This is a genomic window from Larkinella punicea (assembly GCF_003334855.1).
In the GTDB taxonomy this organism is placed as follows: domain Bacteria; phylum Bacteroidota; class Bacteroidia; order Cytophagales; family Spirosomataceae; genus Larkinella; species Larkinella punicea.
In genome coordinates this window covers 238,858-296,528 of sequence record NZ_QOWE01000004.1, presented here as the reverse complement: position 1 = coordinate 296,528, position 57,671 = coordinate 238,858, and the positions used below count along the sequence as shown (strand labels likewise).

Annotated in this window: 45 protein-coding genes and 1 CRISPR repeat array (2 of these 46 only partly in view); of the genes, 31 read left to right on the top strand and 14 right to left on the bottom strand. The window is 52.7% G+C overall.

Annotation, left to right across the window (positions count from 1 at the left end; genetic code table 11):
- On the top strand, window positions 1-266 hold the final stretch of the coding sequence (locus DUE52_RS06480) for a manganese catalase family protein (protein WP_114405159.1). It extends 637 nt beyond the left edge of the window; the window shows 266 of its 903 coding nt (coding positions 638-903); the start codon falls outside the window, past its left edge; the stop codon is at window positions 264-266.
- 102 nt (window positions 267-368) lie between these two features.
- Here the strand turns inward: DUE52_RS06480 and DUE52_RS06475 are convergent, their stop codons facing one another.
- Window positions 369-548: a hypothetical protein gene (locus DUE52_RS06475; RefSeq protein WP_114405158.1), complete on the bottom strand. Its 180-nt coding sequence runs from the start codon at window positions 546-548 to the stop codon at window positions 369-371.
- A 246-nt stretch (window positions 549-794) separates the two neighbouring features.
- On the opposite strand from DUE52_RS06475, the gene DUE52_RS06470 reads away from it, so the two are divergent.
- The 5 genes from DUE52_RS06470 to DUE52_RS06450 all read left to right on the top strand — a co-directional run bounded on the left by DUE52_RS06470 (window position 795) and on the right by DUE52_RS06450 (window position 6,074).
- On the top strand, window positions 795-1,841 hold the full coding sequence (locus DUE52_RS06470) for a sensor histidine kinase (RefSeq protein WP_114405157.1): 1,047 nt from the start codon (window positions 795-797) through the stop codon (window positions 1,839-1,841).
- Window positions 1,822-2,625 carry a LytR/AlgR family response regulator transcription factor gene (locus tag DUE52_RS06465; protein WP_114405156.1) on the top strand — a complete coding sequence of 268 codons (804 nt, stop codon included), beginning with the start codon at window positions 1,822-1,824 and terminating at the stop codon, window positions 2,623-2,625. Before DUE52_RS06470 ends, DUE52_RS06465 begins: the two co-directional genes overlap by 20 nt.
- Before the next feature lie 104 nt (window positions 2,626-2,729).
- Complete coding sequence (locus DUE52_RS06460) at window positions 2,730-4,178, top strand: S41 family peptidase (protein ID WP_114405155.1); 1,449 nt, start codon at window positions 2,730-2,732, stop codon at window positions 4,176-4,178.
- A 23-nt stretch (window positions 4,179-4,201) separates the two neighbouring features.
- Complete coding sequence (locus tag DUE52_RS06455; RefSeq protein ID WP_114405154.1) at window positions 4,202-5,017, top strand: hypothetical protein; 816 nt, start codon at window positions 4,202-4,204, stop codon at window positions 5,015-5,017.
- Between the two features lie 25 nt (window positions 5,018-5,042).
- Window positions 5,043-6,074: a S41 family peptidase gene (locus tag DUE52_RS06450; RefSeq protein WP_114405153.1), complete on the top strand. Its 1,032-nt coding sequence runs from the start codon at window positions 5,043-5,045 to the stop codon at window positions 6,072-6,074.
- Window positions 6,075-6,191: 117 nt separating this feature from the next.
- Here DUE52_RS06450 and cydB read toward each other — a convergent pair whose 3' ends face one another.
- Window positions 6,192-7,226, bottom strand: coding sequence for a cytochrome d ubiquinol oxidase subunit II (gene cydB / locus DUE52_RS06445; RefSeq protein ID WP_114405152.1), 1,035 nt, complete (start codon window positions 7,224-7,226; stop codon window positions 6,192-6,194).
- Between the two features lie 103 nt (window positions 7,227-7,329).
- Window positions 7,330-8,700, bottom strand: coding sequence for a cytochrome ubiquinol oxidase subunit I (locus tag DUE52_RS06440; RefSeq protein ID WP_114405151.1), 1,371 nt, complete (start codon window positions 8,698-8,700; stop codon window positions 7,330-7,332).
- A gap of 207 nt (window positions 8,701-8,907) precedes the next feature.
- Between DUE52_RS06440 and DUE52_RS06435 the strand changes: the two genes are divergently transcribed.
- Window positions 8,908-9,672: a creatininase family protein gene (locus DUE52_RS06435; RefSeq protein WP_114405150.1), complete on the top strand. Its 765-nt coding sequence runs from the start codon at window positions 8,908-8,910 to the stop codon at window positions 9,670-9,672.
- Here the strand turns inward: DUE52_RS06435 and DUE52_RS06430 are convergent.
- On the bottom strand, window positions 9,661-9,975 hold the full coding sequence (locus tag DUE52_RS06430) for a nucleotidyltransferase family protein (protein ID WP_114405149.1): 315 nt from the start codon (window positions 9,973-9,975) through the stop codon (window positions 9,661-9,663). The genes DUE52_RS06435 and DUE52_RS06430 overlap by 12 nt on opposite strands.
- 298 nt (window positions 9,976-10,273) lie before the next feature.
- Here DUE52_RS06430 and DUE52_RS06425 point away from each other — a divergent pair, with 298 nt between their 5' ends.
- The 4 genes from DUE52_RS06425 (at window position 10,274) to DUE52_RS06410 (ending at window position 15,814) form a co-directional block, all read left to right on the top strand.
- Window positions 10,274-12,031: a PA14 domain-containing protein gene (locus DUE52_RS06425; RefSeq protein ID WP_114405148.1), complete on the top strand. Its 1,758-nt coding sequence runs from the start codon at window positions 10,274-10,276 to the stop codon at window positions 12,029-12,031.
- Window positions 12,032-12,037: 6 nt separating this feature from the next.
- Complete coding sequence (locus DUE52_RS06420; RefSeq protein WP_114405147.1) at window positions 12,038-12,376, top strand: tRNA-binding protein; 339 nt, start codon at window positions 12,038-12,040, stop codon at window positions 12,374-12,376.
- 11 nt (window positions 12,377-12,387) lie between these two features.
- Complete coding sequence (locus DUE52_RS06415; RefSeq protein ID WP_114405146.1) at window positions 12,388-14,391, top strand: plastocyanin/azurin family copper-binding protein; 2,004 nt, start codon at window positions 12,388-12,390, stop codon at window positions 14,389-14,391.
- A gap of 88 nt (window positions 14,392-14,479) precedes the next feature.
- A complete protein-coding gene (locus DUE52_RS06410; RefSeq protein ID WP_114405145.1) occupies window positions 14,480-15,814 on the top strand; it encodes a sensor histidine kinase in 1,335 nt (444 codons plus the stop codon).
- Between the two features lie 28 nt (window positions 15,815-15,842).
- On the opposite strand, the gene DUE52_RS06405 is transcribed toward DUE52_RS06410, so the two are convergent.
- Window positions 15,843-16,487, bottom strand: coding sequence for an NAD(P)-dependent oxidoreductase (locus tag DUE52_RS06405; RefSeq protein ID WP_114405144.1), 645 nt, complete (start codon window positions 16,485-16,487; stop codon window positions 15,843-15,845).
- A 202-nt stretch (window positions 16,488-16,689) separates the two neighbouring features.
- On the bottom strand, window positions 16,690-17,100 hold the full coding sequence (locus DUE52_RS06400) for an Rrf2 family transcriptional regulator (RefSeq protein WP_114405143.1): 411 nt from the start codon (window positions 17,098-17,100) through the stop codon (window positions 16,690-16,692).
- Between the two features lie 127 nt (window positions 17,101-17,227).
- On the opposite strand from DUE52_RS06400, the gene DUE52_RS06395 reads away from it, so the two are divergent.
- From DUE52_RS06395 to DUE52_RS06380, 4 genes are all read left to right on the top strand, one after another.
- Window positions 17,228-17,749, top strand: coding sequence for a hypothetical protein (locus DUE52_RS06395; RefSeq protein WP_114405142.1), 522 nt, complete (start codon window positions 17,228-17,230; stop codon window positions 17,747-17,749).
- Complete coding sequence (locus DUE52_RS06390) at window positions 17,746-18,069, top strand: hypothetical protein (RefSeq protein ID WP_114405141.1); 324 nt, start codon at window positions 17,746-17,748, stop codon at window positions 18,067-18,069. Before DUE52_RS06395 ends, DUE52_RS06390 begins: the two co-directional genes overlap by 4 nt.
- A complete protein-coding gene (locus DUE52_RS06385; protein WP_114405140.1) occupies window positions 18,070-19,434 on the top strand; it encodes a M28 family metallopeptidase in 1,365 nt (454 codons plus the stop codon).
- 259 nt (window positions 19,435-19,693) lie between these two features.
- Entirely contained in the window at window positions 19,694-20,167 is a 474-nt protein-coding gene (locus DUE52_RS06380; protein WP_114405139.1) for a lipocalin family protein, read from the top strand.
- A 162-nt stretch (window positions 20,168-20,329) separates the two neighbouring features.
- On the opposite strand, the gene DUE52_RS06375 is transcribed toward DUE52_RS06380, so the two are convergent.
- The 5 genes from DUE52_RS06375 to DUE52_RS06355 all read right to left on the bottom strand — a co-directional run bounded on the left by DUE52_RS06375 (window position 20,330) and on the right by DUE52_RS06355 (window position 23,857).
- On the bottom strand, window positions 20,330-21,409 hold the full coding sequence (locus DUE52_RS06375) for a Kelch repeat-containing protein (RefSeq protein WP_114405138.1): 1,080 nt from the start codon (window positions 21,407-21,409) through the stop codon (window positions 20,330-20,332).
- A gap of 241 nt (window positions 21,410-21,650) precedes the next feature.
- On the bottom strand, window positions 21,651-22,286 hold the full coding sequence (locus DUE52_RS06370; RefSeq protein ID WP_114405137.1) for an HPP family protein: 636 nt from the start codon (window positions 22,284-22,286) through the stop codon (window positions 21,651-21,653).
- 102 nt (window positions 22,287-22,388) lie between these two features.
- A complete protein-coding gene (locus tag DUE52_RS06365; RefSeq protein ID WP_114405136.1) occupies window positions 22,389-22,670 on the bottom strand; it encodes a helix-turn-helix domain-containing protein in 282 nt (93 codons plus the stop codon).
- Window positions 22,671-22,704: 34 nt separating this feature from the next.
- Entirely contained in the window at window positions 22,705-23,115 is a 411-nt protein-coding gene (locus tag DUE52_RS06360; RefSeq protein ID WP_114405135.1) for a GreA/GreB family elongation factor, read from the bottom strand.
- A 58-nt stretch (window positions 23,116-23,173) separates the two neighbouring features.
- Window positions 23,174-23,857, bottom strand: a complete 684-nt coding sequence (locus DUE52_RS06355; protein WP_165840876.1) for an MCP four helix bundle domain-containing protein — start codon at window positions 23,855-23,857, stop codon at window positions 23,174-23,176.
- 82 nt (window positions 23,858-23,939) lie between these two features.
- On the opposite strand from DUE52_RS06355, the gene DUE52_RS06350 reads away from it, so the two are divergent.
- Both DUE52_RS06350 and pfkA read left to right on the top strand, forming a co-directional pair.
- Window positions 23,940-24,917: a hypothetical protein gene (locus DUE52_RS06350; RefSeq protein ID WP_114405133.1), complete on the top strand. Its 978-nt coding sequence runs from the start codon at window positions 23,940-23,942 to the stop codon at window positions 24,915-24,917.
- A 69-nt stretch (window positions 24,918-24,986) separates the two neighbouring features.
- Window positions 24,987-25,979: a 6-phosphofructokinase gene (pfkA, locus tag DUE52_RS06345; RefSeq protein WP_114405244.1), complete on the top strand. Its 993-nt coding sequence runs from the start codon at window positions 24,987-24,989 to the stop codon at window positions 25,977-25,979.
- Here the strand turns inward: pfkA and DUE52_RS06340 are convergent, their stop codons facing one another.
- Window positions 25,980-30,035, bottom strand: a complete 4,056-nt coding sequence (locus DUE52_RS06340; RefSeq protein WP_165840875.1) for a two-component regulator propeller domain-containing protein — start codon at window positions 30,033-30,035, stop codon at window positions 25,980-25,982. It abuts the gene before it with no gap.
- 215 nt (window positions 30,036-30,250) lie between these two features.
- Between DUE52_RS06340 and DUE52_RS06335 the strand changes: the two genes are divergently transcribed.
- From DUE52_RS06335 to DUE52_RS06290, 10 genes are all read left to right on the top strand, one after another.
- Window positions 30,251-33,400 carry a SusC/RagA family TonB-linked outer membrane protein gene (locus DUE52_RS06335; RefSeq protein WP_114405131.1) on the top strand — a complete coding sequence of 1,050 codons (3,150 nt, stop codon included), beginning with the start codon at window positions 30,251-30,253 and terminating at the stop codon, window positions 33,398-33,400.
- Between the two features lie 12 nt (window positions 33,401-33,412).
- Entirely contained in the window at window positions 33,413-35,281 is a 1,869-nt protein-coding gene (locus DUE52_RS06330; RefSeq protein WP_114405130.1) for a RagB/SusD family nutrient uptake outer membrane protein, read from the top strand.
- Window positions 35,282-35,346: 65 nt separating this feature from the next.
- The gene (locus tag DUE52_RS06325) at window positions 35,347-36,081 is read left to right on the top strand and encodes a DUF3823 domain-containing protein (RefSeq protein ID WP_114405129.1); all 735 of its coding nucleotides are present in this window, start codon (window positions 35,347-35,349) and stop codon (window positions 36,079-36,081) included.
- Window positions 36,082-36,393: 312 nt separating this feature from the next.
- Complete coding sequence (locus tag DUE52_RS06320; RefSeq protein ID WP_114405128.1) at window positions 36,394-38,481, top strand: CehA/McbA family metallohydrolase domain-containing protein; 2,088 nt, start codon at window positions 36,394-36,396, stop codon at window positions 38,479-38,481.
- Between the two features lie 18 nt (window positions 38,482-38,499).
- Window positions 38,500-42,090: a PVC-type heme-binding CxxCH protein gene (locus DUE52_RS06315; RefSeq protein ID WP_114405127.1), complete on the top strand. Its 3,591-nt coding sequence runs from the start codon at window positions 38,500-38,502 to the stop codon at window positions 42,088-42,090.
- Window positions 42,091-42,144: 54 nt separating this feature from the next.
- A complete protein-coding gene (locus DUE52_RS06310) occupies window positions 42,145-42,879 on the top strand; it encodes a ThuA domain-containing protein (protein ID WP_114405126.1) in 735 nt (244 codons plus the stop codon).
- A gap of 105 nt (window positions 42,880-42,984) precedes the next feature.
- Window positions 42,985-44,097 (top strand): Gfo/Idh/MocA family protein, encoded by a 1,113-nt coding sequence (locus DUE52_RS06305; RefSeq protein WP_114405125.1) that lies wholly within the window; start codon window positions 42,985-42,987, stop codon window positions 44,095-44,097.
- A 454-nt stretch (window positions 44,098-44,551) separates the two neighbouring features.
- Window positions 44,552-45,400, top strand: a complete 849-nt coding sequence (locus DUE52_RS06300; protein ID WP_229312084.1) for a sugar phosphate isomerase/epimerase family protein — start codon at window positions 44,552-44,554, stop codon at window positions 45,398-45,400.
- Window positions 45,401-45,406: 6 nt separating this feature from the next.
- Window positions 45,407-46,624: a Tm-1-like ATP-binding domain-containing protein gene (locus DUE52_RS06295; RefSeq protein WP_114405124.1), complete on the top strand. Its 1,218-nt coding sequence runs from the start codon at window positions 45,407-45,409 to the stop codon at window positions 46,622-46,624.
- A 15-nt stretch (window positions 46,625-46,639) separates the two neighbouring features.
- Window positions 46,640-47,497 carry a phosphoenolpyruvate hydrolase family protein gene (locus tag DUE52_RS06290; protein WP_114405123.1) on the top strand — a complete coding sequence of 286 codons (858 nt, stop codon included), beginning with the start codon at window positions 46,640-46,642 and terminating at the stop codon, window positions 47,495-47,497.
- 316 nt (window positions 47,498-47,813) lie between these two features.
- Here DUE52_RS06290 and DUE52_RS32330 read toward each other — a convergent pair whose 3' ends face one another.
- Together DUE52_RS32330 and DUE52_RS06285 are read right to left on the bottom strand one after the other, a co-directional pair.
- Entirely contained in the window at window positions 47,814-47,954 is a 141-nt protein-coding gene (locus DUE52_RS32330; RefSeq protein ID WP_165840874.1) for a golvesin C-terminal-like domain-containing protein, read from the bottom strand.
- Entirely contained in the window at window positions 47,951-48,397 is a 447-nt protein-coding gene (locus DUE52_RS06285) for a winged helix-turn-helix transcriptional regulator (protein ID WP_229312083.1), read from the bottom strand. The genes DUE52_RS32330 and DUE52_RS06285 overlap by 4 nt, the downstream gene beginning before the upstream one ends.
- 128 nt (window positions 48,398-48,525) lie before the next feature.
- Here DUE52_RS06285 and DUE52_RS06280 point away from each other — a divergent pair, with 128 nt between their 5' ends.
- The 4 genes from DUE52_RS06280 (at window position 48,526) to DUE52_RS06260 (ending at window position 53,017) form a co-directional block, all read left to right on the top strand.
- Window positions 48,526-49,314: an SDR family oxidoreductase gene (locus DUE52_RS06280; protein WP_114405122.1), complete on the top strand. Its 789-nt coding sequence runs from the start codon at window positions 48,526-48,528 to the stop codon at window positions 49,312-49,314.
- 63 nt (window positions 49,315-49,377) lie between these two features.
- Entirely contained in the window at window positions 49,378-49,701 is a 324-nt protein-coding gene (locus tag DUE52_RS06275) for a nuclear transport factor 2 family protein (protein ID WP_114405121.1), read from the top strand.
- Window positions 49,702-49,792: 91 nt separating this feature from the next.
- A complete protein-coding gene (locus tag DUE52_RS06270; RefSeq protein WP_229312082.1) occupies window positions 49,793-50,725 on the top strand; it encodes a hypothetical protein in 933 nt (310 codons plus the stop codon).
- A gap of 186 nt (window positions 50,726-50,911) precedes the next feature.
- Window positions 50,912-53,017, top strand: coding sequence for an outer membrane protein assembly factor BamB family protein (locus DUE52_RS06260; RefSeq protein ID WP_114405119.1), 2,106 nt, complete (start codon window positions 50,912-50,914; stop codon window positions 53,015-53,017).
- A 151-nt stretch (window positions 53,018-53,168) separates the two neighbouring features.
- Window positions 53,169-57,671: direct repeats of the CRISPR family, unit length 37 nt; unit sequence GTTTCAATCCTTCTTCAACTGGATGGTACTCAGTAAG (it continues 4,227 nt past the right edge of the window).

Genomic DNA, 57,671 nt, shown 5'->3' with positions numbered 1-57,671 from the left:
CCTTCCCGGAAGCGAAGAAGTTTATGGAAAATAAACTGCACCTGAAACTGTATACGTTCAGCAAGGAAGATTACCAGACCGCCGGGCTGATCTGGAACGGAACGCACCCCGACGATGGGCAGGAAGTGGAGGTCGTTTTCGGAAGTCCCGAAGGGTTTCCGGCACCCGATCTGGAAGCAGAACCACAGCTCAATGCACCCGGTGACGACGAAATCGATCCGGAAATGTTCGCCGATATGGCGAAGAAGATGGGGATCAAATTGTAAGGAGACCTGCCATTCACCGAAAAACGCCCGATTGTTCATTGGAACGATCGGGCGTTTTTCGGTGAATGGTTTTCTGCCGGATCGGAAAACCGGATTACAACCCTATTTTTGCTGCTGATCCGCTTGCTCTGCCAGGCGCTCAGATAGTTCGTTTTTGAGCTTTTTGACATCACGATCCAATTGGGCAGTCTTCAAGGCGATTTTAGTAAGAAGATCATTCGCCCGATCAACAGCCGAATAAGCAATTTCAATTTGTTTCGTCTTTTCCTGAGGATTCATCATAATCGGTATTTGTTATGCGTTCCAGCATGAATCGGCAGTGTGAAATATCTAGTTCTATTTCTTCCAATTCACGGTGATACCGTTTAATGCTATTTTTAAGGCGGACTTGGCTTGCAATGATCTCATTGTAAATATAACTCTCAAAATCAATTTAGATCCGCAATTCCAACGCCCAGGCGTCCCTTTCCGACACTTCAGCAACCCCACCTTTCGGTTCAGCGGCTTTTGTAGCATCTTTACCAAACGATGGAAAAACTGAACGACAAATGGTTGCGCCTGACCGGCATCCTGGTGGTGGCGGTGGTCGCTACGTTTGTTTTTTATCAGCCTGACAATGGCCCCGAAGACATCACCTGGTTCCAGGCCCTGCTGATTAGTCTGATCGAGTGGACGGTTTTGCTCGAAGTGAACCGGCAGGGAATTCTGCTGGCCCGCCGGAAATTTCCCCGGCTTAACCAGACAAAAAACCGGATTTTGCTGGCACTGAGCTGGTTTGTAGGCGCTACGATTATTCAGCGGGTGACGGTGACGTATATCTATGACGTAACCCAATTCTGGGGCTATCCGCTGCCGGGTGGAACCTACTGGGTGACGACCCTGGTCTCGTTTTTATTCACCCTGCCCATTGCCGCCATCTACGAGGGGCAACACCTCTACCGTCAGTGGTGGACGACCTATTACGAAGCCGAGCAACTCAAAAAAGAAAACCTGCAAAGTCAGCTCGATTCGCTCAAGGCGCAGATTAACCCGCATTTTCTGTTCAACAGCCTCAGTACGCTGTCGTCGCTGGTGACCGAAGATGCCAAACAGGCCGAGCGGTTTATTGAAGAACTGGCGTCGGTGTATCGCTATGTGCTGCAAACCAACGAGCAACTGCTGACGTCGCTGGATAACGAATTAGTTTTTATTCGGGCGTATTTCAATTTGCTGCAAATGCGGTTTGGCCGCAGTGTCGAACTCGACATAACCGTCGAAGAACGGTATCTCGACTTTCTCGTGCCACCGCTGACGCTACAACTGCTGGTGGAAAACGCCGTGAAGCACAATGTTGCGTTGCCCACCAAACCGCTGCTGATCCGGATTTATACCGATGAAGCTCAGAACCTGTTTGTGGTCAATAGCTTACAAAAGAAACAGAATGTGATTCCCTCAAACCGTACTGGTCTGTCAAACATTACGACCAAATACCGGCTGCTGAAACAACCCGAGGTGGTGGTTCGGCAAACCGGTGACTGTTTTCAGGTCATGATTCCATTGATTGAAGTGACTGCCTATGACTATTCTCATCGTTGAAGACGAAGAAGCGACCGCCCGGAAACTCCGTCGGCTGGTGCAGGAAGTGGAACCCGACGCGACCGTTGCCGGCATGACGGTCAGCGTGGACGAGTCGGTAGAATGGCTGCAAACTCATCCCAAACCGGATCTGATTCTGATGGATATTGAGCTGGCCGACGGGCAGAGTTTCGAAATTTTTAACCGGATGCCGGTTACGAGTCCGGTTATTTTCGTGACGGCCTACGACGAATACGCCATTAAAGCCTTCAAAGTCAACAGCATCGATTACCTGTTGAAACCGGTCAAAGAAGATGACCTGCGGTCTGCCCTGATGAAATTGCGGAGGATGAAAGAGGCTTTTCTTGAACAGCCTGACGGCCTGAATACGTCGCTGGCGACGCTGCTGCGGAAGTTGGCGGCCTCGTCGTCTACGGAAGAACCGCCCACGCCGACGGAACCCGCGTATCGCGACCGGTTTTTGGTCAAGCAGGGCCAACGGCTTTTTTCGGTTCCCCTGTCGGATGTGGCCTACATTTTCACCCGCAACAAGCTGTCGTTTCTCAAAACCCGCGACGAACACGAATGGATGATCGATTATACGATGGACGAACTCTCGACCCTGCTCGACCCCAACCGATTTTTTCGGCTGAACCGCCAGGTCATCGCCGAACTGCGGGCCATCGACAAGGTGAATCTCTATTTTAACGGAAAGCTCAAAGTGAGCCTGCGCCCGGTTTTTGAAGAGGAAGTGATCGTCAGCCGGGAAAAAGCCGGGGAGTTTCGGATTTGGTTAGGGGAGTGAAATCCGACGTTTCGGAGGTAAAACTCAACAATTCGGTGGACACAGCGTTGGGTTAGCGGTTTTTTACAGGCAGTTTTGTGTTGTTAAAACGAACAACAAATGCGATGAAAACCAGCCTGTTACTAATTTATGTCTTCATTATTCAGTGTTCAGTGGCGATGGCCCAAACGCTGACGCCGGAACAACTACGCACCGACTTCATCCGCTTCCAAACGGCCTTGAATGAAGCCCATCCGGCCCCGTACCAATATACGTTTAAAGCGACGTTCGACTCTCTTTTTACGGCTACGGAGGCTCAGCTAAATCGTCCGATGACGCAGCAGGCGTTTTACAAAACGATGGTTCCTCTGCTGGTGGCGCTGAAAGATGGTCACGTCAAATGGATTCCGGCGGGTCAGGATGAACATTATCCGTTTCATACCGGTAAGCTGTTTCCGCTAAAACTGTATGTGGTGGAAAACAGAGCCTGGGTGGTGGGAAGTTTCGGAACCGAAACCGTCCCGAACGGGGTGGAACTGACCCGCATCAATGGGAAATCCGTTGCGGACATTATTCAGGAACTGTTGCCCAACATGACCTTTGCGGATGGCCATACCGTCAACGGGAAATACGATGACCTGAATCAGTTTTTTGCCGGTTATTATGCGACGTTTATCTCAGCACCGGATGTTCATGAGGTTCAGTATCGGGCTGGAAATGAGGAAAAAATGGCATCACTTTCATCCGTAACGCTTGAGCAAATCAAAGCATATAACGAAAAACACAAACCCGCCAAACAACGGCCTTTTCGGCTGGCAATGATCGATAAAGGGACTACGGCCGTGATGACCATCGAGCGGTTTTGGGACGACAAAAAAGAGCAGGACTACCGGGGGTTTCTCAAAGATTCGTTCCGGGAACTGAAAGAAAAGCAGGTGCAGAATCTGGTGCTCGATTTGCGAAACAACGAAGGTGGAGAAGAGAAATACGGTGTTACTCTGTACCAATACCTGGCCAAAAAACCGTTCCGCTATTACGATCACATCCGCGTTCGGCAAAAGAAAAACTACTCGTTTCCGGCCTGGACACCTGCGATTTACCGGAAATTCAAGTGGCTCGTCGTCCGGAAGCGGGGCGATGGGTATGTCTTTACCAAACAGTCTGGTCTGAAAATTCAGAAGCCGAAGCGCGATGCTTTTCACGGAAAACTGCTGGTGCTGGTCAATGGCTTAAGCTTTTCGGTAACCTCGGAGTTGGCGGCTCGGATGCACGCCGACAAACGAGCCGTTTTTGTCGGACAGGAAACCGGGGGCGGCTACGCGGGAGACAACAGCGGAATTTTTACCGTCACCCAACTGCCGAATTCCAAAATCGATCTCGGCATCGGCATGTTCGGCTACCGCATGGCGAATCTGCCGAACGACCTCAAACCCGGACAGGGAATCATCCCGGATCACACCGTCGTGCCGACCATAGACGATGTGTTAACGAACAACGACCGGGCGATGAAGCAGGCACTTCAACTCATTCAGAGCACGTCTGCACCCGCTACCAGGAGCAGCCGTTCCCATTAATTTACAACAAATACGACCGATTTATGAAAACTATTTTTTCGACAGCGCTGCTGTTGTTTGGGGGACTTGTTGCCGTTGCGCAACCGTTCCAAACCGTTTCTGAACTACAAATTAGCTACGTTCGGGAAACATTTACCTTACGTGATTTGCAGGCATCACCGATGCGTTACGTGGCCAATCTGAACGGGGGACGGCTGGCCTACACCCGACAAACGGCTAAAAATCAATGGCGGTTTGGTCTGCAAGTAGGTTTAGCGGATTTTATTTCGCCAACACTGGGGATTCGCGGGATCAAATTTTCGCCGGAACAGGAACAACCCATGTATCTGGTGCCAACCCTTTACCGCGGAACCCTTGATCTGGAATACCGGCGTTTGATTCACCAGACGGCCAACCGGACCACCCGGCTTGGTGTCGGATTGCACGATACATTTGGCTACGCAGATGGACTGGCGTTGAACACCTGGGTCATGAATACGGCGGCAATTAGCGCACTTTATCAGACACAACTGCGCCTTGGAAAAAGAAATGTGTTTGACGTTAATGTCTCGATGCCGGTGTTGGCGGCTGTTAGCCGGATGCCCTACAGCAACGTGGTTTCCAAGCCGAACAGCTCGGACACAAAGACCTTTTTCAGCGGAACCCAACTCGTTGCGTTCAACCGGTTTCTGAATCCGCAGGTCGGCATTGGTTACCGCTTCGACGCCACGCCCCGCATCGCCCTGCGGGCCGATTATCGCTACAGTTGGATGCGCTACACCGAACCGCGCGTCATTCAGACGGCCGCTCACGCAGCTTCAGTATCGCTCGTTTATAAATTTCAATACCAATCCCGGTAAACAACATCATCATTAAGTTACTATCATGAAAATCAAGTCCTTAAAGTCTCTTTTGCTGGGGATTTCGGCCCTGCTGCTGGTTTCCTGCAACGAACTGGCGGTTGGCCCGGAACCGGCCAATACCCCCGAATCCAATTTCGATTTACTCTGGCAGGAATTTGACCGGATGTACGGCCTGTTTGACGTTCAGAAAATAGATTGGAACACGATGAAGCAGAAATACCGGTCTCAGGTAAAACCGGGAATGTCGGACGACCAGCTTTTTGATCTTTTGTCGGCGATGTTGGGCGAGTTGCACAACGGTCACCTCTGGCTGCTGAAACCAGGCCCGAACTACCGGCGCTACGACAGTGGACCGACGTATCCGCTGGACGAATTCAGCATCGACGTGGTGAAAAAATACGTTCAGGACGTCAAGGAAGTCCGGGCGGAAGATGGGGTCAAGGTGCTGTACGGAAAGCTGGCCGGGAACGTCGGGTACATTCTCTTCACCGATCTGGGACTGGCCCCGGATTTCTACGATCAGGCCCTGGATGATGCGCTGGCGGCTCTGGCTGATACGAAAGGACTGGTGGTAGACGCCCGGAATGTTCCCGGTGGCCTCGACCGGTCGAGCCAGCGGATTGCCGGGCGGTTTGCGTCGGAACGAAAATTGTTCATGACCACCCGGTTTCGCAATGGCCCCAAACACAGCGATTTCACTGCTCCGATCGAGTGGTATGTGGAGCCGGGCGGCAACAGTCAGTATACAAAACCTGTTGTACTGCTGACGAACCGGATCACCCAAAGTGCGGGCGAAACGTTGACGCTGGCCATGAATCAAAACCGTAACGTTACGCAACTGGGCGACAAAACGTACGGCGTTTTCTCCGACAATCCGAAGCGGGAGCTGCCGAATGGCTGGATTTATAGCGTCACACCGGGCGACTTCCGGGCTGCGGATGGCAAAAACTACGAAGGCATCGGGATTGCACCCAAAATCACGGTTGTCAATACCAAAGAAGACCTTGCCGCCGGGAAAGACAAGGTGCTGGAAGCGGCACTAACTAAGTTTTAAAAAAGATATTGTTTCGCAGAGTTGAGCGGAGGAAAAAGGAGTTAAGCAGAGAAGTTCTTAAAAAAACTCCGCTTAACTCCTTTTTCCTCCGCTCAACTCTGCGATATAACTCTTTGTTCAATAACTCGTATCCTCCAACTTCACTTTCCCCCGAAACGTCCAGAAAACGAAAACCGTATAAGTCAGCACGAGGGGCATTCCGATGGCGGCAAAGAGCAGCATCGTCCGCAGGGAACCGTCGGTAGAAGCGGCTTCGTAGATGCTGATGTTACCCCGCACGTCGTAGTTGGACAGCACCAGATTGGGATACAAACCGGATGCAAACAGCACCAGCAGCAGGGCCGTCGTGACGGCCGACGAAATGAAGCCCCGCAAATACCGCCGTTTTTCGATCATCCGGCGCATGTTCAGCACGATCAGCACCGCACTGACCGGTAAGGCGAACATGACCGGGTATTTGTGAAAAATGGCGGCCATGTGTGGTACGTAGATGAGCGTGGCCATAGACGCCGTGATGAAGCAGAGAATGAAAAATTTACTGGTCTGGTTGATCAAAATCGTCATTTTGGCGTAGAGCCGGTCTTCGGTTTTCATGGCGAGATACATGGCCCCGTGCAGCATGAACAGCGACAAAACCGTCACCGAAATCAGCAGGGCATAGGGGTTGAAGAAGTCCCGCAGGCGTCCGACAAACTGGTAGTCTTTGTCGAGCGGAATGCCCTGAATCAGGTTGCCCAGAATCAGGCCGAAGAGTAAGGCGATGGTGCTGCTCGACAGGCAATAGCACACATCCCACAGCGTGCGCCACCATTTCATTTCTTCCTTGCTCCGAAACTCAATCGAAATGGCGCGGAAAATGATGGCGAGCAGCAGCAGGATAAACGGCAGGTAAAAAACCGACAGGAGGGTTCCATACACCAGCGGAAAAGCCGCAAACAGCGCCCCCGCGCCAATCACGAGCCAGACTTCGTTGCCATCCCAAACCGGGCCGATGGCGTTCAGGGCAATCCGGCGGCTTTGTTCTTTCCGAAAAAACAGGTGCAAAGCCCCCGCACCCAGATCGAAACCGTCGAGAATACCGTACCCGCTGATGAGCGCACCAATCAGCAAAAACCACCAGGTGGGAAGGTCGAGACCGAGGATAGTGTCCATAAGCAATGAGTGAATGAGTGAATGAGCGAATGAGTGAATGAGTGAATAGAGTGCTTAGCATCCGGCAGATTATTCTATCATTCTATCATTCTATCATTCACAATTAAATAAGTGAAGGGTTGAACTTTGAAGGAGGTGATTCCAGATTCTCCTGGGCTACGTCAGGGCCGTGCTGGATTTTCTTGTTCAAAAGGTAAATGAACAGCACGAACAGGATGACGTAGACCAGCGTGAACAGAATGAGGGAAATCAGGACGTGCTCGGCTTTGACGGCCTGCGAAAGCGCGTCGGAGGTTCGGAGCAGCCCATAAACCACCCACGGTTGCCGGCCGACTTCGGCGGTGTACCAGCCCACCTGGTTGGCAATCTGGGGCAGCATAACCGAACCGACGAAAACGCCCATCAGCCAACGATTCTGGAACAGTTTTTTTCGATAAAGCAGAAAAATCGCCAGCCAGCACAACCCGATCAGCGTCATGCCGATGGCGACCATCAGGTGATAGGTCTGGAACACAAAATTGATGGCACCCGGCCGGTTTTCGGGTTTGAAACTGTTCAGGCCGGGAATGGGCTTTTTGAAATCCTGGTGCACCAGAAACGACAAACCGCCCGGTATTTTCAGCCCGGTCACGGTTTGTTTTTTGGCATCGACCCAGCCCAGCAGGTACATGTCGGCGGGGGCGGTTTCAAAATGCCCTTCGACCGCGGCCAGTTTCGCGGGCTGGTATTTCGTAATCACTTCCGCCGATTTGTGACCCGTAAACAGTTGCCCCAGCGACGACACGGCGGCCACCCACAACGCAATGGTGAAGGCTTTTTGGGAGTGTACCACGTACTTGCGTTTCAGAATATACCATGCACTAACGCTCAGCACCAGAAACGACCCGGCCAGAAAAGCACCGATCAGAACGTGCGAATACCGTTCGATGGACGACGGATTGAAAACCATCTCCCAGAAGTCGGTCACTACGGCGCGGGCTTTCAGGCCTTCGCCTTCAATGCGGTAGCCCGTCGGCGTTTGCTGCCACGAGTTGGCGACTACAATCCAGAGTGCGGAAAACATGGAGCCCAGGGCCACCAAAACCGTCGACAGAAAGTGAACCCGCGGGCTGACGCGGTTCCAGCCAAAAATCAGAATGCCCAGAAAGGCGGATTCGAGGGCAAAGGCGAAAATGCCCTCGGCGGCCAGGGCGCTGCCGAAAATATCGCCGACGTAACGGGAGTAAACCGCCCAGTTGGTGCCGAATTCGAACTCCATCACAATGCCGGTGGCGACACCGATGCCGAAAATGAGGGCGAAAATCCGGACCCAAAACCGGGTCAGTTCTTCATACACCTTGTCTTTGGTCTTTAAATATAGCCCTTCCATGAAAACCAGGCACACGCCAAGGCCGATGCTCAGGGGCGGATAAATGTAATGGAAAGCAATCGTGAAGGCGAACTGGATGCGGGAAAGAATTTCAACATGGTCCATAGCCGGTGGAGATGGGAATGGGGGCAAGTTACTACGGAACGGGACACGAAATAATGGTTTTGAACAAGATTTATTGGTTATTTCGCGGAGTTAAGCGGAGAAAAAAGGAGTTAAGCGAAGTTTTTAAAATAATTTCTCTGCTTAACTCCTATTTACTCCGCTTAACTCTGCGAAATAACTCGTCCGCGAAATAACCTCTTTAAACTCATGCGTCCCTACATTCTTGCTGAAGCCAACTGGAAACACATTCACGACCAACCGATCGACCTGGTCATTCTGCCGTGGGGGGCTACGGAAGCCCACAACTACCACTTGCCGTATGCGACGGACGTGATTGAAGCCGACACGATTGCGGCTGAGTCGGCACGGCTGGCGTGGGAGCAGGGCGCGAAAGTAATGGTGTTGCCCACCATTCCGTTTGGCGTCAACACCGGGCAGACTGATATTTTGCTCGATATCAACCTGTATCCCAGCACCCAGAAAGCGATTTTGAACGACATCATCGAAATGCTGAACCGGCAGGGAATTTACAAGCTCCTGATTCTGAACAGCCACGGCGGCAATGACTTCAAAACCATGCTGCGCGAACTGGGCGTTCAGTATCCGACGATGTTTCTGACCACCTGCTCGTGGTTCAATACGCTTGATAAATCGAAGTATTTCGATGAACCCAAAGGCGACCATGCCGATGAAATGGAGACGAGTCTGTTGCTGCACCTCCGCCCGGATCTGGTCTTGCCGCTGGATGAAGCCGGCGACGGAGCGGCCAAAAAATGGAAGGTCCAGGCACTACGAGAAGGCTGGGCGTGGGCCGAGCGCAAATGGTCGCAGGTGACGGAAGACACCGGAATTGGCAACCCGAAGCAGGCCACGGCGGAAAAAGGTAGACGGTATTTTGAGGACGTCACCCAAAAACTGAGCGGTTTTCTGGTCGAACTGGCAAACCTGGATGTGAAGGCGTTATACGAGTGATGGTTTAAGTAGAAGGTCTTTGCCAAACTGGTTGATTTGATCCAAGAGTGCCGGTTCTTTGACGCGATCATATAAAATCAGGTCGAAGCGAATAGGAAGCCACAGTTCGTCCAGGGCATTGGATACATCAACAAGGTCATTGTGTGTTAAATCTCTTCCTTTAAGGGCCATGTCTACATCAGAGCCGGGGCGATGCGTGCCTTTCGCTCTTGATCCGAACAAAATGACCTGTTCAATACGGTTGTTACCAGCCAATACGTCCGTTATGGCTTTGAGATGAATATCGCTCAATCCGTACGTCATGGGTGTTATTCGTTAAAAAGAGAAGTTTGTCGACCATTTTGCTCTAATTCCCAACGAACTTCCTGATTCATATTTTTGGAATTGATTTGTCAAATTTACGGCATTTTTTATAGAAATAAGGGATTTGAGGTCTGCCGAAGGATTTGCTGAATATAAAACCGGAATACACTATTTTTGCTCCCCTAACCCTTTGCCAGACTGAAATGTTCGGGTTTGGTTTAGGGTAAAAAAAGACGTTACTTTCCCTTTTGCAACGTAAGCAGTTAATTGCTTTAACCACTGAAACTTTACCTATTCGATGAATCCCATTCTACGATGGTTCAACCGTGGAACCGCCCTCCTGCTCCTGGCAGGAACGCTACCGGTTTGGGCCCAATCTGTTGACGAATCCCTGACGCTGCTTCCCACCGATCGGTTGCCGGCGGTGCCCGCCAACTGGAAACCGGCGGCTTCCATTCTGGTGAACCCCCTCCGATCGGATCAGAAAACGAAGGCCGGGAGCGGTATTCTGGTCGGAACGCCCGGTCAGCCGCTCACCTTGCTCACCAATGCCAACGATGTTCGGCTGGTGATGGACGTGATGCTTTCGCCCGGCGCAGAGGCCACCCTGTCGTTTGGCGGCACGGGCATTCACCTGGCCGACCATTGGGGGAAACCGGAGGTCAACACCACGACCTTTGGTGCCATTGAAGGCAGCACGCTCTTGCCCTTACAGAATGCCGGCAAAGCGCCGGGTTTGTGGCAGCAGCTTGAAATTCTGCTTCAGGGCGAAGGCAAAGGCCCGGCCACGCTGGAGAAAATGACGCTCAACGGCACGCTGATTCAGGAAAGTCTGGTGCTGCCGAAAGCCACCGGAGGAAAAGCCGGTACGGTGAGTCTGAACGTTACAAACGGTACGGTGGCGGTTCGGAATATTGGGTATCAGTTAATTACCGATCGTCCGGTGGCAAAACTGACCAACATCCGCTACAAACTATACGAGAACAAAACGGAAACGGTTTCGCAGGCCGAATTGGCCAATCTGAAACTGGTCAAGGAAGATACGGTTTCGGCCCTGACCTACGAAGTCTCCTACGGTCAGCCGCGCTGGCACGGCATCGTTTACACCGGAGATCTGGTGGTCGACAAAACCGGGCCCTATACGATTGCTTTGCAGCAGGGCGGTTTTGCTTCCCTGCAAATCGACGGCAAGGAAATCATTGCCAACAAGCGGCTCGACCTGGGCTATATGAACACGGCCAAAATCAACCTGACGGCGGGGAAGCATCCTTTTACGTTGTTTTTCGGCCGGTCGTGGCCCCGGCCGGGTCTGGGTTTTTTCATCTCGGCTCCCGACACCAAGTTTCAGGCGCTGCACCCCCGGGCCTCGCTGCCCGAACCCGATCCCGTTGGCGAAATCGCGGTGGAACCCGGCACCAAACCGGCGGTGATCCGTTCATTCGTCAATTTTGGTTCCAAAAAGAAAACCCATTGCCTCTCCGTAGGCAGTCCGTCGGGTTTGAACTACACCGTCGATCTGAACCAGGGCGCGTTGTTACAGGTCTGGCGCGGGCAGTTTGCCGATGTAACCGACATGTGGTATGAACGCGGAGAACCGCAATTGCTGAAACCGCTGGGAACGGTAGCGGTTTTGTCGGCCCAGAGTCCGCTGGCGCTGATGGCCAATGCCAACCAGTACTGGCCTGATAGTTTGTCCGACAATGAGTGGAAATACACCGGCTTGTCAATGGATGGGCGAGGGTTTCCAATTCCACAATATCGCATGCGGGATCTGGACGTCACCGATGCGGTTTTGCCCGATGCCGACGGCAAATCCATCACGCGGACGCTGAGCGTAAAAGGGCCGGATAACGAGTCACTCTACTGCCGGCTGGCGGTTGGAGCATCGCTGGACGAAGTGGCGAAGGGTTTGTATTCGGTCGATGGAAAATATTTCATCCGGATCGATCCGAAGCTCAAACCGACGATGCGTACCAGTTCCGGGCGGCAGGAATTGCTGATGCCGGTTCCCATGAAAGGCGGTTCTGCTACGGTTCAGTATTCGCTCTTGTGGTGATTCGTTATGGAAAACAGCATCACCTGGGCTGACTTCGAAAAGGTTGAGATCGTAACCGGAACCATCCTGGCCGTTGACGCCTTTCCGGAAGCCCGCAAACCGGCCTACAAACTCACCATCGACTTTGGCGCAAAAGGCATCAAGCGATCCTCCGCGCAGCTAACCCGATTGTATAAAGCCGAGGATTTGCCTGGTATGCAGGTGGTTGCGGTCATCAACTTTCCGCCCAAACAGATTGCAACTTTCAAAAGTGAATGCCTGGTTTTGGGTGCCATTGGCCCCGACGGTGAGGTGACTTTACTGCAAACCGAACGCAAAACTGAAAACGGCTCCCGAATTGCCTAGTACTAAAGACCATGAAAAACAGACTCTCGTTTCTCTTTCTCTCTCTATTTATTTCTTCGTTCGCCGTGGCCCAGCGCCCGTTGACGGAAGACGATTATTACCGGCTTGTCACCATTCCCATGCCTGAAGGGGTACAACTGGAAGTGGGTGGCATGGCCGTGCTGCCTGACGGTCGGCTGGGCGTTTCGACGCGCCGGGGTGAAGTCTGGTTCATCAGCAATCCGTATATGAAAGGCAGCCGCCAGCCGCAGTTCAAACGGTTTGCCTATGGCCTGCACGAACCGCTCGGACTGGCGTATCACAAGGGTGCCATTTACGCCACGCAACGCGGGGAACTCACCAAAATGATCGATACGGATGGCGACGATGAAGCCAACGAATACCAGTCGATTGTGAAATGGCCGTTGTCCGGCAACTATCACGAATATTCGTACGGGCCGATTTTTTTGCCGGATGGCGATATGCTCATTACGCTCAACCTCGGCTGGATTGGCAAGGGAGCCAGCCTGGCCAAATGGCGGGGATGGATGCTGAAAGTCAACGAAAAAGGCGAGATAAAGCCGTTTGCCACCGGCTTGCGGTCGCCCTCCAGCTACCGGGCCTTGCGCGATGGCAGCATTTTTTACACCGAAAACCAGGGCGACTGGGTGGGTTCAGGCCGGATGACGCACCTCGAACTGGGCGATTTTGCCGGGAATCCCGAGGGGCTGAAGTGGACCTCCGAACCGAATTCTCCGCTGAAACTGAAGCTGGAAGATGTGCCGAGCACGGGAAAACCGATGCACGAGATGGTGAAGTCGATTCCACATCTGAAAGAACCGGCCATCTGGTTTCCGCATACGATGATGGGTATTTCGACCTCCGATATTCTGGAAGACACCACGGCCAACCGGTTTGGCCCGTTTGACGGGCAGTTGTTCGTGGGCGATCAGGGCCACAGCAAGGTGATGCGGGTTTTTCTGGAAAAAGTGGATGGGAAGTACCAGGGAGCCTGTTTTCCGTTCCGGTCGGGTTTTCAGTCCGGTATTTTGCGGATGGCCTGGGGGCTGGACGGTTCCATGTTTGTGGGGCAAACCAGCCGGGGCTGGTCGGCCACCGGCAAAGACCCGTTTGGGGTTCAGCGGCTGGTATGGACGGGCCTGACGCCGTTTGAAATGAAAGCGATCCGCTCGATGCCCGACGGTTTTGAGGTGGAATTTACGCAGCCGGTTGACAAGAAAACCGCCGAAGATCTGGCTTCCTACAGCCTGAATAGCTTCACCTACAAATACCATAAAATCTACGGTAGCCCGGTTGAAGATCCGCGGCCCGTGCCCATCCGGGGCGTTGTGGTGTCGGACAATGGCCTGAAAGTGCGGATTGTGGCCGACACGGTTCTGCGCGAAGGCTACGTTCATGAGGTGAAAGCCGAGGGCATCAGGTCGGACAAAGGGCTGGCGTTGCTGCACAATACGGGGTATTATACCCTCAACCACATTGCGCCCGGAACGAAGCTGACCATTGCCGCCCCCGCCAAACACAGCCATGCAGACATGGTGATGGCGTCTGCCAAAACCGCACCACCCGTTGCCGGAGCCAAAGGAAAACCGGCGGCTGCGAGTGCCAAACGCGTGACCGAACAACCGGCCGACTGGACCAACGGTCCTGATCAGGTGATTACAATCGGCACCGTGCCGGGTCTGAAATTTGACAAGACGCAGGTCGAAGTGAAAGCCGGGAGCCGCATCCGGTGGGTGTTCAACAACAACGACGACATGCTGCACAACTGCGTGATTGTGAAACCGGCCACGGCCAACGCCGTCGGCGATGCGGCACTGAAACTGAACCTGAACGGTTCCCGGATGCAGTATGTCCCGGTATCGCCGAACGTGTTGTTCCACACGAATCTGATGCAACCCGAAAGCTCGGAATCGCTCTACTTTGTGGCCCCAACCACACCCGGTGATTATCAGTTCGTCTGCACCTTTCCCGGACACGCATCACTCATGCAGGGCGTGATGAAAGTGGTGAAATAAGTAGAAGAATTTTAAGTATTTTTGTAAATAGGTGATTAGACTATGGGTTTAATCACCTATTTTTTCAGCTACTCACAGAAAAACGACGTTGGAAAAACCGCTACTTTTCAAATCCATTCAACGCTACTTTTCGGCACTGGTTGGCGTACCGGGGGAGACTACGCTGGAAAGCCGGATCTTCAATTCCATCTGTGTGGTGGGCATTGTGGCGATGCTCTACAACATTCCTTTTAACTATTTTATCGGATTGCCCGAAGCCTCGCTGGTTTCTTTTCTGCTGTTTATCGCGTTGTCATTTTTATATTATTTATCCCGGATAAAAAACAAATTCTATCTCACGGTTTCTACTGGTGGCGTTTTTGTTACCCTGCTTCTGGCGGGTAACTATTTTTTCAATGCGGGAGTTGTTGGCCCTTCCATTCTCCTGTTTATGTATGTTTATTTTTTGTTGGCTATCGTTTCGCCGTCCCGGCAGCATGTCTTCTGGTTTTGTTTTAATTTCCTTGTTGTCTTCACTCTTTTATCGGTCGAATATTTTTATCCAGACAGTGTAGTTGGCGGCTACTCAAGCCGATTGAATCAGATCCTGGACGTGGGCTCAAGCTATTTGGTAGGCATTGTAATGATTTACCTGGCCACGTATTTTTTCAAGAAAGCCTACCGGGCCGAACAGCGCCTGGTCGAAGAAAAATCCGTGGTGCTGGAACGTCTCAACGCCGAGAAAAGCAAACTTTTCTCCATCATTTCACATGATTTGCGTTCGCCACTGGCTTCTGTTCAGCAATACATTGAAATATTGAGGGAAACGGATCTGGACGATGCGCAAAAGAAACGGATCGAATCGGATTTGCTGGATGTCATCAACCACACCCAGGAGATGCTTTTTAACCTCCTGTCGTGGTCGACTACGCAGATGAACGGAACCAAAGTGGAGCTTACGCACGTCAACATTTCGACCGTTTTAAAACCCATCATTGAAATTTATAAACCGCTGGCTTTAAAAAAAGAAATCCAGTTGGCGTATTCAATTCATACACCATTCGAGGTCGTTGCCGATAGCAATATGTTGCAACTTATTGTTCGGAATTTAGTGGGGAATGCCATTAAGTTTACGCCTTCCGGGGGATCGATTGGGGTTGAAGTTCTGGAATCACAATCGAATTGTGTGATTGTTGTTAAAGACAATGGGGGCGGAATAAAACCGGAAGACAAAGCAACTCTATTTTCGCTTAAATCGCGGTCAACTTTTGGTACTAATAACGAAAAAGGGGTAGGACTGGGGCTTTTTCTTTGTAAAGAATACGCGGAAGTTCAGCAGGGAAAACTCTGGTTTGAAAGCGAACCGGGGGTAGGAACAACATTCTATCTGTCGTTGCCCCTGGTTCGTTTACCCGAAACCGTGCTGATAGGGAAAGCCGCTTAGTCAGCACGGTTTCGGGTGATTATCAAACTCAATACCCCACGGTAAACCGCTGACGAACGTGTGCGGGCTTGTCCAGTTCGTCGAGCAACGCAACGGCCAGGTCTTCGACGGAAATTTTACTCACCCCGTTTTCGTCAAACACCGGCTGGTTGGTTCCCAAGCGGAATTGCCCGGTGCGCTCGCCGGGTTCGAGCAAAATGGCCGGGCTGATAAACGTCCAGTCCAGGTCTTCTTCCTTTTTCAACGTGTTCAGGTAGTCACGGGCGGCCAATGCCCCCGGTTTCCATTCGGCCGGGAACTGTGGCGTGTCGATCAGTTGAACGCCCGGCGCAATTTCCAGACTCCCGGCTCCACCCACCACCAGCAGGCGTTTCACACCGGCTTTTTTCGTGCCGTTTTGAATGGCATGCGAACCGGCCAGATACTCGTTATAAAGGTTGGGGTTTTGCCAACCCGCATTGTACGCACTCACGACCGCATCATGGCCGGCCACGAGCCCGGCTACCTCCGCTTCATTCAGCACATCGCCTTTTACGGCCGTTAGCTGAGGGTTTTCTACCGTATTTTTTTCCGGATGGCGGACAATCGCCGTTACATCATACCCGCGGTGCAAGGCTTCTTTCAACAGGGCTGAACCTACGAAGCCCGTGGCTCCAATCAAGGCAATTTTCATGGTTTTTCAGAATTAGTTAATTGGTAAATTTTAGGACTTACGTCTAGTAATCCTTTGCGCTTTGCCCCTAAATCCCCTAAAGGGGACTTGGATGCAACCCCTCCAGATGTTAAAAGTCCCATTTAGGGGATTTAGGGGCAAAGCGCAAAGAATTAATTATTTTTAACTGTAATTGAATTTATTACAGTTTAGTTCAAAAAAATTAGTCAAACTGGTTGGTAAAATCGGCCAGGGTCGTTTGGTTAAGCCGCGCAATCAGGGCCTTCTCCGCATCCAGAAAAAGGGTGTCCAGGTGGGTATTGATCTGACGACCCACTTCGCAATCGGGGTTCGGGCTGTTTCGGTTTTGCCCCAGCAGTGGCGTTTGTCGAACAGCCTCGTAAATCGCCGACAGCAGGATTGTCTCCGCGGGTTTGGCTAAACTGCTGCCGCCGTTTTTGCCTTCCTTGCTGATAATGAGCCCCTTCTTTCGCAAATTGCTGATCTCTTTCCGAACCAAAACCGGATTGATATTGACGCTGCCAGCCATAAAGTCAGACGATAGCAGCTCCCCATTGGCCCTCGTCAGAAGGGTCATGATGTGGATGGCGATCGAAAACCGGCTGTTGTTCATTCTGTAATGAATTTTATTACAGTACAAAAGTAATGGTATTTCAATGCGAAATCAAGGCGCGGTTGAAAAATTTTCTGTCGTTGGCCTAAAAATTGAGTTGTATCCCGAATTTGTGCGTTAATTCACTATGCGATTCTTTTACGTACTCCTGTTCTGCACGCTTGTAGTAGGGGTTGCCTGTGCGCAACGCCCTGCCGATTCCACCTTTTACCGGCCCGCTGCTGCGGTTCCGGCCCATCTGAAACCCATCGAGCGGTCGTATGGATCGTATTTTTACGGGGGCAAGCGGTTGCGGTCGCCGAATTCGCTGGAGATTCCCTTTAACGAATTGAATGATCCCATCGTCAACCGCCATTTCCGAACCTACCGGACGTTTGTGCTGGCCGGTCAGGTCGTTGCGCTGGTTCCGCTGGTCTACGTTTTGACGCGTAACAAGGGTACTTATACCCGTTCGGGCGACTACTGGGCCGTGTATTTTGGCTCGATCGGTGCCACGCTGGGGTTAAGCATCATTGGCAATTCCCAGGCTCGCAAGGCGGTGACGCAATACAACCGGGCGTTGGCCGCTGCCCGCTTCGGGTTTTCGGCGCAACCCCTCCCTGGAACGACCCAAACCGCCTTTGGCATAAGCCTGGCCCGACGCTTATGAAAAACAGGCCTTCAGACGACGAGGACACCGGTTTTTCCTTTCGGGAATTGTTCTCGGAAGACGAAACCCGGGAATTCTATCAGCCGGTGCGGCAATTGCCGACGCGCCAAATTGCGTTCTGGTCGCTGGGCTTGTCTTTTCTGCTGGCGGGGGCGTTGGTGTTTTCTTCACTGAACGAACGCAGTCGCCCGGTTCTGCGTCAAAAGGCGGTTCCACGTTCCGGCAAAAAATCATTTTTAGATCCCGTAAAACGCCGTAAAATCGACGCGGTGGTGTATCTTCGTTTGTATTCCCGTTTACTAAACTCATCGACTTACTGAATGAAAAACTGTACACTTTCGGGTATTCTCCTTCTTTTTTCGCTTGCTTTACAAGCCCAGACCACCGTCAACCGCGATCCTGCCATTGCCCAACTCGTGGCCGACGTGTCGGCGGATAGTTTGCGGTCACACGTTACCAATCTGGTCAGTTTCGGAACGCGGCACACGATGAGCAGCGCGACGCCCAAACGCGGGTTGAGCGCGGCCCGGCAGTGGACATTGGGCAAGTTTCAACACTACGCCAAACAGTCGGGCGGACGGCTGACGGCCCAGATCGATAGCTGGACCCTGCAGCCGGACGGTCGGCGGATCGATGCCGTGACGCAAATGGGCAACGTGATGGCGACGCTCAAAGGCACCGACCCGAACGACGACCGGATTTTTCTGGTGAGCGGCCACATCGACAGCCGCGTTAGTGACGTCATGAACCGCACCGCCGATGCGCCGGGGGCCAACGACGACGGTTCGGGAACGGCCGCCGTGATCGAACTCTGCCGCGTGATGAGCAAAGTGCCGTTTCCGGCCACCATCATTTTTGTGGCGGTTTGTGGGGAGGAGCAGGGACTGCTGGGCGCCAACCACCTGGCGCAACGGGCGAAAGACGAAAAATGGAACCTGGAAGCGTTACTGAACAACGACATCATGGGGTCGAACCACAGCCCCGATACGCACATCACCGACAACACGCGTGTCCGGGTATTCAGCGAGGGCTTGCCGGGTTATCAGACGGATTCGCTGGCGGCCAACATCCGGCAGTATGGCCTGGAAAACGACGGAAAATCGCGGCAACTGGCCCGGTATACCAAAGAAGTGGGCGAGCGGTATGTCGATCAACTGGAGGTGGTGATGGTGTATCGCAACGACCGGTTTTTGCGCGGGGGCGACCACACGCCGTTTGTCACGCGCGGTTTTCCGGCGGTTCGCATTACGGAAATGAACGAGAATTTTGCCCACCAGCACCAGGATCTGCGCACGCAGGACGGTGTTGAATACGGCGATTACGTGAAGTTTATGGATTTCGATTACCTGCGGAAAAATACCGCCATGAACCTGGCCGTGCTCGCCAATCTGGCCAAAGCGCCGTCGATGCCGCAAAACGTTACGGTGGAGGCCCGGAGTCTGACCAACTCTACGAGCCTGTTCTGGCAGGCTCCCAAAGCCGGTAATTCGGCCAACCGGAAAATAAAAGGCTACTATGTTCTGATGCGCGAAACCCACTGGCCGTTCTGGCAAAAGAAGTTTTATACAGAAAAAGTCGGACTGACATTGCCCTATTCAAAAGACAATTATTTCTTTGCTGTTCAGGCCGTTAGCGAGGATGGGAACGAGAGTTTGCCGGTGATTCCCCGCCCGGGTTTGCGGTAACAGGCGAGCCTTACCCCTAAATCCCCTGAAGGGGACTTTTGCATCTGGAGTTAAGGGTGTCCAAGTCCCCTTCAGGGGATTTTGGGGTAATTATTACGCCCTGACGCAACGCTTTGACCGGTTTTTGCGTAGGGAAGATAGAAAACACCGGCTTTTTATCCGGAAATTTACAACCTGACATTTTTTTTTGTAGATTTCGTTTCCAACGGTCATCTCATCCAGTCACACTAAACTATTATTTCACAAAAACCTGAAAATTATGAAGCGATTACTTTATTTGATCTGCGTGGTGGTGTTTGCGGCTGGCTTGAGTTCGTGTAACAAAGATGATGATCCGGCACCTGCACCAGTGGTAGGGCAGTGGTCTGTTGACCGGGCACGCTATGCGGGCTTTACTGGTGACTTCGCATCGCTCAATGGTGACGAAGATTTGTCGAACCCAACCGTGACCGGTTATCGTGACGATATTGATATTAAAAGTGATAATACGTTTTCCGGAACAGAAAGGTCGAATGGAAGTGTTTTTGACTACAAAGGAACCTGGACGTTAACCAATAATGACCTGGTATTGAAAGAAGAAGCCGGTGATGAATTTAAGTATACATATGACAACACGACGACTCCCAATCAGTTACTGGGTGAAGTGCTTGCCCGGAGCGGCCGGTTTCTGAATGCAAATAGAGATACGGTGACGGTTAATTACACGGTTCAATTGATTTATGCCAAAAAATAACGGGTATAGATTTTTAAGAAATATAAATACGACCTCCGGATTTTACGCCGGAGGTTTTTTATTGTTTGGGCAGTGTTGAAAAGCGTTATTGAGCGGAGGAAATTAGAGGAAACAACCCCTGCGTATCTCTGATTTCCTCCGCTAAACTCTGCGAAATGATTCCTAGTTGGGCGTGTACTCCAGCAACTGGTTATCCTGGTTGATGAAATAGGCTTTTTCGTTCAGGCTGGTACCGACGGTGAACCGGTTTCCCAGGGCATTGTAGGTATGCCACTGGCTGGTGCCGGGCGTAAAACTGATGAGTTGGCCGGTGCTGGTGATGATATACCCCGTATTTTTGAGGGGGAAAGCCTGATGCGCCCAAGTTAAATCATAACCCGTTGCCGGGGTTTTGGACTGATTTGACACCACCAGAGCGAGACCGGTTCCGGTTTCTGTACCTTCAAATTCGTAGAGGTCGTGGGCTTCCACCTCTTTCTGAAGGGCATCATGTTGATAAAATGGATCAAACGTGCCGGACCGCTGCACACTGCCACCCCCGGTATACACGTGATTGCCGATTGAAAAACCAAACCCTTTTTTACGCAGGACGCTATATAAGGTTCGTTCGTTCAACGGTTGATCAGACGTCATCGGGAAGGTCGATGTTCCCAGGATGGTGATGGTTGCTTTCTGCCAGCCGTTAATGGCATCATTTACGAGTCCGTCCTGGTTCCACCGTACGAACGTATTGGCAGGGGTACGGTAGGTGCCCCAGAGTGAAAGTCCTTTTTCCCCAAAATGAAGCGATGTGGCACCGGTTCCCAAGCGGGGAGTAGGTAAAACCACGGTTTGCCAGGTATCCGTGGCCGGGTCATATTCGTAAATGTCTGTGGAATAAGCTTCTAAATCAAAACTGGAAGCGGGATTCAGTTCTCCGGTGGTTGATAAACCGACATAGAGTTTGTCGTTGACGGTGAAGTACGTAAGTCCGGATTCCAGTTTGCCGGGAAAATCTTTTTTAGCTTTCCAGGTATTCGTAGCAAAATCATACTGCCAGAGTTTGGTCAGAAGAGCAGGCGATGTGCCATTTCCGGTACCGGCATACAGGTTACCCTGCAGGTCGACCATGAAAAGGGGAGGAGAAGTGGGTAAACCGGCCAGGGTGCGCCAGGCACTGTCGGGGTCCAGATGATCCCTCAGGCAACCGCCCAAAAAAAGCGTGATGGCAAGCAGAATGAGTACCGTAAAATAGCGTAGCATGGCAAATGGAAGTTAAGTTGTTCAGTTTCTTCCTGGCAATATCCGTAAATAACGTATGGCGTACGGATTTGCTAATTGCCTGTAAATGTGGGGGTTTTGGAGGTTGTATGGCCTGATTTTCGTTAGGGGATCGTATGATTCCCAGCGGTTTTTTCAGATGACAAAAATCAGTTGTGGTTTGTCTTTTAATACGCCGGACGGGTTGCCGGGCTGTTGATGACACCCGCTTTGACGCCCCGTTTTAGGGTACGTCCAGCGCATCCACCTTGTCCGGATGAAGTCGCCGGGGTGGATTTCTTCTGAGCTTTCTGGCCACCTTTCGCCAGGGTAGTGGAGCCACCGGATAGGATCGGCCTTTCGGTATGTTGTTGACAATCAGGGCGATTGTTAGCAGGATAAGAACGCCGGTCATGACGGGGGCCACGGTATATCCAAATCCTAAACTTTTGATTTTTTCTGAACCAATGTTGGCGATCAGAGCCGTGGCTCCGGCCGGCGGGTGCATGGTTTTGGTGATCTGCATACCCACAATGGATAGCGAAACGGCCAGAGCGGATGCCAGCCAAATCTGGTCGGGAACCAGCTTCTGGATGGCAACGCCAATCAGGGAAGCCAGCAAATGTCCTCCGACCAGGTTTCGGGGTTGCGCCAGGGGGCTATGGGTTGTTCCGAAAATTAAGACGCACGAAGCCCCGAAAGAACCGATCAGAAAAACATCGTCCTGCGGGGTAAAGCGGGATTGCTGAATCAAACCCAGGGATGCGATGGCGGTAAAAGCACCCAGAAAAGTCCAGAAATGATCGATGGGTGCCAGAATCGTTTGACGGTAGAGGACGTAACGGGCAATGCGATAACGACGCTTAATTCTTTTTTTCACAAACGGAAGAGTACGTACGAGGCTCGACTGAAAGCAGGGCCTAAAAAATCAGGATACAAATATCGTCACCAGACCTGACATGACGCAAGTCTGGTGATACTTTCAGGATAAAAACCCGACCATCAGATCGATTTCCAGCACCCTGGCGATTTTCAACAGGGTGCCGATGGTGACGTGTTGTCCCTTTTTTTCATACTTATTGACGGTAGAAATCGACACGCCCAGTTTCAGGGCCAGATCGCTCTGGGTGAGATCGGCTTTTAAGCGGGCTTCCCGAATCAGGTTCCCCACCTGTTGCAAAGAGGGTTCCTGATCGGTTGCTTTTACCAGAATGGAAGTGGAATGAACCAGGGTATTTCGTTTTTTTGGGTGATTCGGATGCACGTTTCAGGAGTGGATTGTTCCCGGACCGGGGTCATTAAAGTGATAAATCACCGGCGGCTTCGGGTTGGTACAAGATGGCGTCGATCTGAATTTTTACCGTTCGGGCCGGGGTTGCAAAGCTGACCAAATCGCCTTTTTTACAGCCCAGCAAAGCGGTAGCCAGCGGGGCAAAGATCGAAATCTGACGCTGGGAAATATTCGCCTGTTCGGGATACACCAGCCGGATGTTCAGCGTATGCTGGTTGTCGAGGTACCGGATTTTTACCAGGGAATTCATGGTCACCACATCTGCCGGGATGTCGGAGGGCTCCAGCAACGTGGCCTGGCTCACGCCCAGCAGCAAGGTTCGGATGTGTTTGAAAGAAGCGGTCGGATCGGATTTGGCTTGCACCACCCGGTCGATCAGTCGTTGATAATCCTGCGTATTTATGATTAAATTCTTCATGTCTTAACCGGTTTTAAGGAGTTGAAAGAATCGTTTCATCCGGCACGGCATCTGTCTGTTAATTGAGGTGCCAGGCTTTCGGATCACGATTCCCAAGGTTTACGTTATACAGGGTACTGAGAATAAGCAGCCCCATGATGATTGCCACCGCCACCTGTAAAGTGGAGTTGGCATAAAAGTGGAGGGCTTCGGTATGGGATTTCTTCCTGAACTCCTGCCCAACGACCGACTGAATGCGGGCCAGATCATGCAGATGGGTCACACCCTGCTGAAAGAGAACCGCCCCATGTCCGTGGAAGGCGTCACGGGCCGCTTCGGTTTGGCCGGAAGCCCACTGGCGCAAAATGATCTGCTCCAGTTGTCGGTAGTCGGACAGCACGGTTTTGATCGCCAGCAAACTCGTCTTCTCGTCAGCCACCAGACTCGTCTTCTCGAATTGGTCGATGAGTTGCTGGATTCCGGTATCATACTGTTTTAGCTTCTTCCGGATGATTGTGGGAGAACCGGTATGGTGCGAAATCAGCACGGTTTCCAGCAAATGCCGCCGGGCGTGAAACTTTTCACTCAGATACACCATGTCGACGGCGGGTTCCAGGCGGTCGGCATACACCGAACCCAGCGCCTGATCCATTTCCCGCATCGTACTGCGCATACTTAGCGACGTAAGTATGACCACCACCATGACGGGCAAAAGCAACAGCGTTGCCTTGATTTTTTGCTGAGTGATTCCGGATCTGTTCATACGTACGCCCTTTCTGTTAAAAAGTTGCTTCTTAATTTTTACAACTGTAAATTTACAACTGTAAAAATAGAAAACAAATAAAATGACGTATATCAGCGCACAGCCCCAACTGACCAATTCCTGGGACGACATCTGTTATCCGGTGCAGCCCGTCTGGCTGACCGACCTATTGCCGGACTACGACATTGTGGCGACCGATCGGCAGCAATTGATCGTTGGGCAGGTGAAAGGGGGACGGAACACCATATTTGGCATTCAGAGTGCCGATTATTCCATTATTCCGAATGCGGTTATTCGGGAGGTGGTCGATGCACTCATTCCGCAGTATTCGCTCCTGATCAAGTATACGCCGACCGGCGAGTTCAATATCAATATTGTGTTGCCGGAGGTGTTTATGCTGGGCGGGGAGCCACTGCAACGCTGCCTGATCTTAACCAACAGTTACAACGGGAAAACGCCTTTCAGCATTCAGGGGCAATCGTTGATGGCCTTGCTGGACCCGATGGTGGCCCTGCGCAGCAGCATGTTCCGGAAGCTGTGTCAGAATGGTTTGCTGGGCTGGGCCGATCACTTCGATCAGGTGTCGAGCTACCAGACCTGGCTGGGGCAGTGGTCGGGAGAAAGTGCAAAGGGGCGTTCGTCCAAAAACCGCCCGGCCGAAAACCGATCCGACCGGCCCGGCCCGGCCATCCGCAAAATTCACCACAGTCAGCTCACCATCGAGGTCTTCCGGCAGCACCTGCATAATCTGCTGGTCGACCACCTCAAACCGGAGCTGACGCTGACCACCACCGTTTATTCGCAGTTGCAGCAAACGGAAATACCGGGCCGTCCCAACGAAATCGTACGGGAGTTGCCCATTCCGGTTCAACTGGCCAAACAAGCCTACGAGCGACTGCGGACGGAAGAACAACTGCTTCATACGGGGCCGTCGCTGTGGTTGTTGTACAACGCCGTCAATTATGCCTTGTTCACCAGCCGCAGCAGCCTGACCCTCAACGACCGTTACCGGCTGGACGAACGGGTGTTTCATCACCTGGCCACCCGGGCATACGCCTAAATGAATTGAAAATCAAGGAAATGGTTTCGGGATCCGTCCCGGCAAAATTTATTTAAAGTATAAGTTATGATGAAACGATTGGCAGTTTTGACTTCCGGCGGAGATGCGCCCGGGATGAATGCCTGTATCCGGGCGGTGGTCCGGGGAGCGGCCTACCATGGCATTGAAGTGATTGGCATCCGCCGGGGCTACAGCGGATTAATTCTGGGGGATGGTGTTCCACTGACTTCATCGACCGTCAGCAACATCATTCAACGCGGGGGAACCATCCTCAAATCGGCCCGCAGCCCTGAATTCAGGACGGTTGAGGGCCGGAAAAAAGCGTACGATTACCTCACGAATCTGGCGGTCGACGGCCTGATTGTCATTGGCGGAAACGGCACCTTTAAAGGGGCTTTGCAATTCGTTGACGAGTTTTCGTTTCCCGTTATTGGCGTGCCCGGAACCATCGATAATGACCTGTTTGGCACGGATTATACCATTGGGTATGATACCGCCGTGAACACCGCCGTGGAGGCTATCGACAAAATTCGTGACACGGCGGATTCGCACGAGCGCATCTTTCTGATTGAAGTCATGGGCCGCGATTCGGGCTACATTGCCATTCAGTCGGGCATTGCGGGGGGCGCCGAGCGGGTGCTGCTTCCGGAAACCGGGGTATCGGCTGCGGAACTCATTGCAGGACTCCAGCAGGGCCGGAATGGCTCCCAGTCGTCGGTCATCCTGGTGCTGGCCGAAGGGGAGGGAAGAGGGACGGCAACGGTGGTCGCGGAACAAATCAAGAAGCAGTCCGGTACTGAATTTGACTTGCGGGTAACAACCCTGGGACACATCCAGCGTGGCGGGGCTCCGAGTGCCGGTGATCGGATTCTGGCGAGCCGGTTGGGGCTGGCAGCGGTGGAAGGCTTGTTGAAAGGCAAAAAGAATGTGATGGTGGGTGTGGTGAATAATGGTCTGGTTTACAGTGGTTTGCATGAAGTTGTTTCCCGTTCCAAACCCATTAGCGAGGAGTTGTTGCGGCTGGTCACGATCCTGAATGGTAGCGAAAGTCATACCCATTGATCAGTAGATTTTACTGGGGATAATCCCGAATTTATTTTTGAAGGCCCGACCAAAATAATTGGGGTCGTTAAAGCCAACCTCGAAGGCCGCTTCGTTCACGCTCATACCACCTTCGAGCAACTGGCGGGCCAGCCCCAGGCGATAGTCATTCAGGTACTCTTTGGTACTCAGGCCGGTGAGGGCTTTCAGTTTTGTATGAAGCTGCGACCGGCTGCAATTCATCTGCCTGGCCAGTTCATCGGCGGTTACCTCTTTATTTTTATACTGCTGATTCACCAGGGCGGCAAACTTCAGTACAAATTCCTGGTCTTTGTTTCGCCGGGGCAGGGCACCCCGTAAGGAACCCGCCAGGCTGTCTGTTAATTTAGTTTTCAGCAACGAAACGGTATTCAATTGGTTGCCAATGATCAAATCCAGTTCTTTCAGACTGAACGGTTTGCCGATGTATCCGTCTGCACCATTGTTCAGCCCCTCGATGATTTTTTTGTCATCTTCATCGTCCAGTAACAGAATAACCGGAATATGCTGAGTCTGCGGGTTTCTTTTTAGCACCAGGCACACACTCCGGTGTTCTTTATCGTGTATATCGCTATCGCACAGAATAATTTCGGGTAGCATCGTTTCGGCTTTCTTCAGGGCTTCGTTGAAGGTGTTTGCCACGCTAATGCGGTAAATTTCCCCGTAATGGCGTTTCAGAAACTGAGCCAGCTCTTTCGAGCGTTCGATAATCAGCAGATTGGGTTTGTCGTTCCGCAAGGATTCATCGGCCGGAGGGCTAAACCACTCCCCATCAGGCAGCAGACTTACCTCCGGTGAATCCACAATATGCTGGCTGATGGAATGCTGGAGTTTAGCACCCGGAATGATTTTGCTGACGGGTGTTTTCTGAATCGGAATCTGGAGCGAAAGCCGGCTCCGATTGTTGGCGTCGAAAACAGACACCCGGCCGGCCTGTAATTTGAGCAGGCTGAAGGCCAGGAGGATACCGATGTTGAGGGAGTTGTCCTGCCCAAAAATTTCTTCAGAGTTTCCGGCATATTGATAGCTGGTTTCGATACTGGTCAAAAGTTCCGGTTGCCCCTCGAAGGTGAAGGTTAACCGCAATTCGGCCGGTTCACATTCCGTCGTGTTCACAACCTCAACGTCGAAGTTCAGTTCGTCGCCTTCGGCCAACTGGTCAATCAGGTAAAAGAACACATTGCCAATGATCATTTCCAACTTTCCGGCATCGAAGGAGGCCATCAGATAGGGGGGCGAAAAGGTGAGCCGCTTCTGAATCTGCCTTGCCCGCAGCAACGGGTCGAACCCTTTCAGGGTTTCTTTGATAAAAGCGATAACATCGGCGTCGGTGCGGTGAATTTTCTGAATTTCGTGACCCGTTTTCCGGAGTTCCGTAATCTGGTCGATCAGGGCCTGCAACCGGCGGGCGTTTTTCTTGATCACGCTGTAATTCGTGGCCGAATCGGCCCGCCAAGCCTGATTATTTTGAATCAGTTCGTCAATCTCCGCGATAATCAGCGTAATGGGGGTCTTGAATTCGTTCGAAAGAAACGTGAAGAAATTCAGCTTCTGCTGGTTCAATTCCCGGCTTTTTTCCCGTTCGACCCGCTCCACCTGCACGGCCATTTTCTGGCGGTTCAGATACGTGATGATTCTCCGGTAGACCACCAATAAACCAATGCCAAACAGCGCGTAGAGCAAATAGGCATAGGTGGTACGCCAGAAGGGCGGTTTCACAATCAGCCGGAGTGTCCGTTCGGTTGGCGACAAATCGCCATTCGATTGAAAGGACCGGACATGGAACGTGTATTGACCGGGAGACAGATTGGTATAGGTCTGCGAGTTTACGGTGGTTTTCGGCCCCCAGGTTTCTTCAAAGCCTTCGAGGTAATAGGTGTAGTAATTCGTTCGTTTCGAGAAATAATTGATGGCTACAAAATCCAGCGTGATCACGTTTTGTGCGTACTTAAAAACCAGTTCGTGGGTTTCGTCAAGGCGTTTGGTGAGCATCAGTTCGCCATCGGGCCGCACTTCTTTATTGAATAGTTTCAGGTCCGTGAAATAAACCGGCGGGTCAAAAACCCGTTTCGTAATGTTATCGGGGTTGAAATAGCAGAGGCCATCCACACTACCGAAATACAGATAACCCTGCCGGTCTTTTAAAGCTGATTTAAAATTGAACTGCGTGGCCTGAAGCCCGTTGCTGCCGTCGAAGACACGATGCGTTTGCTGGTCCGGCTTATAGGACAGCAAACCGCTGTTGGTCGAAAACCAGAACGTTCCGTGGTTATCCTCCAGTGTTTCATAGACGGTCTGGTTTAACAACTGCGCTTGTACCGGGTGGGGAATAAACTTTTTCTGCCGCTCATTCCATTGATATACCCCCGCATTCAGGCTGCCAAACCACATATTATGGTTTGAGTCTTCGTAAATACTGATGATCTGATTGCCTCGCAAAACGGGCGTATTGCCAGCGTGGAAATGGGTTAATTGGTCAAGGACGGGTTCATATTGGTACACCCCCGAGTTTTCGGTAGCAAACCAAATCCGGCCCGACGCATCGCCCATGATATCAATGATAAATGGAGTCCCTAACTCACCGGGTTTGAACAACCGAAAGGTGCCCGTTTTCTCATCAAAAATATTGACTCCCTTCGTCGTACCTACCCAAAGACGACCGGTTTTGTCGTGGAACAGGGAATTGACAAAATTGCTGGCCAGCGAGGTAGAATCGTCCGCATTGTGGAGAAACACGCGTTTTTTTCCCGATACCGGGTCAATGCGGTTTAACCCTCCCAAAAACGTACCTACCCAGGCTGCCCCCGACTTGTCAATCGAAATAGCGTGTACATTGTTGTCACTCAGCCCATTCGCCTGGTTGTGGTAGGTGTAGCGTCCGGTTGCCCGGTCCTGAATGCTGATGCCCCCGTCTTCGGTTCCGATCCAAAGCCGTTCCTGCCCATCGATGGCAAGCTGGCTAATGGCCTTGCCCGCAATGGTTTGCCCGTCGGTGGCCGGAAACAGATGTTCGAATGAAATTCCGACGGGTTTGGTATAATTGACACCCCCAAAATATGTACCCAGCCAAACCATTCCGTCCCGGCTGACAAAGCTTGAATAAACCGCCCGGTCGGTTAGTCCATAGGGCGAGGCCGTAAATGATTTATCATATCCCTGCACCATCCGGCGCTGACTGTCGATCATCATTACGCCCGATTCACCACCAATCCAGACATTGCCGGCCTGGTCTTCAGAAACCGTACGCATGACCCTCACCCGGTCTTTGACCAGCCGGACAAACCAGTCCATTGGTCTGAACGTCATGGTTTTTTCATCCAACTGCAACAGATTGGTTTCTGTACTGAGCCAGATAGCCCCCCGCCGGTCTTTGAAAAGCTTGTTGTCGCGGAACGTGAATGCTTTTTTAGGGTTTCCGCCTTCCATTGCCAGGGAGACGATGGTTTCACCGGCTCCATTGATGACATAGGGCGTGTTGTTTTTCAAAATCAGAAAAGAACCTTTCCGGTATTCATGAATGGCATGGATGTTCTGCGCCGGCAGAATGCGCCGGACTGACCCACTCTTCGACAGAATATACAGCCCATCCCGGCAGCCAACCCAGAGTTCGCCCGAGGATGCCCGCTGAATGACGGAAACATTGACCGGACTTTTCCCGAGCGACACCGGTACAAATTCATCTTTATCGAAAAGATAGCTAAACAGGCCACCGGCGGTTCCCACCCACAGTTCATCCCCCACCGCATACAGGCATCTGACCCGTGTCGATTCTGTGTTGGGGTGGAAGGCATTCAGCGGATAATTTTTTATCTGCTGGCTATCGTAACGGCTAACACCACCCCGCGTACCGAACCAAATAAAGCCTTTGTGGTCCTGGGTGATGCTAAATATACTATTGTGCGACAAGCCCTGCTTGGAGGTGAGTGCGTTAAAATAAAATTTTTGGGCCGTGCTTCTCGTAGAGACTAGTGCTAATAAAGTAAAAATCAGGCTGATAGGTTTAATGATGGACAGCAGGAAATAGCCTTTTTTTTGCATTATCATAAATTCAGCTAGATGTATTGCAATTCGCACAATTCTTCAGAATAGGATATAAACAGGCAAAAATTGAACAACTGTCCTGGTTAATTGGTCAAAAGTAAAGATGACGCCATTCTCTACTTCTTATAATTGCAAAATCATTCCTTTGAATTATGCCAGATTACAAAGGAGATGCCTATTCCTCACATAATCTTCTAATTAAATTCATTTCTATGAAGAACATTTCCATCATGAAGGCAATTTGCCTGCCTGGGTTCTTGCTGCTTCTTCTGATCGGGATTCCTGCGCTGGCGCAGCAACGTACCCTGACAGGAAAGATTACGGGCGACAAAGGGGAGGTGCTGCCGGGAGCTACCGTTCTGTTGAAAGGTACCACAACCGGTACTTCCGCCAACGCCGAGGGGATGTACAGCCTCCCGATTCCGGCCGACCAGACGAGCGGCACGCTGGTTGTCTCGTTTATTGGTTACCTGTCGAAAGAAGTACCCATCGGGAATCAGTCCACGCTGAACGTAACCATCGACCCTGATTCCAAAGGATTGCAGGAGGTTGTCGTCGTGGGGTATGGTACCCAGAAAAAAGAATCGATTACGGGAGCCATTTCGTCCGTGACGTCGCGTGATGTGGGGCGGGTTCATGCGGCTACCGTAACCGGAACACTGGCCGGTAAGATTCCGGGCGTGCAGTTCCGTCAAGCCGACGGTCGGCCGGGAGCCTCTGCCAACATTCAGATCCGGAACATGGGTGGCAATCCCCTGTTCATCATCGATGGGGTGCCGAAAGATAAAACCCAGTTCGACAACCTCTCGCCGAACGACGTCGAAACCATCACCGTACTGAAAGATGCCTCCGCTTCCATCTACGGCTCACGGGCGGCCAATGGCGTGATTATCGTGACCACCAAGCGTGGGGTCGTTGGGCAAAAAAGCACCATCAACCTGGATGCTTACTACGGTTTTCAGAACTGGACCCGTTTCCCGACGGTTGTAAACGCCTACGATTGGAACCTGGGCAAAGCCGAAGCTGAGGTAAACCGCAATGGTACCACGGCCATCACCCAGGCTGAATTAGACAAGTATAAAGCCGGTACCGAATACGGGTACCAGAGCTTCGACTGGTATGATTTCATTATTCAGCCCAACTCGCCCCAGTCGAACATCAACCTGAGCGCCAGTGGCGGCTCGGACCGGATTAATTATTACATCTCCGCTACCCGCCTGGACCAGAATTCGGTGATGGGCCGTGAGTTCATATTTAACCGGTCCAATATTCAGTCGAACATCGACGTCCGGGTTACGGACCGGATTAAAGTCGGACTGACGATTGCCGGGCGGCAGGAAACCCGCGAAAATCCGGGTGTGCCGGGTGGCGACGATTATGTGGCGCCCAAGTTTGCCATTCTCCGCAACCGGCCCGGCGAGCGCCCCTACGCCAACGATAACCCCGATTACATCAATACGATCAGCAATCCGGCCTCCAACTGGGGCTACCTCAACTACGCGCGGTCGGGTTTTCTCAAAGAAGTCTATTCATCGATAACCCCCCAGGCTACTGTTGAATACCAGACACCCATCAAAGGCTTGTCAGTCAAGGGATTGTATTCGTACATGTTCCGGGATTCGCAACGCGAGGTATTTGAGTATACCTACGACACCTACACCTACAATCCAAGCACCCAGCAATATAACCGGACGGGTGGCAGCCAGAATCCGTACCGGCAGCGGGTGGTAAACAAGATTGACGAAAATATCGGGCAGTTGCAGCTTCTGTATACCAACACCTTTGGCAAGCACTCCATCAACGCCATTGCCCTGACCGAGCGGCTCAAGAAGCGCGAACGGAATGTAGAGGCTCGTACCGTGCCCAAAACCAATTCGCTGCCCGTGATGCAGTTTGCCGACATTGTCGCCTACAATGATGCCGACTTCACGCAGGCCAGAGTCGGTTACATCGGCCGGGTGAATTATGGATACGCCGACAAATACTTCCTGGAAGTGGCCGCCCGGCGCGATGCTTCCTGGAAATTCTCCCCCACCAAACGCTGGGGTACCTTCCCATCGGTTTCCATGGCCTGGCGAATTACCGAGGAACCCTTCTTTAAGGAATGGACCAACGACGGGGCCTTCCTGAATGACCTCAAACTGAGAGCTTCTTACGGGATGCTGGGTGATGATAACGTCCGGCCCAACAACGCTGACCTCGACGCCTTTGCCTACAATCCCGGCTACAACTACAACACCGGTGTGGGCATCATGTCGGGAACAACGACCGTTGCGGCCCGCGACCGGGGGATTGCTTTCGACCGGATTTCGTGGCTGAAGGCCAAAGTGACCGACATCGGGGTGGATTTCTCGCTGTTGAACAACAAAATCACAGGTACGCTCGATTATTTCCGGCGGGTGCGCGACGGGTTGCCTGCCGTGAAGAGCGACGTGTTTGTGCCCAGCGAACTGGGCTACGCCCTGCCGCAGGAGAACCTGGAGCGCGATGCCGTGGTTGGTGGCGAAGCCTCGCTGGTGTATAACGGCGACATCCGGGGCGTCCGGTTCACCATCGGTGCCAACATTTCCTACGCCCGAAACCGGTTCCTGAGTCCCTACAATCCGCGCTACGGCAACTCGCTGCTCGAATACCGCGAATCGCTGGAAAACCGCTGGAGCAATATTTTCTGGGGATATGAAGCCGTCGGTCAGTTTCAGTCGCAGGAAGAGATCAACAATTACGTGGTCAACAACGACGGACAGGGCAACCGGACCATGATTCCGGGCGATTTGATTTACCGCGATCAGAACAACGACGGCGTCATTAACAGCCGCGACGAACGGCCCATTGGCTACGGCATCAACAACACACCGATTCTGTCGGGTGGATTGAACTTCACCCTGCAATACAAAGGCTTTGATTTTGCAATGGATTTCTCCGGCGGCACGATGATGGCCATCAACCGGCAGTTTGAGCAGCGCAACGCCTACCAGAACACCGGGAATGTGCCGCGCCTGCTGTTCGATGACCGCTGGCGCCGGGCCGATCCGCTCAACCCGGATAGTCCGTGGATTGCCGGTTCCGAAATTCCCCTTCGTTACAATGATACCGGACACAGCAACATCAATAAAAATTCGACCTGGTGGCTCCTGAATATCAGTTACCTCCGCAACCGGACGATGGAACTGGGCTATACCCTGCCGGCGCTGCTGACCCAGAAAGTGAAGATCCAGAAGGCCCGGCTGTTTGTGAACACCTACAACCTTTTCTCCATCGACAACACCCGCCCCTACGGCATCGACCCCGAAGTGCAGGACGAAAACGGGCTGCAATACCCGCAAACCAAACTGTTCAATTTTGGAGTGAACCTGAGCTTCTAAACCGACCCCGCCATGAAGAAAACTATTTTATCGCTCGTCGCGCTCTTTTCGTTAACGACGGGCTGCAAGGATGATGCTGAATTCCTGAATATTAAGTCCACCAATATTCTGCTGGTCGATGAGGTCTATAGTGACCCCCGGCTGGTGTTGTCGGCGGCAACGGATCTGTATAACCGCATTCCCGACCTGGTCGAACCCGCTAACTTCGGAATCATGGCCAGCTTCGATGAAGCTTTTGCCTCGGGCGACTACGGGCGGCACCAAAACCGGGAATACAGCTACGACGACTGGAGCCTGTGGGACTATGGCTATATCCGCGAAATCAACCTGTTCATCGAGCGGGTCAATGCTGCTACCCGGCTGAGTGCGGCTGACAAGGCTCGGTTCGCAGCCGAAGGCCGGTTTCTGCGGGCCAATGCGTATTTTGAGTTAGTGAAACGGATGGGTGGTGTGCCGTTGGTTACCGAGTCGCTGACCTACGATTACAGCGGTGATGCGAGTTACCTCCGTAAACCCCGCGCCAAAGAATCGGAGGTATATGATTTCGTGATCAGCGAGCTTGAGGCTATCAAATCGATTCTGCCGAAAACCCCCAATGAAAAATCCCGCGCTACCTACGGGCTGGCTCTGGCTTCGAAAGTCCGGGCTGCGCTCTACGCCGGTTCCATCGCTAAATACGGGGTCAATACGCCAACGGTTTCGCTGCCGAACGGCGAAGTGGGCATTCCGGCGACCAAGGCAACTGCCTATTTCCAAACCGCCCTGACGTCGGCTCAGGAGTTGATCACCTCCGGGCAGTATTCACTCTATCAGAAAGCCCCCGACCTCTCCACCAATTTTGCCAATATTTTTCTGGACAAGGCCAATAACCCGGAGGTCATTTTCGTCGAAGATTACAAGCTGCAAAGTGGTAAGATTCACAGCTTTGCGCTCGACAATCAGCCCCGCGCCATCACCGAAGAAGGCGAACGCGGGGGCCGTCTGAACCCGTCGCTCAACCTGGTGCAGTCGTTCGAAAAATTAGACAACTCGTTTGCGCCTTTGGCCATCAACAAGGGCACCCCAAATGACTATATTTACTACGATAAGCCCGAAGACCTCTTCGCCGACCGCGACCCGCGTTTGCAGGGAACGGTGCTGGTGCCGGGGGCGATCTTCAAAAATCGGCCTATCGACATCTTCGCCGGGCTGGTGTTGGCCAATGGCAGCATTCTGTCGGGCGACCAATTGGGCCAGCTTAAGCCGGTCAATGGGGTTTCGGTGCAGGTGGTGGGTTTGTCAGGACCCATCGAAGGCTACGATGGCTCGGCGCAGGGCGGTTTTTACATGCGGAAATACAACGATCCCGTAACGGGTTCGGGCCAGATTGGAACACAGAGCGAGGTCTGGAACGTGCGGTATCGCTACGCCGAAGTGCTGCTCAATGCCGCCGAAGCCGCTTTTGAACTGGGGCAGAGTGCGGTGGCAGCCGGCTATCTGAAACTGGTGCGCGACCGGGCCGGTTTAACCAAGGCACTTACCCCGGGCGAAGTCACGTTCGACCGGATCGTTCACGAGCGCAAAGTGGAGCTGGCCTACGAAAACCACCTCCTTTGGGATATGAAGCGGTGGCGCCTTGCCCATGTCGTCTGGGACGGCAGCAACTCCGACCTGACTACCCAGCCCGGCAAGGCCACCGAACCCAGCACGCGGGTCTACAGCCTCTGGCCGTATAAAGTGTATAATCCCGGTGGGGCCAACCACAATAAATGGGTGTTCCGGAAGGTGCTGTCGGGCCGGGTAACGCAAAGCCACGTTTTCCGATTGGGCAATTACTACTCGCGAATCACGGATGCCATTATCAATAATAACCCTACGATTGTCCGTAACCCTAACCAATAAGCGAATGGGCGAACGAGCGAAATACCGCCTGGTATTTCGCTCCGCTCCGCGACATTCTTAAAGCCATGAAAATCTCCATCATTTACCTCTTCCTTCTGCTCCTGGTCGGTCTGACCGGGTGCGAATTAGATAATTTTGAACCACCCAAATCTACGTTCGAAGGGCGGCTGGTTTATCAGGGTGAACCCCTGCTGATTCAAAGCGCCAACGTTGCGGTGGCCAACAACTCCGATTTTCCGGTTTTTCTGGAACTCTGGCAGAAAGCGTATAACAACCGCAGTTCGATCCGGATACCGATCAAACAGGACGGCACCTTCTCGTCGCTGCTTTTCGACGGCGACTACAAACTGATTGTCCCCAACGGACAGGGACCGTTTCTCTGGAAACGCACAGCCGCTAATACGCCGGATAGTCTGGACATCAAGATTCAGGGCAGCAAAACGATGGACATTGAGGTGATGCCTTATTACATGCTTCGAAACCCGAAAATTTCGAACAATGCCCGGAAAATAACCGGTACTGTTTCCCTCGAAAAAGTGATTACCGATGCGGCCAATGGCAAGACCGTCGAGCGGGTTTCGTTGTACGTCAACAAAACCCAGTTTGTCGATGCGGGCAATAGCCTGAACAAAGCCGACCTGGCCGGAGCCGACATCAAGGATCTGGCCAATGTGACCCTGACCACGGGTGAACTGCCCGCGCTGGTTCCGTCACAAGGGTACGTGTTCGCCCGCATTGGCTTGAAAATTACGGGTGTAGAAGACATGATCTATACGCCGGTACAGAAAATAACTTTGTAATAGGTTGGTTAGTAATGCCTACTAAGCGGCAAAGGTTCGGAATCGCCTGAACCTTTGTGCTTAGTGTTCGGATAAGCACCAACAACGTATACAGAGTAAATCGTTAATCGTTTTTAGTTTATGGATAGAGATTGTCCAAAAATTATAAATCATACTTTCTATGCCGCCCCCAACCCCCTGAAGGGGGCTTCTGATCCGGATGTTTTAGCCCCCTTCAGGGGGTTGGGGGCAAATCCGAAAGAGAGAGAATAAGATTTTTGAACAGTCTCTAAACGCTAAACTATTTTTAACTAAGTACTTAGCCTCGATTCAATGAAATACTTTCTTTTCCTGTTTGCCTTAATGGGCGCAGTGGCTCACGCTCAGGTGCCGGTCGATTTGTCGAAATTTACCAAAAGTGGCCCCACAACGGTTTCGCAGCAGGGGAATGACCTGGTGGTGACCTGGCCCGCTTCGGGTAAAGAGAAAGGACGGCTGGTGATTAACCTGGTCGCGGACAAGCCCCTTTTTAGCCATATTCAACTTTCGAAAGTCGGGAAGTTTAGTGAAATAGCCACCGACCTGAACCCGGCTTTTGTGCTCACGGTGGGCAAGCGGGATTTAGTTTCACAGAACGGCTGGAACATTTTTTTCGATAAAACCAACCGGTTGCCGCACAAAGCCTACGCCGTTGAACTGGCGAAACGGTCGGCCAGCGTCAGCACCATTGGCTCCCGAACCGTGCTGCGAATTGGCGAAGTCGCGGCCGCATCGTTCAAAGGCGCCATCGAAATTACCGTGTATCAGGGCAGTCCGCTGTTCAACGTGGCGGCTGTGATGGCGACGCAGGTCGACTCGACCGCCATTCTCTACGATGCGGGTCTGGTGAGCAAAACCGGCAGCGGCTGGACGTCATTGGACTGGTCGGATACGGATAATAAAATGCAGTCCATTCCGGTCGACCTGTCCGTTCCGAATAAGGCCCAGGCGGTTAAATACCGGACCATCATGGGCAATGGTCCCAACGGAACGCTGGCGGTTTTTCCGGCTCCGCACCAATATTTCTACCCGCTGGACGAAGCCTACAACCTCGATTTTACGTGGTATGGCACCGGGTACCGGAGTCTGGTTCCGGAATTTGGCATCGGCATCCGGCAGGATTTGATGGGCGACCGGCGGTGGGTTCCCTGGGTGAACGCGCCCCCCGGCACCCAGCAACGGCTCAACTTTTTCTGCCTGCTCAGTACGGACAAACCCACCGAAACGCTGGCCGAGGTGAAGCGGTTCACGCACAACGACAAGTATCCGGTGGTGCCGGGCTACAAAACGATGTCGAGCCACTTTCACAATGAATTTACGATGAAGGTGGTGCTGGCGGGTAAGCCCATTCCGGAAAACCCCAACTTCGTGAAGGTGTTCAAGGACCACGGGGTTGACATTGTTCACCTGGCGGAATTTCACGGCCCCGGCCACCCGAAAGGCCCCGATAGCCTGCGGCTACGGGAACTGAAAGCGCTGCACGAACAATGCAAACGATTGTCGGACAAGGACTTTCTGTTACTGCCCGGCGAAGAGCCCAATAATTTTTTCGGGGGACACTGGCTGTCTTTTTTTCCGAAGGATGTGTACTGGATTATGTCGCGCAAGCCCGACATGCCTTTTGTTACCGAAGACCCCAAATACGGAAAGGTTTACCGCATTGCCGACAAGCACGATATGCTGAAGCTGCTGGAAGCTGAAAATGGCCTGGCCTGGACGGCCCACGCCCGCACCAAAGGCTCGACGGGGTATCCGGACAAATACAAGGAAGAAGCTTTTTTTAAGTCCGACCATTTCTTCGGAGCGGCCTGGAAGAATATTCCTGCTGATTTATCGGAACCGAGACTGAGTCGCCGGGTGCTGGATTTGCTGGACGATTACTCGAACTGGGGTTACAAAAAACACGCCATCGCGGAATCGGATATTTTTACGATGGAACCCGAAAACGAAACCTATGCCCACCTGAACGTCAATTATATGCAGATGGACAAGCTGCCCGACTACAGCGCGGGCTGGCAACCGGTTCTGGACGTCATGAAACAGGGGAAGTTTTTCGTGACTACTGGGGAAGTCATGCTGCCCGCTTTTACGGTCAATGGCAAAGGGGCAGGCGAAACGCTGACCTTACCGACCAGTGGAAAAGCAACGATCAACCTGAACGTAAACTGGACCTTCCCGCTGTCGTTTGCCGAAATCATTTCCGGCGACGGCAAACAGGTGTATCGCGAACGCATCGACTTAACAAACACCTTGCCCTTCGACAAAAAAGCATACCGGTTCGACACAAATCTCAAAAACCGTACGTGGGTGCGGGTCGAAGTCTGGGATGCTGCCATCAATGGGGCCTTCACCCAGCAGGTCTGGCTCGAAACCCCGAACTAATCGCTCAATTCTTGGTCTATGAAAGTATCAATTTTTATCCTGTTGCTGGCCTTCGTGCTGCATCAGGGCTGCACGAGAACTGCCCAGTCCGGACAAACAAACGGATCGGAACAGAGTCGTTCTACTACTGAAAAAACCGCCCGCCGGGGCGAAGTGCTTTTTCTGGGCCATCGGAGCAAGCATCACGATTCGGGGAAATATGCGCCCTGGCTCGCCATTTCCCTTTTCAAAAAAGGCGTCAATCTGACCTATACGGTTAATGTCAACGACCTCAACACCGAAAATCTGGCCAAATACGATGGCCTGGTGATCTATGCCAACCACGACAGCCTGCCGCCCGCACAGGAAGCGGCTTTGAAGGCGTTTGTGGAGGGGGGGAAAGGGCTCATTCCCCTGCATTCGGCTTCGGGCTGTTTCAAAAATTCGGATTGGTACATCAACACCATCGGGGGGCAGTTCAAGTCGCACAAGGCGGGGGCGATAACGACAACCATCGTGGCCAAAAACCACCCGGTGATGCAGGGGTTGGTGCCGTTTACCACCTCCTGGGACGAAACCTACATACACCAGCGGCTCAATCCCGACATGACCGTGCTGACAACCCGGCAGGAAGGAGACCGGCAGGAGCCGTACACCTGGGTCCGGAAGCAGGGAAAAGGGCGGGTTTTTTATACCGCTTATGGCCATAACGACAGCACCTGGACCAATCCCGGTTTTCGCGAACTGGTCAACCGGGGCGTGTTGTGGGCCCTTGGGGAGCCGGTAACCAAACAGATTGCCAAATTGGCCATTCCGAACGTGGACATCTATGAGTCGGCCAACATTGCCATTGCGGACTACACCAAACGGCACCGTGTTCCGGCCATGCAGGTGGCGCTGAAGCCCGACGATTCCAAAAAACTGATGCAGGTGCCGGCCGATTTCGACATTCAGTTGTTTGCCGCCGAACCCGACATTACGAATCCCATTGCCATGGCGTGGGACGAACGCGGGCGGCTCTGGATTGTGGAGTCGGTCGATTACCCGAACACCTTTCTGGAAACCGACGGAGCCGCCAACGACCGGATCAAAATTTGCGAAGACACCAACGGCGACGGGCGGGCCGACAAGTTCACCATTTTTGCCGACAAGCTGAATATTCCCACGAGCATGGTGTTTGCCAACGGTGGCGTGGTGGTTTCGATGGCTCCGCACTTCGTTTTTCTGAAAGATACCAACGGGGACGACAAAGCGGATGTGCGGGAGAACATCATGACCGGGTGGGATAAAAATGACACGCATTTTGGCCCCTCGAACCTGCAATACGGTTTTAACAACAAGATTTGGGGCGTGGTGGGCTCCGGTTTTTCCGGCACGACCCGCGACGGGAAAAATCTGAATTTCAGAACCGGCGTCTACAACGTCAATCCCGACGGAACCGGTTTTGACTTTCTGGCCAATACGAGCAACAATACCTGGGGACTGGGGCTAACGGAGGATAATAACGTGTTTATTTCCACCGCCAACAACACCCACAGCGCGTTCTATTCGATGCCCGCCCGCTACATGCAGCGTAACCTGCCCGGCTCAACGGTGCTGTCCGTCCAAAAAATCGACGGGCATTACGATTCGCACACCCTGACGCCGAATCTGCGGCAGGTGGATGTGGTGGGGGGCTTTACCTCGGCCGCCGGACACCATTTTTACACCGCCCGCAGTTTTCCGAAGTCGTACTGGAACCGGGTGGCGTTTGTGTGTGAACCGACCGTTCGGCTGATTCACAACGCCATCATCGAACCGAAAGGAGCCGGTTTTGCCGAACACGATGGCTGGAATATGCTCGCCAGTTCGGACGAGTGGGTTGGCCCCGTTCACGCCGAGGTTGGGCCCGACGGGGCTTTGTGGGTGGCCGACTGGTACAACTTCATTATTCAGCACAACGTCTTTGTGGAGCGGCAGGCGCCGTCGGAGATGGTACTGCCGTTCAAGGAGCAGCCACGCGGGCAGGGTAACGCCTTCGATAGCCCGCTTCGCGACATCAATTTTGGGCGCGTTTACCGCATCGTTTACAAGAAAGCAAAACCGTACCAGCCCATCACCTTGTCGAAAAATGAACCGGCAGGCCTGATTGCAGCCCTTAAAAGTGACAATATGTTCTGGCGGATGAACGGACAGCGGTTGATTGTGGAGTCGAAAAACACCAGCCTGCTGCCTGAACTCTATAAAATCATCGCCAATCCCGCAGTAGACGAAATCGGCCTGAACAGCCCCGCCGTTCACGCCTTGTGGACGCTGCACGGATTGGGCGTTTTGACGGGTTCGAACGCCGAAGCGATTCAGGCTGCTTCCAAAGCCCTGACCCACCAGGCCGCCGGTGTGCGGAAAGCCGCCGTCGAGGTGCTGCCTGCCACAGCCCAAACCCTGGATATTATCCAGAAAGTGGGTTTGCTGGACGACGCCAGCCTGAATGTCAGGCTGGCGGCCATGCTGGCGCTGGTGCCGTTGCCTCCTTCCGAAACCGTCGGAGCCGCCCTCTACCGGGCGGCTCTCCGTCCCGAAAACGATAGCGATGAGTGGATTGGCCGCGCCTTGTTTGCCGCAGCGGCAGTTCACCGCGACGGTTTTCTGGCCGAAGCGGCCAGGGCTAACTCCAAAGGCGCAGAGAACGCCCTGGTCGGCCGGTTGCTGGCGGGCATCAACAAAGAGGTGTACACGCTGCAACGACGGGCGGTTATCACCCTGCCCCCCGATGTGACGGGCAAGGAGATTATTCTGAAAGGATCGGCGGCTAAAGGAAACCGCCCGATGGAGGGCTTCATTGTCGGACATGGTGGTCAGGAAGGGGGCTACGGACTGTATGTGAAAGACCGTCGCCTGACGATGGTGGTGAAGCAAAACGGGCAGGTATATGCGACCAGCACCACGGAACCGCTGCCCGACAATTTTGAATTTGAAGGCCGGTTGGTGAACGACGGCGAAATGCTGTTGTTCGTAAACGGGCAGGAAGCCGCCAGGGGCAAGGCTCCCTCACTATTTACCAAACCGCTGACGGGTAGTATTCGGGTACAGCGCGACTTTGTCGATGAAAGCTCGATGGGGGCCTACGCTGGTGCTTACGACATAAAATCCTCTTTTGATTTTATGGGTAATGTGCAGAACGCCACCCTTGAAGTTCGCAAACCAACCGGCGAAGCCCGCCCGGCCACGCCGAAGAAAATCATTTCCGACAAGGCTACGGTTTTGACCATCAAGGTGGTGGAAGAGCAGATGAAGTATGACACGAAACAGTTTACGGTTCGCGCCGGGCAACCCGTGGTGCTGACGCTCGAAAACCCCGACATCATGCAACACAACCTGGTGATCTGCAAACCCGGCACCGCCGAGAAGGTGGGGAAAGCCGCCGACAAGATGGCGCAGGACCCGAAAAGTGTGGAGAAACACTACGTTCCGCAACTGCCGGAGGTGTTGGCGTCCAGTATTTTGGTCAACCCGGGTGAGTCGTATACCCTTGAATTCACCGCGCCAGCCAAACCTGGTGATTATCCCTTTATCTGTACTTTTCCCGGCCACTGGAGCATCATGCGGGGAGTGATGCGGGTCGAGGGTGCAGACACCGTCAAGAGCCGCTAACCGGAATGAAAACCGTTCGGGAGATAACCAATTAACTACTAAAGTTAAAACACCATGAAACCATTTTCTTTTCTTCTGTTGCTACTAGGGGTGAGCCTCTCGTTGACGCAATGCAAGGTTGGTTCACCCAAAACCGCCAAAGCCGGCAAACCCATTCGGGTGCTGGTGGTGGGTGGAGGAACGTCGCATAATTTCGGGATGTGGTACCGCAACGTGGATGGCCAAACGTTGAGCCGCGACGGTTTCGCGACGGTCAACTACGTGGGCGATCCCGATTCCATGCTGACCTTTCTGCCCCATGCCGACGTGCTGTATCTGAGCAACAACCGGCCCATCACCAACCCGGCGGTTCGTCAGGCCATTATGGATCACGCCAACGCGGGTAAAGGCCTGCTGCTTGCCCATGCGGCCCTGTGGTATAACTGGAAAGACTGGCCGGAATACAACCAGAATCTGGTGAGTGGCGGCACGCGCAAACATGACAAGTACGGCCCTTTCGACGTGACCGTGACCGACCCGCAACACCCCGTTACGAAGGGCGTTGAACCCAAATTCAACCTGAAGGATGAGCGTTACTTTTTTATTCCGGATCCGGCCGGGCCGGGCATTTCGGTGCTGGCCAGTTCGAGCGTCGCTACGTCCGATGTGATTTATCCCTCCGTTTTTGTCGTCAATCACCCCAAGGCACGCATTGTCGGTTTAGCATTGGGCCACGATGCCGAGTCGCACAACCTGCCGGTGTATCAGACACTCCTGCGGAATTCGGTTGCCTGGGCGGCCCGCAAGTAGTCTATAGTTTAGCGTTTATGGTTTGGGTCGTAATCGTGTAACTATAAACCCTGAATTCTAAACTGATTTTAACAAAGTTCGTATAATCAATCAACTAAAGTCGTTATGAGTGACCAGAAAATTACCGTTGTCATCGTGGGTATGGGTTTCGGCAAAGAGTTTATTCCCATTTACCTGCAACACCCCAACATCGGCAAGGTGGGCATCTGTACCCGCAATCGCCAGACCCTCGATGATTTAAGAACCAAATACAACCTTGACCCGGACCTTTGTTTTGAGCATTTTGAGGATATACCCGGCCGCGCCGATGTCGACGCCATCCACGTCGTTACGCCCGTGCCCGATCACGCCCGGATGACGCTGGCGTCGCTCAACGCCAATAAACACACGGCCTGCACCATCCCGATGGCCATGACCAAAGAAGACTGCCAAGCCATTGTGGAGGCCAAACGGCGGAGTGGCAAAGTATATATGATGATGGAAACCGCCCTCTACACGCGCGAATTCCTATATGGCCTGAACCTGGCCGAAACGGGTCAACTCGGTCGCATTCAGTTTGTTCGGGGATCACATATTCAGGATATGAGCATGGAAGGCTGGGGCGAATACTGGAAAGGCTATCCGCCGATGCTCAATGGTACGCACGCCATCTCGCCCCTCCTGCGCATCAACAACACCAGGGCCGAAACCGTCGTCTGTCACGGTTCCGGGCGATTGAGTGAGGACCTGGCCAGTCGCTACGGTTCGCCCTTTGCCGTTGAAACGGCAACATTTACGCTGAAAGACTCCGACGTTGTGGCCGAGGCTACGCGATCGCTGTTCGACGTCGTGCGGCAATACCGGGAAAGCTACGATGTGTATGGCACTAAAATGTCGTTTGAATGGGAACAGTTGCAGGATGAGGAACACGTCATTTTCGACGGGGGGGAGAATGCCCGGCGCATCAACGTACCCGACACGGACGAATTACTGATCGACCCCATCAAGCACTTCACTAAGCGCGAAAAAATCGACGACCCCAACCACGTTTCGTTCCTGCAGGGCGCAGGGCATGGGGGATCGCACCCGCATTTGGTACAGGAGTTTCTGGCCGCCATCATCGAAGGCCGAGACTCGGCGGTAGATGCCGAATTGGCCGCCAACTACACCCTCGCGGGAATCTGCGCCCACGAGTCGGCCATGAACGGAGGGGTTCGCATCACCATTCCAGCGTATTAAATCAACGCCAACTAGGAGATGATGCCCATGCCTAACAGTTGTTTAAGTGCCAGCGGCACGTAATGTTAATAGCAAATGGGTATTGTAACGTGAATGATGGATACGTTGAGTTCTGTTACGATGCCGTTAGGCATCTGATGTTTGTAGTAGGGATTTCGTATCCTTCCAGTCGCCTGCCGTAGGTAGGTAACGGTTGCCTACCTACGGCAGGCGACTGGAAATCAGGCTGTTGTTCTATAAACATTCCGTCTCTACGAGAAGACTTTACCCATCATTCACGTTACAATACCCATTTGCTATTAACATCGGACCCCTCCGGGGTCAATAATCTCACAGTTTGCGTTAATTCAATTCTAAGTAATCTGAAAAGTTGGGCGAAGGCGTTGCTTTTGCCCGACTTTTTGCTTGTTCGGTCCGGCTGCCGGACGGTTTTCAATACCTATTTCCCGACAACATGATTCAATTTGGCGTTAGTACTTTCGTCTGGGTTTCCCCGTTCACGACCTCCTCGTTCGACCTGCTCTATAAAGTGGCCGATATGGGCTACGATATTATTGAAGTGGCCGTTGAGGATAAAGACCTGATCGACTGGGTCCGGCTCAAACAACTGGCCCGCGAAACGGGTCTGAAAATTACCCTGAGCGGGGCATTTGGCCCAAACCGCGACATCTCCAGCGACGATGCCGCCATTCGCAAAAATGGCCTTACCTACATCGCAGACTGCCTGCGCCTGGCTGAAACGATGGAAAGTCCGATTTTCACGGGGCCGGTTTATTCCGCCGTGGGGAAAACCCGCCTGGTTTCGGCCGAACGCAAACAAGCGGAAAGGGCCTGGTGCCTCGAAAACCTGCACGAAGCCGCCGAGGTCGCCCGGACGTGTGGCGTTATCCTTGGGCTGGAGCCGTTGAACCGCTTCGAGACCGACATGGTGAACACCGCTGAACAGGCGCTGTCGCTGGTGCGCGAACTGGGTCACCCGTTTCTCAAAATCTCGCTCGATACCTTTCACAATAACATTGAGGAAAAAAGCATTCCGGCTGCCATCCGGGCCGTCGGGAAAGACCTGCTGTGCCATGTGCAGGGCAACGAAAGTGACCGTGGCACCCCCGGCACCGGCAATGTGGACTGGCCCGGCATCAAAACCGCTTTAACGGACATTGGCTATGAGGGTGCCGTCGTCATCGAAACCTTCGGTGCGCCTTCCGCCGAACTCGCCAAAGCTGCGTCCATCTGGCGACCCCTGGCCGCCAGTCCCGATGAATTAGCCCGCGAAGGGTTAGATTTCTACAAATCGCTCTTTTAGGGATGTATGCAACCATCTATCGTCGTTATTGGGTGTTTTGACACGAAAGGCCCGGCCTTTGCATTTCTGCGGAATTGCATTCTGGCGCGGGGTGAATCCGTCATTACTGTCAACTCCGGCGTCATGGAAACCGCCGTCGATTTCCCGATTGATTACGATTCAGAAGCCGTTGCCGAAGCCGCAAACCAATCATTGGCGGATCTGCGAACGAGCCGGGACCGGGGTCGGGCCATCGAGGTCATGGGGCTGGGAGCGGCCACCATCGTGGAGCGGCTGGTGAAAGCGGGATGGGTGAAGGGAGCCATTGGTATGGGTGGTGGTGGCGGCACATTCGTGTCTCTCTCGGCCATGCAGCCCATTCCGTTCGGCGTCCCCAAACTCTGCCTGTCGACCATGGCCGCCAAGGATTTGACCCGGCAAGTTGGTACGAAAGACATCACGCTGATGGCATCGGTCGTCGACGTGGCCGGTCTGAATGGCATGTTATCCCCGCTCATCGAACAGGCCGCAGCGGCCATTTGTGCAATGGGGGCGGTGGTTCCGGCCCGACGCCACAAACCGGTGGGGCGCATTGCCATCAGCATGTTTGGGAACACCACAGACTGCGTGAATTACTGTACCGAACGGCTGGAAAAACAAGGGTATGAAGTGGTCGCTTTTCACGCCAACGGCACCGGGGGGCGCACCATGGAAAGTCTGATCGAGGAAGGCCATTTCGATGCCGTTCTGGACGTAACGACCACCGAACTGGCCGATGAATTATGTGGAGGAGTGTGCAGCGCCGGGCCAGACCGTCTTACGGCGGCTGCCCGGATGAACCTGCCCCAGGTGGTGGCACCGGGCTGCCTGGATATGGTTAATTTCAGCCAGCCGGACACGGTTCCGGCGCATTACCGGCACCGCCAACTGTATAGTTGGGCTCCGAATGTAACGCTGTTGCGAACCGATGCCGCCGAAAACGAGCAACTGGGCCGGTTGCTGGCCCGGAAAGTGAATCAGTCGAAGGCGGGCGTCACGGTGGTTTTGCCGCTGAACGGCATTTCGCAGATCGACGCGCCCGGACACGTTTTTTATCAACCCGAGGTAAACCGTGTCCTGTTTTCGGCGATCAAAACGAATGTATCCGAAGCGGTGCGATTAATCGAGTCGCCCGCGCACATCAACGACCCGGCGTTTGCCGACGTGCTGGTCGCCCATTTACTGGAATTAGTACAACCAAAATAAACCAAGATATATCGTATGCCGAACCAATGGACGGGAAAAGGAAACCCCTATACGAGAGCTGAAGTCAGAGCGCGTTTGCAGGCTACGCTGGACAGCCAGAAAGCCATTATTGCTGCGGGTGCCGGAACGGGTATCAGTGCCAAATTCATCGAGAAAGGGGGTGCCGATCTGATTATCATTTACAATTCCGGGCGGTTTCGCATGGCGGGGCACGGTTCTACGGCCGGTTTGATGGCCTACGGCGATGCCAACGCCGTGGCTATGGAAATCGGTGAGTTTGAAGTTCTGCCCGTCGTTGAAGAAATTCCGGTGATTTGCGGGGTACACGGCTCCGACCCCCGCCGGCGGATGTGGCACCACCTGCTGAAAGTGAAGGACATGGGCTTTTCCGGCATCAACAATTTTCCGACCCACTGTATTGTCGACGGCCACTTCCGGCGGGTGCTGGAAGAAACCGGGATGGGGTTTCAGAAAGAAGTCGAGATGGTGCGGCTGGCGAGCAAAATGGAGTTGTTTTCCATCGTCTATGTTGCCACCCCCGACGATGCCCGGCATATGGCCGAAGCGGGTGCCGATGCGATCATTGCCCACGTCGGCACCACCGTTGGCGGCTCCATTGGGGTGACGGATGCCAGTTGTTCCATGGACGAAGCCGTGGAGCGGACGCAACAAATCATCGATGCCGCAAAAGAAGTCCGTTCCGACATTTTTTTCCTGGCGCATGGCGGCCCCATCAATACCCCGGACGATGTTCGTCTGGTGTTGGAGCGGACGAATGTGCAGGGTTTTGTGGGCGCTTCGTCGCTGGAGCGGATGGGCGTGGAAGAATCCCTGACGGAACTGACCCGAAAATTCAAGTCGCTCGCCCGCTGATGACCGGGGCGTTGCTGGCTTTCCGGCAAGCCATCCGAATGAACAGAATGTCTGTTAAAAAGCTGTCAGAACGCGCGAAAGGAGCATGGCAGAATTGTATTCCGGATAATCTGAGGTGTACCCTGGAAAATACCGGGAGGTTTGTCTGGCAGTGAGAACGTTGTTGGAAGTGGAAAATGGTAGGAGCCCGCAGATTGCGGGCTTTTTTTTGGGTTTTGAGAGAGGGTTTGGGGTACTCGTAGGGACAAGTGAAAACCTTTGATTTTTAGGTATTTATTGGCAAGTGAATAAGTTTACTTTCATCTCTTATCTTTCATCAGGTATACCCCGGCAAACCGCAAATCGACCCTTTGTAGCCTTTCTCAAACCGGAATTTCCCCAGAGGCATCCACTGTCCGCCCTTGGCCTGCTGGTTAACCGTTAGGGGCTGTTTTCCATCGGCATGATGGATCGTCACGACCATCTGCCTGTTGTTGCTCTATCTGGATTGTCTGTAAATTGGCCGTCCTGTTCAACGATCTTTTCCCCATTTGTAGGACCCGTGTTGGGGATTTCTTTCAGAATGAGCGTCCGCAAACGCTGGTCATGCGCATCACCCCACTGCCCGATTGCGCCGATGACCGGGATCAGGGATTGACCAAAATCGGTCAGATAATATTCCACTTTGGGGGGGACAACCGGATAAATCACCCTTCCCACCAGCTCGTGGCTTTCCAGTTCCTTCAACTGCACATTCAGCACGCGCCGGGACGCCCCCGGAATTTTTCGCTGCAACTCGCTGGGGCGTTTAAATCCTTCGTTGATAAACCACAGAAGCCGCATCTTCCATTTCCCGTAAAGTACTTCGCCGATCAGGTCGAGCCCGCAGTTCAGGTCGGGCAATGTCTTTCTTTCGTACATCCTGCAAAGATAATCATAGGCATTGGGCCGTTCAATAGGGATAAATTTATCCCTATCTGAATCGTAAGTCCGTACTTGTCAGCCCGTGTCCTACGCCCGAAATTTGCCCTAAACAAATCAGCAGGTCAATGGACTTTACTTTTGAAAATGAACTGGCGGGCAAAATTGCGCTGGTAACCGGCGGCAGCAAAGGCACCGGTAAAGCGATTGCCGATCGCCTGATGAAAGCGGGTGCAACGGTGATCATTACGGCAAGAAACAAACCGGACATTGAAAACAACGGCACCTTTTTTATCGCGGCAGATCTAAGCAAAACCGCAGGAACGCAGAAAGTCGTTGACGCAGTACGGGATCAATTCGGCCACCTGGACATCCTCGTTAATAACATGGGTGGTTCTGAAACACCGGGTGGCGGTTTTTCGGTGCTTTCTGATCAGGATTGGGAGTCGTCTATTCAGACCAATTTCCTGGCGCCCGTGCGACTGGACCGCGGATTTTTGCCCGGCATGATCAAGCGCGGTGAAGGGGTAATCATCCACATCGCGTCCATCCAGGCGAAGTTGCCCCTGTATGACTCCACGCTTCCTTATGCAGCGGCAAAAGCAGCCCTGGTGAATTACAGCAAAAGCCTTTCCAATGAAGTTTCACCGAAAGGCGTGCGTGTGCTCACCGTATCGCCAGGCTGGATTATGACCACGGCATCCAGCCGGATGATGGAGCGGATCGCCGGGAGTTCGGGCATCACCACTGAACAGGCGGCCGCTGGGGTCATGGAAGCACTGGGCGGCATCCCCTTCGGCAGGCCGGCCTGGCCCGGGGAAGTTGCCGAGCTGGTTGGCTTCCTGGTTTCGCCCAGGGCAACCTACCTCACCGGCACCGACTATGTGATTGACGGCGGTACCATACCCACGGTATAGGCGGGCATTTATCAAAGCGCTATTGAAACAAAACCAGTTTAATCAACACAAACCTTAAATTTTATGAAACTTCCCGGCACTATTGAAAGCCTTATCAAGGCACAAAACGATTTGGACAGCACGGCATTTGCTGCGCACTTCACCGAAGGAGCCACCGTTTCCGATGAGGGATCGTCTTATGCGGGCCGAACCGAAATCAGGCAGTGGATACAGCAGGCAACGCAGAAGTATCAAATGCAGTTACAACCGCTCGATTACAATCAAACCGGCACCGTGGCCGATCTCACCGTAGAAGTTACGGGCAATTTTGATGGAAGTCCTGCCGTGATGCACTATCACCTTGACCTTGCTGGTTCATTCATCCGCTCGTTGAGGATTACGGGATAAGCGTTCAAACCATACATTCGCCGGACTTGCTGCGAGAAAACGCATACTTTTGTGACGGAACCTCCTGCGAAACCTTAAAAGTATCCTACAAATGATGATCGAAAAACCGGGATTGAGATGGGTAATGCCGGCATTGGTCATGCTGTTTTTCTCCGCATTTACCAAAGCGCAAAAGTTGGACGTCACCTACAGGAATGACCCGTCTCAGCGGATACGGATTGCACCCGAAAGCGTTTTCAAGATGTTTCGCGAGGCCGGCATGAAGCCCGTCGATCATGCCCTGACGCCCGCCCAAAAAGACAAGGTGAAAAATGCATTTGGCCTGTTGCCACCCCTGCATCAGCAGATTTTGAAACAGCATCTGCACAGCATCAGCTTTATGGATAACATGCCGAACACGGCATTGACATCCCCGGTTGATTCCGCTGGCGTGCCAAAGCTGTTCAACATTACTTTTCGGGCAGGACTGTTGGACGAGACCATTTCAGAATGGGCATCGTGGAAAGAAAAGACGTGCTTCAAACCGGCAGATGATGCTGACTACAAGGTACGTGTCGAAGGCGGTAATCTGGATGCCATCATTTACGTGCTGCTGCACGAGGCTACCCACATCGTCGATGCCGTCACAGAGATTACCCCGCACGCGGCCGAAAAGCAGTCCGTTGTTGAACCGACCGTGTTCACCAAAGGGATTTGGCGCACAATGAACGTGCCCGTCGATCCCTACATCGATTCGCTGCTGGAACAAACCCGTTTCCGAAGCGGCAAAGCCGTGCCGATCAGCCTGGCACCGGAAGTCTACCGAAAGCTCGCGCAGACGCCGTATGTCTCGTTGTATGCCATGGCGGCCTGGTCTGAGGACATCGCTGAACTGGCAACCATCTATCACCTCACCACCAGGTTGCATCAGCCCTTTTATGTGGTCGTCACCAAAGACGGCGTTGAGCTGGCCCGATTCGAGCCCATGAAGAATGTGCTTGTTAAACAGCGGTTGGACCAGCTAACGCGATTCTACAAAAAATGATCTTACATTCTTGTTTGCGACAGTAGCCGCAAGCCGCTTGCGGCTACTGTCGCAAACTTGCCTTGTTCGGCCCATTGGGTCTCGTGGAAAAACACAGAGTTTTGGTGATCCTGAACCACATAAGCCGGAAGGTTACCGCAACTTTCGGTCCTTTTGTGTTTATTTGTTCTTCCTTGAACCCTGCCCATGAAACGTTTCACCTACCCCGCCTTACTCCTGATGGCTGGTCTGCTCAGCCTGACCGAAAAAACCACCACCACCGACTGGCCCGAATACAATGGCGGGCCCGATCGCAATCATTTTTCGCCCCTCACGCAGCTACATCCCGGCAACGTCGGGGGCTTGAAGGTCGCCTGGGAATATGCGTCGGGTGGAGTCGATACGCTCAAAAACAACACCCAGATTCAGTGCAATCCGCTCATCGTCGGCGGGGTGCTGTACGGTGTTTCGGCGGGGTCGCAGGCCTTTGCGCTCGATGCGGCCACGGGCAGGGAGATTTGGAAAACCGCCTTCACCGACGATACTTTCGCCATGAATAGCCGGGGAGTGACCTACTGGACCGATGGGCGACAGGCCCGGATTTTCTTCGCCTACGGCTCGTTGCTCTACGCCCTCGACGCCCGAACGGGAAAGCCGGTACCCAGTTTTGGGAAAGGCGGAAAAATCAGCTTGAAAGAAGGTCTCACCCGCCCCGGTGCCGACGAGTATGTGGTGAGTAACACGCCGGGTGTGGTGTATAAAAATCTGCTCATCATGGGACACCGGGTGTCGGAGATCGCCCCGGCCCTGCCCGGCGACGTGCGCGCCTACGACCTGCACACGGGGCGGCTCGTCTGGACGTTCCACACCATTCCACACCCCGGCGAGTACGGGGCCGACACCTGGCCGAAAGACGGCCATCTCAACTTCGGTGGTGCCAACAACTGGATGGGCATGGCCATCGACCGCCAGCGCGGCATCGTCTACGTGCCCACGGGGACGGCGGCCTTCGATTTATACGGCAGTACCCGGCCCGGCCAGAACCTGTTCGGTAACAGCCTTATTGCCCTCGACGCGGCCACGGGCAAGCGACGCTGGCATTTTCAGACGATCCACCACGACATCTGGGACCGTGATATTCCGGCTCCCCCCAATCTGTTCACCGTCGTTCATGACGGCAAAAAGGTGGATGCGGTTTCGGTTTTATCCAAACAAGGTTTTCTGTTTGTCTTCGACCGGGTCACGGGAAAACCGCTGTTTCCGATTGAAGAACGACCCATGCCTGCTTCTACCGTTCCGGGGGAAAAAGCCTGGCCCACCCAGCCGATTCCCCTCAAACCCGCCCCCTTTACCCGGCAATCGTTTTCGGAAAGCGATATTAATGACTTTGTAACCGACCGCGACACGGTGCTGGCCCAGCTCCGGCGCTGGCAATCGGGGAAGGAGTTCATTCCCCTGCCCCTGAGTCCCAACCGGACCGTGTTTTTTCCCGGCACCGACGGTGGCGCACAGTGGGGCGGGGCCGCGGTGGACGAAGCGGGCATTATGTACGTTCCCGCCAAGCAAATTCCGGTCACCATGGCGCTGGTTCCAACCAAAACCGGTTCGGTGTCAGCCGGAACCGTTAACCGCACCGGTAGCCAACTCTACCAAACCCACTGTGCCGCCTGCCACGGCCCAAACCGCGAAGGCAGTCACGACGGTACCTATCCGGCCCTGGCTACTATTGCCCAAAAACGCAACGAGACCTCCGTGGCCGAGGTTCTGGCCAAAGGCCAGGGCATGATGCCGGCCTTCACCCACCTGAAGGAAGTTGAGCGCAGGGCCATCGTGGATTTTCTGTTTGGTAAAACCACGTCCGTTGCCAGCAACGCGGGCCTGAACACCGCGCCCTACCACCACACCGGGTTTACCCGCTGGTATGACCGGGCCGGGTATCCCGTGAGCCGCCCACCCTGGGGCACGCTGACGGCGATCGACCTGAATACGGGCGAACACCGCTGGCAAGTGCCGCTTGGTGAATACCCCGAACTGGTGGCGAAGGGCATTCCCCCGACGGGCACCGACAACTACGGCGCCCCGGCGGTTACGGCGGGCGGTTTGCTCTTCATTGCTTCTTCCCGCGACGAACTGATTCGGGCTTTCGACCGAAAAACGGGCCGTGAACGCTGGCGCGCCAAACTGCCCGCTGCCGGGTATGCCTCGCCGAGTACCTACGCCGTCAATGGCAAGCAATACGTGGTGATTGCCTGCGGGGGTGGCAAACTCAAAACAAAATCGGGGGATCGGTACGTGGCGTTTGCGTTGCCGTAAACAACGACGTCGTCAGTCAGCGATTGTCTGGCGATTCGTGGGAAACAGGAACCGGTTGGATCGCAGCGAATGGCGGCACCTTCTAAACTACGGTATGGTGTTCCCCAAAAACCGTCCAATTAATCGGGAGCACCATACACCATCGTCAGCGGTTTCAATCCTTCTTCAACTGGATGGTACTCCGTAAGTAGGGTCGTTTTACCGACTCCGCCCTTTTGGTGCGCGTTTCAATCCTTCTTCAACTGGATGGTACTCAGTAAGTGTTAGTCAGCGCCCTATTATTAACGGTGTATGCTCGTTTCAATCCTTCTTCAACTGGATGGTACTCAGTAAGCAGGCCATTGCCGGGGGGGTTACGGAAATACAGCACGTTTCAATCCTTCTTCAACTGGATGGTACTCAGTAAGGACGCTGGCGGTCGTGGCGATTGTCAAGCACTGGGAGTTTCAATCCTTCTTCAACTGGATGGTACTCAGTAAGTTCCAGTTGCTGCTGTCCGGGTTCAGCCGTAAACGGGTTTCAATCCTTCTTCAACTGGATGGTACTCAGTAAGATCATCCGCGATTTTAAGTTTTCTTCCGTGAATACGTTTCAATCCTTCTTCAACTGGATGGTACTCAGTAAGTCGTCAGGGCCGAAATACCAGTCACCGTCAGTAAGAGTTTCAATCCTTCTTCAACTGGATGGTACTCAGTAAGATTGGCTACTACATGCAATTAAAAGATTCACTTTTGGTTTCAATCCTTCTTCAACTGGATGGTACTCAGTAAGCCAGCGTACGATGCCGTGGCCACCCCTGGAACTTTTGTTTCAATCCTTCTTCAACTGGATGGTACTCAGTAAGTGGCCGACACCATACGCAACCCAGGAACGAAAGTAGTTTCAATCCTTCTTCAACTGGATGGTACTCAGTAAGAGACGTCGGCTTGCTGTTGACCAGTACACTTTGATTGTTTCAATCCTTCTTCAACTGGATGGTACTCAGTAAGTCACGATTTTACCCTTCCCGTCAGTGAGGTGTTTGGGTTTCAATCCTTCTTCAACTGGATGGTACTCAGTAAGACTAGTTCCGCTTTGGTGGCCTGGTCCCAGGCTTTAAGTTTCAATCCTTCTTCAACTGGATGGTACTCAGTAAGCGTTTCACGGTGTAGCTGGCGATGGGCGATACGGTGTTTCAATCCTTCTTCAACTGGATGGTACTCAGTAAGTGAGAAAGTCACTGGTGTTTTCAATCGTCAGCGTGGGTTTCAATCCTTCTTCAACTGGATGGTACTCAGTAAGGTTACTGCGTTACCGCCGACGGTTCCAGAACCTTTGGTTTCAATCCTTCTTCAACTGGATGGTACTCAGTAAGGAATTTTCCAGAAATAGCAACCGATTGCGGTAGATGTTTCAATCCTTCTTCAACTGGATGGTACTCAGTAAGCCTTTTTGTCGCTTGCTGGCTGGGTCGCGCTCCAGCTGTTTCAATCCTTCTTCAACTGGATGGTACTCAGTAAGTGCCGCCGTTTTTCGTTTCAAAAAACCGGCAAGGGGTTTCAATCCTTCTTCAACTGGATGGTACTCAGTAAGTTCAAATATGTTCAGGCCGTCGCCTTCACCCTGGACGTTTCAATCCTTCTTCAACTGGATGGTACTCAGTAAGTTCGACACCCAATCCAGCGGGCAGCTACTCAGAATAAGTTTCAATCCTTCTTCAACTGGATGGTACTCAGTAAGGCACGGCCAGGGTGACGATGGAGGACGGCCCGGAAAGTTTCAATCCTTCTTCAACTGGATGGTACTCAGTAAGGGCGGGATTGTCGCCGGGATTGGGTCGCCGATGATGTTTCAATCCTTCTTCAACTGGATGGTACTCAGTAAGGGGATGGGAAACGCCGTTCGTGATCGATGAATCGAAGTTTCAATCCTTCTTCAACTGGATGGTACTCAGTAAGCCGGAAAGTTGAGATCGACGGCATCGTGTTCGACAGGTTTCAATCCTTCTTCAACTGGATGGTACTCAGTAAGCGGAGCAAAGCCTGATCGACCGGTATTTTGGGGGGCGTTTCAATCCTTCTTCAACTGGATGGTACTCAGTAAGTTGAAGCCGGGCGTATTATTGCGTGGCCGGTCGGGTGTTTCAATCCTTCTTCAACTGGATGGTACTCAGTAAGATCCGTTTTTCTGGTATGTGCTGATGTACTTCATCTGTTTCAATCCTTCTTCAACTGGATGGTACTCAGTAAGATTTATGAGCTACCTTAACGTCTGGTCAGACATTCGGTTTCAATCCTTCTTCAACTGGATGGTACTCAGTAAGTTGTGCTGGCGTCTTTCTCCCGAATGGCGGCTTCAAGTTTCAATCCTTCTTCAACTGGATGGTACTCAGTAAGAGGTGGCGGGGGCGTCGAGTTCTAAGGCTTGCATCGTTTCAATCCTTCTTCAACTGGATGGTACTCAGTAAGTCATTTGGGGCGGTATACTATTGATGTCCTATTCGGGTTTCAATCCTTCTTCAACTGGATGGTACTCAGTAAGCCGGTCCGCCAGCCTTGCCTAAGGTGACGTTTCCGGGTTTCAATCCTTCTTCAACTGGATGGTACTCAGTAAGTTTGTGCTGGCGTCTTTCTCCCGAATGGCGGACTCAAGTTTCAATCCTTCTTCAACTGGATGGTACTCAGTAAGGTGAGGTTGTTGTCGATCCTCATCGGCAATGCGGAGGTTTCAATCCTTCTTCAACTGGATGGTACTCAGTAAGGGGTTGTTGTATCGACTTACGACCGGAAACGTGTCGGTTTCAATCCTTCTTCAACTGGATGGTACTCAGTAAGCGTTCAGGAGCACAAGGAAGTGATTATAGGTCACTTGTTTCAATCCTTCTTCAACTGGATGGTACTCAGTAAGGTGCTTGGTTCATGTTTCTTTCAATCGTTTACATGGTGTTTCAATCCTTCTTCAACTGGATGGTACTCAGTAAGGTCACCATCATAATCCCCCAGTTCAAGAGTTTGGGCGGTTTCAATCCTTCTTCAACTGGATGGTACTCAGTAAGCGGGAAGGACTGAGTATTGGTAAGATTCTTCCTTTTGTTTCAATCCTTCTTCAACTGGATGGTACTCAGTAAGTCAGCAATGCTGAAGCCCTGCGACGACGGCCGGACCGTTTCAATCCTTCTTCAACTGGATGGTACTCAGTAAGCGGTTCGCTTGGGGTGGTGATTGTTAAGCGATGATGGTTTCAATCCTTCTTCAACTGGATGGTACTCAGTAAGTGGGTCAACCAGCGGTTGTGGACACTTGACACCCGGTTTCAATCCTTCTTCAACTGGATGGTACTCAGTAAGTCGTTGTACATATCTTTCTCTTCCTGTTTCCAGAAAGTTTCAATCCTTCTTCAACTGGATGGTACTCAGTAAGTATGCTATTGGCGACGATGGCGTTACCCGTGAGTGTGTTTCAATCCTTCTTCAACTGGATGGTACTCAGTAAGTGGTGCGGGTCGTTGACACTGACGCACCATGACAGGCGTTTCAATCCTTCTTCAACTGGATGGTACTCAGTAAGTGCCGCCAAAAAAGAGTTGCAGAGCGCCGTATGGTTGTTTCAATCCTTCTTCAACTGGATGGTACTCAGTAAGACTCGCTTCAAACGCTTCCATTTTGAAGTACTGCAGTTTCAATCCTTCTTCAACTGGATGGTACTCAGTAAGCCCTGACCGGAAATATGCCGGGCAATGCGGTAAGAGGTTTCAATCCTTCTTCAACTGGATGGTACTCAGTAAGTCAGCGACTTACCCGACTCGGTATTTACCTTCCCCGGTTTCAATCCTTCTTCAACTGGATGGTACTCAGTAAGGGGGTGGTGTTCATGGCTTCTGTGTGAACCGGGCCAGTTTCAATCCTTCTTCAACTGGATGGTACTCAGTAAGCCGCGCCCGTTCCAAGTCTCGCTCCTTGAACAGCCAGTTTCAATCCTTCTTCAACTGGATGGTACTCAGTAAGTTATTCTTTCGATCATGACGTTGTGGATGGTTAATGTTTCAATCCTTCTTCAACTGGATGGTACTCAGTAAGCTGGACATTTCAATTACTCCATTCCAACCAGTTCAAGTTTCAATCCTTCTTCAACTGGATGGTACTCAGTAAGTTCGGAGTGGGCCGTGATGGGTACGCATTGTCTGACGTTTCAATCCTTCTTCAACTGGATGGTACTCAGTAAGATAACGCCGAGGGGCGGAATCTGACTGAGGACGAGTGTTTCAATCCTTCTTCAACTGGATGGTACTCAGTAAGTTTATTCACATTTTTTAACCCCACGTTTTATGATCAAGTTTCAATCCTTCTTCAACTGGATGGTACTCAGTAAGATAAGCCCTCGGTACGGGAAAACCGAGCTTGCAGGTTTCAATCCTTCTTCAACTGGATGGTACTCAGTAAGTTAGCTTCCCAGTCAATCCAATAATCGTCCAGATGAGTTTCAATCCTTCTTCAACTGGATGGTACTCAGTAAGGAACTTCCGCCAGCGGTTCCGCTTCGCAATGCCGGAGTTTCAATCCTTCTTCAACTGGATGGTACTCAGTAAGATTTTGCCACTGCACCTACTTCGCCTAGTTTCAGGCCAAGTTTCAATCCTTCTTCAACTGGATGGTACTCAGTAAGAATTGAAGACATTC

Coding starts and splice junctions, on each gene's coding strand:
- DUE52_RS06270 (WP_229312082.1), top strand. CDS start 49,793: ATGATGATCGAAAAACCGGGATTGAGATGGGTAATGCCGGCATTGGTC.
- DUE52_RS06360 (WP_114405135.1), bottom strand. CDS start 23,115: ATGAAGAATTTAATCATAAATACGCAGGATTATCAACGACTGATCGAC.
- DUE52_RS06335 (WP_114405131.1), top strand. CDS start 30,251: ATGAAGAACATTTCCATCATGAAGGCAATTTGCCTGCCTGGGTTCTTG.
- DUE52_RS06435 (WP_114405150.1), top strand. CDS start 8,908: ATGCGTCCCTACATTCTTGCTGAAGCCAACTGGAAACACATTCACGAC.
- DUE52_RS06430 (WP_114405149.1), bottom strand. CDS start 9,975: ATGACGTACGGATTGAGCGATATTCATCTCAAAGCCATAACGGACGTA.
- DUE52_RS06475 (WP_114405158.1), bottom strand. CDS start 548: ATGATGAATCCTCAGGAAAAGACGAAACAAATTGAAATTGCTTATTCG.
- DUE52_RS06470 (WP_114405157.1), top strand. CDS start 795: ATGGAAAAACTGAACGACAAATGGTTGCGCCTGACCGGCATCCTGGTG.
- DUE52_RS06310 (WP_114405126.1), top strand. CDS start 42,145: ATGAAACCATTTTCTTTTCTTCTGTTGCTACTAGGGGTGAGCCTCTCG.
- DUE52_RS06395 (WP_114405142.1), top strand. CDS start 17,228: ATGCGATTCTTTTACGTACTCCTGTTCTGCACGCTTGTAGTAGGGGTT.
- pfkA (WP_114405244.1), top strand. CDS start 24,987: ATGAAACGATTGGCAGTTTTGACTTCCGGCGGAGATGCGCCCGGGATG.
- DUE52_RS06320 (WP_114405128.1), top strand. CDS start 36,394: ATGAAATACTTTCTTTTCCTGTTTGCCTTAATGGGCGCAGTGGCTCAC.
- DUE52_RS06300 (WP_229312084.1), top strand. CDS start 44,552: ATGATTCAATTTGGCGTTAGTACTTTCGTCTGGGTTTCCCCGTTCACG.
- DUE52_RS06330 (WP_114405130.1), top strand. CDS start 33,413: ATGAAGAAAACTATTTTATCGCTCGTCGCGCTCTTTTCGTTAACGACG.
- cydB (WP_114405152.1), bottom strand. CDS start 7,226: ATGGACACTATCCTCGGTCTCGACCTTCCCACCTGGTGGTTTTTGCTG.
- DUE52_RS06390 (WP_114405141.1), top strand. CDS start 17,746: ATGAAAAACAGGCCTTCAGACGACGAGGACACCGGTTTTTCCTTTCGG.
- DUE52_RS06355 (WP_165840876.1), bottom strand. CDS start 23,857: ATGAACAGATCCGGAATCACTCAGCAAAAAATCAAGGCAACGCTGTTG.
- DUE52_RS06325 (WP_114405129.1), top strand. CDS start 35,347: ATGAAAATCTCCATCATTTACCTCTTCCTTCTGCTCCTGGTCGGTCTG.
- DUE52_RS06275 (WP_114405121.1), top strand. CDS start 49,378: ATGAAACTTCCCGGCACTATTGAAAGCCTTATCAAGGCACAAAACGAT.
- DUE52_RS06440 (WP_114405151.1), bottom strand. CDS start 8,700: ATGGACCATGTTGAAATTCTTTCCCGCATCCAGTTCGCCTTCACGATT.
- DUE52_RS06280 (WP_114405122.1), top strand. CDS start 48,526: ATGGACTTTACTTTTGAAAATGAACTGGCGGGCAAAATTGCGCTGGTA.
- DUE52_RS06425 (WP_114405148.1), top strand. CDS start 10,274: ATGAATCCCATTCTACGATGGTTCAACCGTGGAACCGCCCTCCTGCTC.
- DUE52_RS06340 (WP_165840875.1), bottom strand. CDS start 30,035: ATGCAAAAAAAAGGCTATTTCCTGCTGTCCATCATTAAACCTATCAGC.
- DUE52_RS06350 (WP_114405133.1), top strand. CDS start 23,940: ATGACGTATATCAGCGCACAGCCCCAACTGACCAATTCCTGGGACGAC.
- DUE52_RS06450 (WP_114405153.1), top strand. CDS start 5,043: ATGAAAATCAAGTCCTTAAAGTCTCTTTTGCTGGGGATTTCGGCCCTG.
- DUE52_RS06375 (WP_114405138.1), bottom strand. CDS start 21,409: ATGCTACGCTATTTTACGGTACTCATTCTGCTTGCCATCACGCTTTTT.
- DUE52_RS06465 (WP_114405156.1), top strand. CDS start 1,822: ATGACTATTCTCATCGTTGAAGACGAAGAAGCGACCGCCCGGAAACTC.
- DUE52_RS06415 (WP_114405146.1), top strand. CDS start 12,388: ATGAAAAACAGACTCTCGTTTCTCTTTCTCTCTCTATTTATTTCTTCG.
- DUE52_RS06260 (WP_114405119.1), top strand. CDS start 50,912: ATGAAACGTTTCACCTACCCCGCCTTACTCCTGATGGCTGGTCTGCTC.
- DUE52_RS06455 (WP_114405154.1), top strand. CDS start 4,202: ATGAAAACTATTTTTTCGACAGCGCTGCTGTTGTTTGGGGGACTTGTT.
- DUE52_RS06405 (WP_114405144.1), bottom strand. CDS start 16,487: ATGAAAATTGCCTTGATTGGAGCCACGGGCTTCGTAGGTTCAGCCCTG.
- DUE52_RS06420 (WP_114405147.1), top strand. CDS start 12,038: ATGGAAAACAGCATCACCTGGGCTGACTTCGAAAAGGTTGAGATCGTA.
- DUE52_RS06460 (WP_114405155.1), top strand. CDS start 2,730: ATGAAAACCAGCCTGTTACTAATTTATGTCTTCATTATTCAGTGTTCA.
- DUE52_RS06290 (WP_114405123.1), top strand. CDS start 46,640: ATGCCGAACCAATGGACGGGAAAAGGAAACCCCTATACGAGAGCTGAA.
- DUE52_RS06385 (WP_114405140.1), top strand. CDS start 18,070: ATGAAAAACTGTACACTTTCGGGTATTCTCCTTCTTTTTTCGCTTGCT.
- DUE52_RS06285 (WP_229312083.1), bottom strand. CDS start 48,397: ATGTACGAAAGAAAGACATTGCCCGACCTGAACTGCGGGCTCGACCTG.
- DUE52_RS06295 (WP_114405124.1), top strand. CDS start 45,407: ATGCAACCATCTATCGTCGTTATTGGGTGTTTTGACACGAAAGGCCCG.
- DUE52_RS06400 (WP_114405143.1), bottom strand. CDS start 17,100: ATGAACAACAGCCGGTTTTCGATCGCCATCCACATCATGACCCTTCTG.
- DUE52_RS06305 (WP_114405125.1), top strand. CDS start 42,985: ATGAGTGACCAGAAAATTACCGTTGTCATCGTGGGTATGGGTTTCGGC.
- DUE52_RS06315 (WP_114405127.1), top strand. CDS start 38,500: ATGAAAGTATCAATTTTTATCCTGTTGCTGGCCTTCGTGCTGCATCAG.
- DUE52_RS06380 (WP_114405139.1), top strand. CDS start 19,694: ATGAAGCGATTACTTTATTTGATCTGCGTGGTGGTGTTTGCGGCTGGC.